Source organism: Novosphingobium resinovorum, from assembly GCF_036352595.1.
Classification (GTDB): domain Bacteria; phylum Pseudomonadota; class Alphaproteobacteria; order Sphingomonadales; family Sphingomonadaceae; genus Novosphingobium; species Novosphingobium resinovorum_B.
In genome coordinates this window covers 170,394-224,013 of record NZ_JAZFAX010000005.1, presented here as the reverse complement: position 1 = coordinate 224,013, position 53,620 = coordinate 170,394, and the positions used below count along the sequence as shown (strand labels likewise).

The 53,620-nt window shown below is 64.8% G+C and carries 64 protein-coding genes and 1 tRNA gene (2 of these 65 only partly in view); 12 read left to right on the top strand and 53 right to left on the bottom strand.

The window, feature by feature from the left end:
* Window positions 1-141, bottom strand: the beginning of a protein-coding gene (rutB, locus tag V2S85_RS07605; RefSeq protein WP_330702255.1) for a pyrimidine utilization protein B. Its footprint begins 588 nt before the window's first position; the window shows 141 of its 729 coding nt (coding positions 1-141); its start codon is at window positions 139-141; the stop codon falls past the left edge of the window.
* 59 nt (window positions 142-200) lie between these two features.
* Window positions 201-671 carry a PilZ domain-containing protein gene (locus tag V2S85_RS07600; RefSeq protein WP_330702254.1) on the bottom strand — a complete coding sequence of 157 codons (471 nt, stop codon included), beginning with the start codon at window positions 669-671 and terminating at the stop codon, window positions 201-203.
* Window positions 672-990: 319 nt separating this feature from the next.
* Here V2S85_RS07600 and V2S85_RS07595 point away from each other — a divergent pair, with 319 nt between their 5' ends.
* Window positions 991-3,084, top strand: a complete 2,094-nt coding sequence (locus tag V2S85_RS07595; protein ID WP_330702253.1) for a bifunctional (p)ppGpp synthetase/guanosine-3',5'-bis(diphosphate) 3'-pyrophosphohydrolase — start codon at window positions 991-993, stop codon at window positions 3,082-3,084.
* A gap of 106 nt (window positions 3,085-3,190) precedes the next feature.
* On the opposite strand, the gene V2S85_RS07590 is transcribed toward V2S85_RS07595, so the two are convergent.
* Together V2S85_RS07590 and V2S85_RS07585 are read right to left on the bottom strand one after the other, a co-directional pair.
* The gene (locus tag V2S85_RS07590; protein ID WP_330702252.1) at window positions 3,191-3,517 is read right to left on the bottom strand and encodes a DUF1905 domain-containing protein; all 327 of its coding nucleotides are present in this window, start codon (window positions 3,515-3,517) and stop codon (window positions 3,191-3,193) included.
* On the bottom strand, window positions 3,514-4,422 hold the full coding sequence (locus V2S85_RS07585) for a peptidylprolyl isomerase (RefSeq protein WP_330702251.1): 909 nt from the start codon (window positions 4,420-4,422) through the stop codon (window positions 3,514-3,516). The genes V2S85_RS07590 and V2S85_RS07585 overlap by 4 nt, the downstream gene beginning before the upstream one ends.
* A 78-nt stretch (window positions 4,423-4,500) precedes the next feature.
* Between V2S85_RS07585 and V2S85_RS07580 the strand changes: the two genes are divergently transcribed.
* A tRNA-Ser gene (locus V2S85_RS07580) sits at window positions 4,501-4,591 on the top strand.
* Window positions 4,592-4,743: 152 nt separating this feature from the next.
* A complete protein-coding gene (locus V2S85_RS07575) occupies window positions 4,744-6,084 on the top strand; it encodes a tyrosine-type recombinase/integrase (RefSeq protein WP_330702250.1) in 1,341 nt (446 codons plus the stop codon).
* 3 nt (window positions 6,085-6,087) lie between these two features.
* Here V2S85_RS07575 and V2S85_RS27255 read toward each other — a convergent pair whose 3' ends face one another.
* The 14 genes from V2S85_RS27255 to V2S85_RS07515 all read right to left on the bottom strand — a co-directional run bounded on the left by V2S85_RS27255 (window position 6,088) and on the right by V2S85_RS07515 (window position 14,202).
* On the bottom strand, window positions 6,088-6,276 hold the full coding sequence (locus V2S85_RS27255; protein WP_419198170.1) for a helix-turn-helix transcriptional regulator: 189 nt from the start codon (window positions 6,274-6,276) through the stop codon (window positions 6,088-6,090).
* Window positions 6,273-6,971: a class I SAM-dependent methyltransferase gene (locus V2S85_RS07570; RefSeq protein ID WP_330702249.1), complete on the bottom strand. Its 699-nt coding sequence runs from the start codon at window positions 6,969-6,971 to the stop codon at window positions 6,273-6,275. The genes V2S85_RS27255 and V2S85_RS07570 overlap by 4 nt, the downstream gene beginning before the upstream one ends.
* Window positions 6,968-7,327 carry an Lrp/AsnC family transcriptional regulator gene (locus V2S85_RS07565; RefSeq protein WP_330702248.1) on the bottom strand — a complete coding sequence of 120 codons (360 nt, stop codon included), beginning with the start codon at window positions 7,325-7,327 and terminating at the stop codon, window positions 6,968-6,970. Before V2S85_RS07565 ends, V2S85_RS07570 begins: the two co-directional genes overlap by 4 nt.
* The gene (locus tag V2S85_RS07560) at window positions 7,324-8,025 is read right to left on the bottom strand and encodes a hypothetical protein (protein WP_330702247.1); all 702 of its coding nucleotides are present in this window, start codon (window positions 8,023-8,025) and stop codon (window positions 7,324-7,326) included. The genes V2S85_RS07565 and V2S85_RS07560 overlap by 4 nt, the downstream gene beginning before the upstream one ends.
* A complete protein-coding gene (locus V2S85_RS07555) occupies window positions 8,025-8,501 on the bottom strand; it encodes a hypothetical protein (RefSeq protein ID WP_330702246.1) in 477 nt (158 codons plus the stop codon). The genes V2S85_RS07560 and V2S85_RS07555 overlap by 1 nt, the downstream gene beginning before the upstream one ends.
* Before the next feature lie 175 nt (window positions 8,502-8,676).
* Complete coding sequence (locus V2S85_RS07550) at window positions 8,677-8,895, bottom strand: hypothetical protein (protein WP_330702245.1); 219 nt, start codon at window positions 8,893-8,895, stop codon at window positions 8,677-8,679.
* Complete coding sequence (locus V2S85_RS07545; protein WP_330702244.1) at window positions 8,892-9,089, bottom strand: hypothetical protein; 198 nt, start codon at window positions 9,087-9,089, stop codon at window positions 8,892-8,894. The genes V2S85_RS07550 and V2S85_RS07545 overlap by 4 nt, the downstream gene beginning before the upstream one ends.
* A gap of 2 nt (window positions 9,090-9,091) precedes the next feature.
* Window positions 9,092-9,334 carry a DUF2312 domain-containing protein gene (locus tag V2S85_RS07540; RefSeq protein WP_330702243.1) on the bottom strand — a complete coding sequence of 81 codons (243 nt, stop codon included), beginning with the start codon at window positions 9,332-9,334 and terminating at the stop codon, window positions 9,092-9,094.
* A 14-nt stretch (window positions 9,335-9,348) separates the two neighbouring features.
* Entirely contained in the window at window positions 9,349-9,789 is a 441-nt protein-coding gene (locus tag V2S85_RS07535; RefSeq protein WP_330702242.1) for a hypothetical protein, read from the bottom strand.
* 76 nt (window positions 9,790-9,865) lie between these two features.
* Window positions 9,866-12,409: a toprim domain-containing protein gene (locus tag V2S85_RS07530; RefSeq protein ID WP_330702241.1), complete on the bottom strand. Its 2,544-nt coding sequence runs from the start codon at window positions 12,407-12,409 to the stop codon at window positions 9,866-9,868.
* 189 nt (window positions 12,410-12,598) lie between these two features.
* Complete coding sequence (locus V2S85_RS07525; protein WP_330702240.1) at window positions 12,599-12,778, bottom strand: hypothetical protein; 180 nt, start codon at window positions 12,776-12,778, stop codon at window positions 12,599-12,601.
* A gap of 301 nt (window positions 12,779-13,079) precedes the next feature.
* Window positions 13,080-13,385 (bottom strand): ogr/Delta-like zinc finger family protein, encoded by a 306-nt coding sequence (locus V2S85_RS27250; RefSeq protein WP_419198169.1) that lies wholly within the window; start codon window positions 13,383-13,385, stop codon window positions 13,080-13,082.
* Entirely contained in the window at window positions 13,385-13,876 is a 492-nt protein-coding gene (locus V2S85_RS07520; RefSeq protein ID WP_330702239.1) for a hypothetical protein, read from the bottom strand. Before V2S85_RS07520 ends, V2S85_RS27250 begins: the two co-directional genes overlap by 1 nt.
* Complete coding sequence (locus V2S85_RS07515; protein WP_330702238.1) at window positions 13,873-14,202, bottom strand: transcriptional regulator; 330 nt, start codon at window positions 14,200-14,202, stop codon at window positions 13,873-13,875. Before V2S85_RS07515 ends, V2S85_RS07520 begins: the two co-directional genes overlap by 4 nt.
* Window positions 14,203-14,316: 114 nt before the next feature.
* Between V2S85_RS07515 and V2S85_RS07510 the strand changes: the two genes are divergently transcribed.
* From V2S85_RS07510 to V2S85_RS07500, 3 genes are all read left to right on the top strand, one after another.
* The gene (locus V2S85_RS07510) at window positions 14,317-14,949 is read left to right on the top strand and encodes an XRE family transcriptional regulator (protein WP_330702237.1); all 633 of its coding nucleotides are present in this window, start codon (window positions 14,317-14,319) and stop codon (window positions 14,947-14,949) included.
* A 29-nt stretch (window positions 14,950-14,978) separates the two neighbouring features.
* The gene (locus V2S85_RS07505) at window positions 14,979-15,377 is read left to right on the top strand and encodes an HIRAN domain-containing protein (protein ID WP_330702236.1); all 399 of its coding nucleotides are present in this window, start codon (window positions 14,979-14,981) and stop codon (window positions 15,375-15,377) included.
* A 215-nt stretch (window positions 15,378-15,592) separates the two neighbouring features.
* The gene (locus tag V2S85_RS07500) at window positions 15,593-16,198 is read left to right on the top strand and encodes a hypothetical protein (RefSeq protein WP_330702235.1); all 606 of its coding nucleotides are present in this window, start codon (window positions 15,593-15,595) and stop codon (window positions 16,196-16,198) included.
* Here the strand turns inward: V2S85_RS07500 and V2S85_RS07495 are convergent.
* From V2S85_RS07495 to V2S85_RS07355, 29 genes are all read right to left on the bottom strand, one after another.
* A complete protein-coding gene (locus V2S85_RS07495) occupies window positions 16,176-17,186 on the bottom strand; it encodes a contractile injection system protein, VgrG/Pvc8 family (RefSeq protein ID WP_330702234.1) in 1,011 nt (336 codons plus the stop codon). The genes V2S85_RS07500 and V2S85_RS07495 overlap by 23 nt on opposite strands.
* Window positions 17,183-17,596: a phage tail protein gene (locus tag V2S85_RS07490; RefSeq protein WP_330702233.1), complete on the bottom strand. Its 414-nt coding sequence runs from the start codon at window positions 17,594-17,596 to the stop codon at window positions 17,183-17,185. The genes V2S85_RS07495 and V2S85_RS07490 overlap by 4 nt, the downstream gene beginning before the upstream one ends.
* A gap of 11 nt (window positions 17,597-17,607) precedes the next feature.
* Window positions 17,608-20,067 carry a phage tail tape measure protein gene (locus tag V2S85_RS07485; protein ID WP_330702232.1) on the bottom strand — a complete coding sequence of 820 codons (2,460 nt, stop codon included), beginning with the start codon at window positions 20,065-20,067 and terminating at the stop codon, window positions 17,608-17,610.
* Window positions 20,067-20,198, bottom strand: coding sequence for a GpE family phage tail protein (locus V2S85_RS07480; RefSeq protein WP_330702231.1), 132 nt, complete (start codon window positions 20,196-20,198; stop codon window positions 20,067-20,069). The genes V2S85_RS07485 and V2S85_RS07480 overlap by 1 nt, the downstream gene beginning before the upstream one ends.
* Before the next feature lie 11 nt (window positions 20,199-20,209).
* Window positions 20,210-20,542 carry a phage tail assembly protein gene (locus tag V2S85_RS07475; protein WP_330702230.1) on the bottom strand — a complete coding sequence of 111 codons (333 nt, stop codon included), beginning with the start codon at window positions 20,540-20,542 and terminating at the stop codon, window positions 20,210-20,212.
* Between the two features lie 59 nt (window positions 20,543-20,601).
* Window positions 20,602-21,114, bottom strand: a complete 513-nt coding sequence (locus tag V2S85_RS07470) for a phage major tail tube protein (RefSeq protein ID WP_330702229.1) — start codon at window positions 21,112-21,114, stop codon at window positions 20,602-20,604.
* Between the two features lie 53 nt (window positions 21,115-21,167).
* A complete protein-coding gene (locus V2S85_RS07465) occupies window positions 21,168-22,343 on the bottom strand; it encodes a phage tail sheath subtilisin-like domain-containing protein (protein WP_330702228.1) in 1,176 nt (391 codons plus the stop codon).
* Between the two features lie 13 nt (window positions 22,344-22,356).
* The gene (locus V2S85_RS07460) at window positions 22,357-22,701 is read right to left on the bottom strand and encodes a GPW/gp25 family protein (protein ID WP_330702227.1); all 345 of its coding nucleotides are present in this window, start codon (window positions 22,699-22,701) and stop codon (window positions 22,357-22,359) included.
* A complete protein-coding gene (locus V2S85_RS07455) occupies window positions 22,701-23,255 on the bottom strand; it encodes a phage baseplate assembly protein V (protein WP_330702226.1) in 555 nt (184 codons plus the stop codon). The genes V2S85_RS07460 and V2S85_RS07455 overlap by 1 nt, the downstream gene beginning before the upstream one ends.
* 82 nt (window positions 23,256-23,337) lie before the next feature.
* Window positions 23,338-24,156, bottom strand: coding sequence for a DNA adenine methylase (locus V2S85_RS07450; protein WP_330702225.1), 819 nt, complete (start codon window positions 24,154-24,156; stop codon window positions 23,338-23,340).
* A 186-nt stretch (window positions 24,157-24,342) separates the two neighbouring features.
* Window positions 24,343-25,278: a hypothetical protein gene (locus V2S85_RS07445; protein WP_330702224.1), complete on the bottom strand. Its 936-nt coding sequence runs from the start codon at window positions 25,276-25,278 to the stop codon at window positions 24,343-24,345.
* A gap of 5 nt (window positions 25,279-25,283) precedes the next feature.
* Window positions 25,284-25,532 (bottom strand): hypothetical protein, encoded by a 249-nt coding sequence (locus V2S85_RS07440; RefSeq protein WP_330702223.1) that lies wholly within the window; start codon window positions 25,530-25,532, stop codon window positions 25,284-25,286.
* The gene (locus tag V2S85_RS07435; protein ID WP_330702222.1) at window positions 25,529-27,289 is read right to left on the bottom strand and encodes a hypothetical protein; all 1,761 of its coding nucleotides are present in this window, start codon (window positions 27,287-27,289) and stop codon (window positions 25,529-25,531) included. Before V2S85_RS07435 ends, V2S85_RS07440 begins: the two co-directional genes overlap by 4 nt.
* A complete protein-coding gene (locus V2S85_RS07430; RefSeq protein ID WP_330702221.1) occupies window positions 27,289-27,954 on the bottom strand; it encodes a hypothetical protein in 666 nt (221 codons plus the stop codon). Before V2S85_RS07430 ends, V2S85_RS07435 begins: the two co-directional genes overlap by 1 nt.
* Before the next feature lie 11 nt (window positions 27,955-27,965).
* Complete coding sequence (locus V2S85_RS07425; RefSeq protein WP_330702220.1) at window positions 27,966-29,372, bottom strand: hypothetical protein; 1,407 nt, start codon at window positions 29,370-29,372, stop codon at window positions 27,966-27,968.
* A complete protein-coding gene (locus tag V2S85_RS07420; protein ID WP_330702219.1) occupies window positions 29,372-30,010 on the bottom strand; it encodes a phage tail protein I in 639 nt (212 codons plus the stop codon). Before V2S85_RS07420 ends, V2S85_RS07425 begins: the two co-directional genes overlap by 1 nt.
* Window positions 30,007-30,912 carry a baseplate assembly protein gene (locus V2S85_RS07415; RefSeq protein WP_330702218.1) on the bottom strand — a complete coding sequence of 302 codons (906 nt, stop codon included), beginning with the start codon at window positions 30,910-30,912 and terminating at the stop codon, window positions 30,007-30,009. Before V2S85_RS07415 ends, V2S85_RS07420 begins: the two co-directional genes overlap by 4 nt.
* A 79-nt stretch (window positions 30,913-30,991) precedes the next feature.
* Window positions 30,992-31,663 carry a phage virion morphogenesis protein gene (locus V2S85_RS07410; protein ID WP_330702217.1) on the bottom strand — a complete coding sequence of 224 codons (672 nt, stop codon included), beginning with the start codon at window positions 31,661-31,663 and terminating at the stop codon, window positions 30,992-30,994.
* The gene (locus V2S85_RS07405; RefSeq protein WP_330702216.1) at window positions 31,660-32,151 is read right to left on the bottom strand and encodes a phage tail protein; all 492 of its coding nucleotides are present in this window, start codon (window positions 32,149-32,151) and stop codon (window positions 31,660-31,662) included. The genes V2S85_RS07410 and V2S85_RS07405 overlap by 4 nt, the downstream gene beginning before the upstream one ends.
* A complete protein-coding gene (locus V2S85_RS07400) occupies window positions 32,135-32,266 on the bottom strand; it encodes a hypothetical protein (RefSeq protein WP_330702215.1) in 132 nt (43 codons plus the stop codon). Before V2S85_RS07400 ends, V2S85_RS07405 begins: the two co-directional genes overlap by 17 nt.
* A gap of 10 nt (window positions 32,267-32,276) precedes the next feature.
* Complete coding sequence (locus V2S85_RS07395) at window positions 32,277-32,672, bottom strand: hypothetical protein (RefSeq protein WP_330702214.1); 396 nt, start codon at window positions 32,670-32,672, stop codon at window positions 32,277-32,279.
* Window positions 32,669-33,277, bottom strand: a complete 609-nt coding sequence (locus tag V2S85_RS07390; protein WP_330702213.1) for a glycoside hydrolase family 108 protein — start codon at window positions 33,275-33,277, stop codon at window positions 32,669-32,671. Before V2S85_RS07390 ends, V2S85_RS07395 begins: the two co-directional genes overlap by 4 nt.
* Window positions 33,278-33,280: 3 nt before the next feature.
* Window positions 33,281-33,625 (bottom strand): hypothetical protein, encoded by a 345-nt coding sequence (locus V2S85_RS07385; RefSeq protein ID WP_330702212.1) that lies wholly within the window; start codon window positions 33,623-33,625, stop codon window positions 33,281-33,283.
* Window positions 33,626-33,629: 4 nt separating this feature from the next.
* The gene (locus V2S85_RS07380; RefSeq protein WP_330702211.1) at window positions 33,630-33,860 is read right to left on the bottom strand and encodes a tail protein X; all 231 of its coding nucleotides are present in this window, start codon (window positions 33,858-33,860) and stop codon (window positions 33,630-33,632) included.
* Complete coding sequence (locus V2S85_RS07375; RefSeq protein WP_330702210.1) at window positions 33,860-34,345, bottom strand: head completion/stabilization protein; 486 nt, start codon at window positions 34,343-34,345, stop codon at window positions 33,860-33,862. Before V2S85_RS07375 ends, V2S85_RS07380 begins: the two co-directional genes overlap by 1 nt.
* Entirely contained in the window at window positions 34,342-34,629 is a 288-nt protein-coding gene (locus tag V2S85_RS07370; RefSeq protein WP_330702209.1) for a hypothetical protein, read from the bottom strand. The genes V2S85_RS07375 and V2S85_RS07370 overlap by 4 nt, the downstream gene beginning before the upstream one ends.
* A 117-nt stretch (window positions 34,630-34,746) precedes the next feature.
* Window positions 34,747-35,562, bottom strand: a complete 816-nt coding sequence (gene gpM / locus V2S85_RS07365) for a phage terminase small subunit (RefSeq protein WP_330702208.1) — start codon at window positions 35,560-35,562, stop codon at window positions 34,747-34,749.
* Window positions 35,563-35,609: 47 nt separating this feature from the next.
* On the bottom strand, window positions 35,610-36,692 hold the full coding sequence (locus V2S85_RS07360) for a phage major capsid protein, P2 family (protein WP_330702207.1): 1,083 nt from the start codon (window positions 36,690-36,692) through the stop codon (window positions 35,610-35,612).
* Window positions 36,693-36,751: 59 nt separating this feature from the next.
* Window positions 36,752-37,567 (bottom strand): GPO family capsid scaffolding protein, encoded by an 816-nt coding sequence (locus tag V2S85_RS07355; RefSeq protein WP_330702206.1) that lies wholly within the window; start codon window positions 37,565-37,567, stop codon window positions 36,752-36,754.
* Window positions 37,568-37,715: 148 nt separating this feature from the next.
* Here V2S85_RS07355 and V2S85_RS07350 point away from each other — a divergent pair, with 148 nt between their 5' ends.
* The 3 genes from V2S85_RS07350 (at window position 37,716) to gvpU (ending at window position 41,876) form a co-directional block, all read left to right on the top strand.
* On the top strand, window positions 37,716-39,578 hold the full coding sequence (locus V2S85_RS07350; RefSeq protein WP_330702205.1) for a terminase large subunit domain-containing protein: 1,863 nt from the start codon (window positions 37,716-37,718) through the stop codon (window positions 39,576-39,578).
* Window positions 39,575-40,633, top strand: coding sequence for a phage portal protein (locus tag V2S85_RS07345; RefSeq protein WP_330702204.1), 1,059 nt, complete (start codon window positions 39,575-39,577; stop codon window positions 40,631-40,633). The genes V2S85_RS07350 and V2S85_RS07345 overlap by 4 nt, the downstream gene beginning before the upstream one ends.
* Window positions 40,634-41,435: 802 nt before the next feature.
* Window positions 41,436-41,876 carry a gas vesicle accessory protein GvpU gene (gvpU, locus tag V2S85_RS07340; protein WP_330702203.1) on the top strand — a complete coding sequence of 147 codons (441 nt, stop codon included), beginning with the start codon at window positions 41,436-41,438 and terminating at the stop codon, window positions 41,874-41,876.
* A gap of 284 nt (window positions 41,877-42,160) precedes the next feature.
* Here gvpU and V2S85_RS07335 read toward each other — a convergent pair whose 3' ends face one another.
* Window positions 42,161-42,565: a helix-turn-helix domain-containing protein gene (locus tag V2S85_RS07335; protein ID WP_330702202.1), complete on the bottom strand. Its 405-nt coding sequence runs from the start codon at window positions 42,563-42,565 to the stop codon at window positions 42,161-42,163.
* A gap of 64 nt (window positions 42,566-42,629) precedes the next feature.
* On the opposite strand from V2S85_RS07335, the gene V2S85_RS07330 reads away from it, so the two are divergent.
* A complete protein-coding gene (locus V2S85_RS07330) occupies window positions 42,630-43,286 on the top strand; it encodes a cation transporter (protein WP_330702201.1) in 657 nt (218 codons plus the stop codon).
* Between the two features lie 937 nt (window positions 43,287-44,223).
* Here V2S85_RS07330 and V2S85_RS07325 read toward each other — a convergent pair.
* Window positions 44,224-44,460, bottom strand: a complete 237-nt coding sequence (locus V2S85_RS07325; protein WP_330702200.1) for a hypothetical protein — start codon at window positions 44,458-44,460, stop codon at window positions 44,224-44,226.
* Window positions 44,461-44,637: 177 nt separating this feature from the next.
* Between V2S85_RS07325 and V2S85_RS07320 the strand changes: the two genes are divergently transcribed.
* Entirely contained in the window at window positions 44,638-44,886 is a 249-nt protein-coding gene (locus V2S85_RS07320; protein ID WP_330702199.1) for a hypothetical protein, read from the top strand.
* Window positions 44,887-44,923: 37 nt separating this feature from the next.
* On the opposite strand, the gene V2S85_RS07315 is transcribed toward V2S85_RS07320, so the two are convergent.
* The gene (locus V2S85_RS07315; RefSeq protein WP_330702198.1) at window positions 44,924-45,610 is read right to left on the bottom strand and encodes a Fe2+-dependent dioxygenase; all 687 of its coding nucleotides are present in this window, start codon (window positions 45,608-45,610) and stop codon (window positions 44,924-44,926) included.
* Window positions 45,611-45,686: 76 nt separating this feature from the next.
* Window positions 45,687-47,903: a catecholate siderophore receptor Fiu gene (locus tag V2S85_RS07310; RefSeq protein ID WP_330702197.1), complete on the bottom strand. Its 2,217-nt coding sequence runs from the start codon at window positions 47,901-47,903 to the stop codon at window positions 45,687-45,689.
* 530 nt (window positions 47,904-48,433) lie between these two features.
* Here V2S85_RS07310 and V2S85_RS07305 point away from each other — a divergent pair.
* Window positions 48,434-50,521: a TonB-dependent receptor domain-containing protein gene (locus V2S85_RS07305; RefSeq protein WP_330702196.1), complete on the top strand. Its 2,088-nt coding sequence runs from the start codon at window positions 48,434-48,436 to the stop codon at window positions 50,519-50,521.
* Between the two features lie 70 nt (window positions 50,522-50,591).
* Here the strand turns inward: V2S85_RS07305 and V2S85_RS07300 are convergent, their stop codons facing one another.
* Together V2S85_RS07300 and V2S85_RS07295 are read right to left on the bottom strand one after the other, a co-directional pair.
* Window positions 50,592-51,893 (bottom strand): class I SAM-dependent methyltransferase, encoded by a 1,302-nt coding sequence (locus tag V2S85_RS07300; protein ID WP_330702195.1) that lies wholly within the window; start codon window positions 51,891-51,893, stop codon window positions 50,592-50,594.
* 82 nt (window positions 51,894-51,975) lie between these two features.
* A protein-coding gene (locus V2S85_RS07295; RefSeq protein WP_330702194.1) for a M16 family metallopeptidase crosses the window boundary here: on the bottom strand, window positions 51,976-53,620 show its 3' portion. It continues 1,196 nt past the right edge of the window; the window shows 1,645 of its 2,841 coding nt (coding positions 1,197-2,841); its start codon lies off the right edge, out of view; it ends in the stop codon at window positions 51,976-51,978.

Genomic DNA, 53,620 nt, shown 5'->3' with positions numbered 1-53,620 from the left:
GCCCCGGGAGGCATAGGCGTTCTGCATGTCGACCACGATCACCGCCGTGGTCGCAGGATCGAGGCGGATGGCCTCGGGCCGCGCAGGCAGCACTGCGGAGGAATGGGAACCGGGGGACGGATCGACGATGGGCTCGCTCACCCCCGTACTATTGTGCAGGTGCTAAGGGTGGTCAAGGGCGGTTGGCGGAACCGTTATCTTCAGCAGGCGCGCGTTCCGGCCGAGCCGCGCGTTTCCTGCGGACGCACGCCCAGCAGCCGTTCGAGCGCCGCGCCGAAGCCGGCGTTGCGCTGCCGGTTGGTCGCCTGGATGCGGTTGACGTCGAGCCCGCCGGTCAGCAGCACGCCGAACTCGCCCTTGCCGACCCAGCGCACTTGCGCCTGCAGGTCCGCCTGGCCGGGCAGCGAGACGCGCAGCATCTCGCCCATGCTGGGCAGCAGCGTGCGCGAGGCGATGCACATGCCGCCGGGCGAGACGTTGCGCACGATCACGTCCTCTCCGGTGCGGCCCTCGCCGCCGATCACCGCGCGGATCAGGGTGCGCACGCGCGGGGCACGGTGCGGGCGCTCAGGGGTTGCGGCGGTCTCGTCCGAGGAAGGGGCGGCCCGGCGCGCCAGCGCCCTGAGCCATTCCGGTCGCTCACTGCTCGCGAAGTCGTCGATGTCCGTCATGCGGTCGGCTACCTCTTTGTCCCCCGTCGGTGGGTAACGGCGCGCGCGAGCGGCTCGGGCGCGTTGAACCGGAGGCGCGGCGATGGGGGGTACAGGCGGTACGCCATCCGGTTCGCCGCCCATTTTGCAGCCGCGCGGTTCCCGGATGGTTAACAAATCCCTTACGTAACATGCCTTGTGAAAACGATTGAATTTGCCTTTTGCGCGCGACCGGCCATGCGCAAGGGGCGCATAAGGTGCCAATACCCGGTTGCTAAATCTGCAATTTGGTCTCGGCCCTCTTGTCGCGATGCAATAAAACCTGACATGACAAGGCAGCATGCTCCGCCAGTACGAACTCGTCGAACGCGTCAAGGAATACGCGCCGGAGGCCGATGAGGCCCTCCTCAACCGTGCCTACGTCTATACCGTGCAGAAGCACGGCACCCAGAAGCGCGCCAGTGGCGACCCCTATTTCAGCCACCCGGTCGAAGTCGCCGGCCTGATGACCGAGCTGAAGCTCGACCAGCAGACGATCATCACCGCGCTGCTCCACGACACGGTGGAGGATACCCTCGCCACCATCGAGGAGATCGACAAGCTGTTCGGCCCCGACGTGGCGCGGCTGGTGGACGGCGTCACCAAGCTCTCCAAGATCGAGGTGATGACCGAGAGCGAGCGCGCGGCCGAAAACCTGCGCAAGTTCCTGCTGGCGATGAGCGAGGACTTGCGCGTCCTCCTCGTCAAGCTCGCCGACCGGCTGCACAACATGCGCACGCTCCACTTCATCAAGAAGGAGGACAAGCGCCGCCGCATCGCCCGCGAGACCATGGACATCTACGCCCCGCTGGCGGAGCGCGTGGGCATGTACGAGTACATGCGCGAGATGCAACTGCTCGCCTTCGAGCAGCTCGAGCCCGAGGCCTATGCCACGATCACCGGCCGCCTCGCGCAGATCCGCAGCGAGGAGGGCGGCCAGGTCGATGCCATCGCGCTGTCGATCAAGCAGGTGCTGGCCGAGGCGGGCCTCAACGTCGAGGTTTCGGGCCGCGAGAAGCACCCCTACTCGATCTGGCGCAAGATGGCCGAGCGCCACGTCAACTTCGAGCAGATCACCGACATCATGGCCTTCCGCGTCCTGACCGACAGCGTGGACGACTGCTATCGCGCGCTCGGCGTGCTGCATCAGGCCTGGCAGATGATCCCGGGGCGCTTCAAGGACTACATCTCGACGCCCAAGTCGAACGGCTACCAGTCGCTGCACACCGCGCTGATCTTCGAGCGCTCGATGCGCATGGAAGTGCAGATCCGCACGCAGGATATGCACCGGCTCAACGAGTTCGGCCTTGCCGCGCACTGGGCCTACAAGCAGGGCGGCGTCCGGCCCGACGGGCAGGTCGGCTGGCTGCGCGACCTGATCGAGATCGTCGATGCCAGCCACGATGCCGAGGAACTGCTCGAGAACACCAAGATGGCGATCTACCAGGATCGCATCTTCGCCTTCACCCCCAAGGGCGCGCTGTTCCAGCTGCCCCGGGGCTCGACGGCGGTGGACTTCGCCTATGCCGTCCACACCAACCTCGGCAATGCCACCGTCGGGGTGAAGATCAACGGGCGCCATGTGCCCCTGCGCACGCAGCTGTCCAACGGCGACGTGGTGGAGATCATCAAGAGCACCACTTCCGAACCGCAGCTCCCCTGGCTCGGCTTCGTCGTCTCGGGCAAGGCGCGCGCCGCGATCCGCCGCGCGGTCCGGGCCAAGGAGCGCGCCGAAGTGGCCGAGATCGGCGGCAAGCTCTATGACGAGATCGCCGGCCGCCTGCCGCAGCGCGTCGGCAAGAAGGCGCTGGTCCACGCGGTCGAGCGGCTGGACCTGCGCGACGAGGAAGACCTGATGTTCGCGATCGGCTCGGGCCGCGTGTCCGACCGGCAGCTGATGGAGGCGCTGGTTCCGGGCAGCACTTCGGAACTGCCCGAAGAGCCCGAATGGACCCGCGGCGAACGGGCGATCTCGATCCGCGGCCTGACGCCGGGCGTCGGCTTCGAACTCGCCGAATGCTGCCACCCGGTCCCCGGCGATCGCATCGTCGGCCTGCGCCGCCCCGACCACAAGGTCGAGGTCCATTCGATCGACTGCATGACGCTGGCCAGCGGCATCGATGCCGACTGGCTGGACCTTTCGTGGGGCGAGCGCACCACCGGCGCGGTCGGCCGCCTGCGGCTGGTGCTCTACAACCGCCCCGGCACGCTGGCCGAAGTCACGCAGATCCTTGCCAGCAACCGCGCCAACGTCACCAACCTGCAGATGACCCAGCGCGACGAGCCTTTCGGCACGTACGAGGTGGACCTCGAGGTTTCCGACCTCGCCCACCTCACCCGCATCGCCGGGGCCCTGCGCGCCAGCGAGGCCGTGGCCGACGCCGAACGCATCTGATCCCCCACCCGGCCGCCCATCGGCAGTATCCTGTGGTGGGCAGGGGTGGGGGAGCGGGTCAGTGCCGCTTCAAAAATGCCCGCCTGGGCATTTTTCAAACAGTCTCTCAGAAGTTCAGCGTGACTTCGACCTCGTCCCCTTCGCCGATCGCCTCGGCCTTGCGCACCGAAGCTTTGACCGGCAGCAGCCAGCCGCCGTCAGACTTGCTCGGGAACACCGAGGTCGCGAATGCGGTGTCGCCGATCCGCGCCTTGACCTTGAGCGAGCCGAACCCGCGCGCGGTTCCTTCCAGCCTGCGCATGACGGCGGTGCCCGACAGCGCTTCTCCCGCCGCGCCGTCGATGGTCAGGAAATGCCAGCTGCCGCCGTTCGCGCCGCCCGTCCAGCGCCACAGCCGGCCGCTGTGGCTGAGGTGCTCCTCGTAGAGGCTCACGGCCGGGCCGCCCGGATCGGCACCGGGACGTTGCAGATGTCCACGCCGCCGGCGGGCTGGATGTAGAAGTCGTCCTTCCGGTTGGCGCGCTTGTCGGCATAGGCGGCGAAGCTGGCGCTGTCGGTGGAGAGGTATTCGTAGGCGGGCAGCCCCGGCACGTCGCTGCCCATGCGCACCGAGACGATCGGCGTGCGCTCCTGCGGCGTCTCGTAGAAGCCCAGCGGCCCGGTCCCGCGCGGCAGCGAGGAGAGGTGCTCCATCCCGGCGATGATCCGCCCGACGAGCGCGATGTTGCGGTCCAGCTGGCGCGGTGCCTGCCCGATGACGGTGTAGAGTTCCGCTCCGGTCCCGGTATCGGGCGAGAGATTGCGCCCGACGCCGACCATGCCGTAGCAGTGGACGGGCCACGCCGCCTTCTTGTCTGCCGCCACGGGCCAGCCGGTCTCGAACCCGGTCCGAAGGGCATAGGCATCCCCGCCGCCACTGGCTTTCAGTGCCGACCTCGCGGCGACGTATGCGCTTTCCGGCACCTTGGCCAAGCCTGCCGGCAGCGGCTTGGCCTTGTCCGGCGTCTCGCCATCCGGGTCGCCCCACTGCACGACATAGTTGTCCTGCACCCGCACCACCGCGGTCCCGTCGAACCAGCGTGCGGCGACGAGCTTGCGGATGTTGCTAGTCCAACCTTGCGAGAACGGGGCGGGGATGAGCTGGATCACCACCCGGCGCGCGCGGCCTTGCGTACCGGGCGTCAGATCCATGACCACGAGGTCTTCGGGCGCGATCCGCTTCCAGTCGGAAGCCGGGGCGGCATCGACGACGTCACCGGGCGTCAGCGGCTTGTCCGAGGCGGCCAGCGAAGGCGCGGCGAGGGCGGCAAGCGACAGGGCGGAAAAGAAAGTGCGCATGAAGGCTTCATGCCATCACCACACCGCTTGCGAAACCCCGCGCGCCGCGCTAGGGGCCAGCGCCTTACCAGTGCATGCGGAGCGGTGGCCGAGTGGTCGAAGGCGCTCGCCTGGAAAGTGAGTATACGCCAAAAGCGTATCGAGGGTTCGAATCCCTCCCGCTCCGCCAGCAGGTAGTCTGCTAACCTCCATAAACGTCTGATTTCAGCCATTTTTGGGCGCCTCGGCGCGCGTGTTGTGTCTGCCATTGTCCCTATTTGTTCTCATGCAGCGGCTCTGCCATATGGCATGATCTATGGTACGCGATTCGGGGAATATGGTATGGGCGCGCTGAGCGACGCGAAGGTTCGCAACGCTAAGGGCACCGGCGAGGCATACAAGCTTTCGGACGGTGAGCAGCTATATCTGCACGTCTCGGCCGTGGGCGGCCGGGCTTGGCGGATGAACTACCAATTCGGCCGCAATCCGAAGGGGAAGCCCATCCAAAAGACGCTGACGATCGGCCGCTATCCGGCGATCTCGCTGAAGGATGCTCGCGAAGCGCGGGACCGGGCCAAGGAATTGCTGGCAAAGGGCATCGAGCCTCGACCCATAGATTTGTTCGATCGCGCTCCGGCCGAGGCAGACACAAGGCCGACGTTCAAGGAAGTGGGCGAGGCGTGGCACAAGCTGCAGAAGGGCCGGTGGTCGAAGGTCCACGCCGAAGACGTATCCGACTGCCTCGAAAAATCGGTGTATCCATTGATCGGGCAGAAGGCGATCGAGGACATTGAGGCTCCGGAGGTCCTGGGGCTTTTGCAGCGTATCGTCGACACCGGCGCAATCGAGACGGCGCATCGGACGCGGCAGCGGATCAGCGCCATCTTCGTCTATGGCATCGCCAAGGGGCAGGTCTCGCGGGACCCTGCCGCCAGCCTCGCCATCGCCCTTCCGAGGAAACCGAAGGCCAAGCCTCAACCGGCGATCACAGATCTAGAGGCCCTTCGGCAGATGCTGGTCTGCGCGGAAGCCGAACGGTGCCGGGCACAGACCAAGCTTGCGCTGCGGTTGCTCGCTCTGACAGCAGTGCGTCCGAACGAACTGCATGCCGCTCGATGGGATGAATTCGAGGATCTCGATGGGGAGGCGCCGCTATGGCGAATTCCGGCTCATCGCATGAAGGGGGACGCCGACAGGAAAGGCGACGAGGCCGGGGACCACCTTGTGCCGCTGGCGGCGCCGGCGGTGTCCGTGCTGAAGGCGATGACGCCGCTGACCGGAGATATCGAACTCGTCTTCCCGTCCGATCGGCATGCCCACCGGCCAATGAGCGAGAATACTCTGCGCGCGCTTTTGATCCGGGCGGGGTATTACCAGCGCCACGTTCCCCACGGTTTCCGATCGGCCTTCTCGACGATCATGAACGAGAGGGTGGAACGGGCGTGGAAGGCGGCGGGACACACCGGAGCTTCGCCCGATCGCGCGATCATCGACTTGATGCTAGCGCACGTGCCTGCGAACAAGGTGGAGGGAGCCTACAACCGCGCGGCCTACCTGCCGCGCCGGCGCGAGATCGCGGAGGAATGGGCCAATCTGCTGTTGGCCGACATGTGGCCAGCGGCGATGCACATGGGCCAGCCCATGCGGTTTGCGGCGACCGGGCCGGGTAAGCCCGGTCGCTGACAGCTACGCGGCTACGCCCCGCGTCCAGGCATCCACTTCGCTCTCGACCCAACGGGCGCAGCGGTGGCCTAGCTTACGCTGCGGCGGGAAGTCACCGCGCTTCATGAGAGTGTAGATGTGGGCGCGCGACAGGGATGTACGCTCCATGACATCGCCGATTTTCAGTAGCCTCTCCGGCGGTTGTCCAGTCATGCCGCCATTTTCCTTTCTGCCTTGGTCGCGATCTTCTCGCGAGGTGGTATCCAGTAGGTAGGCGCGAATGGCGTCCCTCGGGAATCACGGGCGGGCGTGCAGTTCTTGTCCCACACCACCCACATGTAGTCGATCTTGCCATGATCGTAGGCGTTGTCGCCCAGCTGCTCGATCATGTCGCCGGGCGGCATCGACGGCCGCTCGCACAGGATCCACACGCCGATCGGCGTCTCGTCCATGAAAAGCCGATAGCGTCCTTCGCTGGCGAGCCACTTTAGCGGCAGCAGCGCGCAGACCTTGTGCGTCGCGATAGAGAGCGCCTGCCGGATGCATTTCTCCGCTAGGCCGCGCTTAAGCCGTCCGTCCTGAAACGAGAACGGCGGGTTCATGATGATCGACAGGCGGCCCGATGCTTCCAGCAGATGGCGTTGATCTCCGAAGAAATCATGCTGCCCCAGGAACAGGCGGTGGCCGGGATCCCGAGCGAAAAGGTCCGTCCCGTAGACGTGCGTAAAGCCGCGCTCCGACAGTGCCTGGGGGATGTGAAGCCTTCCGCAGAATGGATCCAGATATGTGACGTCCGGCTCCAGTTCGATGACGTCGGCCAGGCGGTGTGTGACCCACTTCTCTTCCACGTACCAATCCCAAGGATGGCGCTTGCTGCCCTTTGGGCGGGCGGTGAGTTCGCCGCTCATGCGCAGACCCTCCAGCAAAGCTGGGCGGCGTAGGAAGAAGAGACGCGTTCGACGATGCCGGCGCGCTCCATGCGCTTGAGGCGGGACAGGACGGCCGATGTCTTTAATCCACGGTATCCGTGTTCGAGCGCAAGGATGCTGCAGATCACGTATGTCATCGCGCCTGAGGGCCTGCACTTCATGGCTGTAAGTATCTTGTCGTCGGGAAGATTAAGCCTTCCGATCATGGTAGGTGCGCCTCCTGCGCAGTGTGCAAGTTGAAGATCGGGAGCGCCGTGGGCGCAGAGATCCTGCGCAAACCCGGCATAGTCAGAGTAGCCGGTGCCCATGCACCGCTGGCAGGAGGCCGCGTTCATGCCGCCTCCTGCATCGAAAAGAGCTCGATCTGTTCGGGCTCGACGTGGTCCGCCAGGAGCGCACCCCATTGAGAGGCCATGGCGAGCGCTGGCCCGGGGAAGGTCTGACTTCGGGCGCGGGCGCGATCGGCCGCGTGCTTGCCCCATCCCGAGGCTCGGTGGACCGCGCTCCATGCCTTGTGCTCGACCGTGCCGGGCTTAGGCGGCGTCAGACGATTCGTAGCGCGAAGCGGAGGCAGGTTGATCAGTTCGAGGCCGGTCGCCTTGAAGAACGGGTCGCCGAACCACCACGGCTGCACGAACTGCACCTTCCCGCGCTTGGTAAGGCGGATGGCGTGGCGATGCATGATGGGGTTTTCTACCGCCCGGCGAGGGATCTGTTTGGCATCGCGCAGGCTGCGGTAGAAAGCGGCAGCTTCCTCCATCTCGGACCAGCGCTGGGGATCAGGTCCATTTTCCTCCCGGCCATCAAGATACAGCCATCTCGCGCCCGAGTTGCACAGTACCGTGCACGGCGGATGCATGACAGCGAGCAGGTCCCAGCCATCGTCCAAGTGGTCGCGGACATCGCCACGGATATGCCGGTTGCTGCCGTCATCCGCCGGCTCGATGTCGCATGACCAAGCATCATGTCCGGCAGCGAGAAACGCGCGACGCACTACGCCGGAACGTTCGCAAGCGATCAGAACGCGGCCCATTATGCTGACGCCTCGTGGGTCCAGCGCCAGAAGCCTTGAGCGCCGGCAGCGGGAATAGGCAGGGGCCAGCGTTCGATACCGCCGATCGGCCACGCCCAGAGATGCTGCTCATCGTCCGCAAGGGGGTGGCCCGGATCCCGAGCGATCTCGGCTGCACGGACAGGCTCACCGATGATTACGGTGCCGAGCCCGGCAGACGTCGGCAGCGGTTCGCCGCCCGGCTCCCACGCGCGGCCGAGGATGGGCAGCGCCTTCTCGGCATGCAGGGTCGCGGTGATGATCGAGGCAAGCGCTTGGTCGCGCACAGATACGAACAATTCGGCCGCAAGCCGCTGGCGCAGAGGGCTGGCGCTGGCGTGGATGACAATTGGCTCGCCGATCAGCGCTGCCGGCGGGCGGCGATTCCGGAACTCGTAGGGCTTCGCGCCCGCCATTATAAGCGAGGCGAAGGGCTGGTGGACAGTAAGTGCTCTCATTTCGTGCCCCTGTCCTGGCGGCTTTTAGACGGGTCTTCCTCGCTCCACGTCTGGCCGAGAAACGATACCTCCAATGAGGCAATCATTTGCGCCGTAAGGTGGCAGCCGGTGCCGCGCTTGGCCGCTCGGGCCATTCGATCTAGAGCCGCTTGGGCAGGTCCGAAAACGTCTTTCGTCATGCCACGCCGCCTTCGCGCACTGCGGCGCTGATGCGGTTGCGGGTCCGCAGGTCGCGCTGGCGATCGGCGCGCAGGCTGATACCTGACGTAATCTGGTTGAAGTGGCGCGGGTTGATCAGCTGGTGAGCGTAGAGCGCTTCCGCGCACAGGCGCATGCGCTCTTCCACCGTCTGGTCCGTCCAGTCCTTGGCGGGTTCGAGGTAGAGGAACCTCATCGATTGTCTCCTTTGGCGCTGGCGAGCGCGTGGGCGATGATGAAAGGGATCATGAGCAGCCCAGCGATCAGGAACAGGGCGCGGGTGGCGCCCTTGATGGCGAGTTCGATGCGGCGATCGCGGCAGGGCCGGGGCGCGCAAGAGCGGCAGGCGCAGCCGATCGGGTGGACCTTCTGGGATTTGCGGCGGCCCATGATCAGTCGAGCCCAAGCGCGTTCTTGTAGGTGTCCACGATCATGTCCATTTCGCGGCGATCGTCGGGCCGCATGCGGCGCAGCTTGACGATCACCTTCATGACCTTGACGTCGTAGCCGACGGCTTTGGCCTCGGCGTAGACATCGCTGATGTCCTCACTGATGCCCTTCTTCTCCTCTTCCAGGCGCTCGACGCGTTCGATCAGCAGGCGCAGGCGGTCTTCGGTGGAATTCGTGTCAGACATGGGATTTCCTTGGGTCAGGCGGCGCGCTGGCTGGCGCGGCGGTTGTCGGAATGAAGCTGGGTGCTGGCCTGCTGCGGCTTGAACTTCTTGCGCTTGGCCTGCTCGCAGAGCGTGCAGATCTCAGGGTCGGAGGCCGACCACGTGCAATCGAAGCCCTCGGTATCAAGTTGGCTGGACCATTCGTCCCATCCGCAGGAGAGGCAGAGGCGCGGGTGCGTCTCGGACGGGGTGTCGCAAAGCTGGCGGTAGACCGTCAGATTGAGGCGGAAGGCCCGCGACATGTCCCACAGGCGCTTCACGCGGAAGCCAACAGCCTCAATCTGCGCCATGTTGCGCTCGACGTCGGGACGGTGCTCCGGGCGGTGCCAGAAGGGGCGGGATGCCTGCTCGATCGTCAGCCCGGCGGCGAGGCGGCGCATCTGGATGTAGTCCCAGGGCATTACCACGGGCCTCATCGGCTCCGGTGCAGCGGCAGGATCATCCAGCATGGACAACAGGGAGGGAACGCTACGCATGTTCGTCCTTTCGATTTCAGGATTTGCGCTCGCCGGCGGCGCGGTTGCTGTCCTTGAAGATCCAGCAGCGCACGGCGCCGACGTTGTCGTTTCGGGAGTTGACCGGGCAGACCTCGATGAAGCGGCGGTTCTTCGAGGTTTTCAGTGCCCGGATGAGTTCGGCATGGGTGGGCAGGGCCAAGCGCTTGTCGGCGCACCGGGCCTCCATCTCGTTCAGACGGACGGCGATCAGGCCCTCGTCGTGGCGGCGATGGTGATTGATGTGGCCCGAGAGCGCGGCAGCATCCTCGTTCTCCTCAAGGTAGTCGAAGCGCTCCCAGAAGAGGCTGACAACGGGATCCTCGCTGTTCACGGCGGTCTGGCGGGTCGTGGCCATCTCGACGATGAAGCGGGCGGTTGCGGCCTGCTGATCGTCGCTCAGCGGAACGATGGTGCGGATTGCATCGAGGAAGGCGAGCAGCTGGCCGTGCGTCTTGGCGAGGCGGTTGGTGCGGATCGCCGGCAGCGCCAGCAACTCGGCTTCGTACTGCGCGAAGGCCTGACGGAACCGGGCCATGATCTCGCCCTCCCGCTTCGCGGCATGGACGATGAAGCCTGACACCTTCTCAATCGGCCATTGCTCGAGGCGCTCTGCAGAGACCTTTGTGTCGGCCGACCATCCCGCCATGTCGAAGCCCAGCGACATGATGCGCTCGAGCACCGCGCGCGACGCGTTCACCGGCTCGTTCTGCTCGATGATGATGGCACCGCGGAAAGGCGGCTCGAACGTCTCCATCCCGCTATTCTTGACGCCGCGCGAGCGAACCGACCGGCCATTGTAGGCGGTCTTCAGTTCCTCCCACTCGAACCGCTTGGCGTGGCTGGCTTCCTCGCGTCGGTCGCCTTCGATCAGGACGACGGGCAGATTGCCGACCTTGCCGAGGTTGCGCGCCATCGCGGCAGGGGTGGCCTTGGCCGGGTCGAAGCCCTCGTAGTTTTCCCGGCCAAGCAGCTTCCACAGGAACTCGACCAGCGTGGTTTTGCCGGTGCCCGGCAGACCGTGCATTTCGAGGAAGGGGAAACTCTTCATCTCCGCGCGGACCTGTTCGGCGAACAGGGATGCGAAATAGAAGGTCAGGCAGACGATGCCCTTGGGGCCGTAGGCGGTCCAGAGATCCTTAAGCCAGCTGACGTCCAGATGGTCAGCGTCATAGTCGATATCGAGCAGTTTCTCCGACGTGCCCAGCTTCAGGGCCTTCTTGCCGATCTGGAAGAACTCGTTGTCGTTCGGCTTATAGACCCGGCCCCCTGACACGGCGATGGGTCCGAATATGTAAGCCTGCGAATCGCGGCAGTAGCCGGTGAAGCCGAGCGGGCGGACGTCGGGCAGGTCAGGCGTCTGCTGTTGCAGGATGCGCGTGAGTTGATTGGAGTTACCGGTCCAGACGCCGTTATAGTCCATCAACTGATCTTCGAAGTTGCTGGACTTGCGCAACTGCGCCGACGTGAACTCGCCCTTCACGGCGGATTTCTTGCCGCTGGGATAGGTGATGTTGACGAAGAACCGGGTTTCCTTGGTGGCCTCGTCCCGCTGGCGGTAGAGGATACGGAAGGCGCAGTTGGCGATCTCCTCGACCGACAGAGCCTCGCGCGAGGCCTCCTCGCGGATCTTGGCCTCCTCATCCTTGTCGATCTCACCCAGGACGCGTGTGACGCCCTTGCGGTATTCGTCGATCTTCTCCTGCACGATCGAGATGTCGATCGAGCACCAGTACGTGCGGTTGCCGAAGGTGAAGTGAAAGCTGGTCCAGCGGTGCTTATCCCAGATCAGGAAGGCCTTCTCCTGCGCCGACGCGGCGAGGAGCACCTTGCCGTGCCACAGGTATTCGGCCCGATCCTTCTCGCCCAGGCGCTCGAAGACGAGGAGGTCGTTCCAGTCGAGTTCCTTGCCGGTCTCGTCCTCGCCCATGGGCTGCGCGGCGCTAGCTTCCCAGCCTTCCTTGCGCGCCTTCTCGACGAACTCGCGCGAGGCCTTGGTGCCGGCGGCGCCGACGTCGAACGCGAAGACGATCTTCGGCTTGCGGAACGGCGTATCCGAAGCGGCGATATGGGTGCGCAGCTGCCGCAGGAACTCGCCGGGGTAATTGTTGCTCGACATCGCGGACACCGCCCGCTGCCCGGCCTGCTCCAGCGCCCACGCGTTGAAGATGCCCTCGGCAATCCAGATGCTGTCCGCCTTCGCCATGTCGTCAATCGACACGTCGGGGCGCTGCCATGCCTGCCCCTTGTAGGACTTGCCGTAAGCAAATCGCGCCTTGCGATCGAACCGGCCGGGCTGGTCGATCAGCCGTTCCCACCAGCTGCCGCCGGGCAGCGGGAAGCGCACGGTGGCCGAGCCGATCTTGCGGACGTCGTCGCGGAAATACTCCTGGGAATACGCATCGCGCATGCCGAGCAGGTTCAGGCGCCGGGCGTCGCTCAGGTATGCGTCGGCGGCGGCGTTCGGGTTTTCGGGCGTCTTCTTGAAGCGGTTCGACCACGTATCGAAGATCTCGGGATAGAGATCGCGTACGGATCCCATCCACCCGCACTTGTTGGCGCGCTCGCACTTAAGAACCCACGGGTTCGTGCCATGAGCGAATACGGAATGTTCGCTACAATCGGGGCACTTACCCCGTTGGAGGTATTCGCCTCCCTCCTTCTTCCATTTGAAATCGGCCTTGAGCAGCGGCATCAAAGCCCGGCGGATGTCTTCCCGCATGTCCATCGGTCAGGCTCCGATCTGCAAGAGGCGGTCAGCGGCATTGCGCGCCTGTTCGGCGCCGTGCTGCCAGAAGACGTGGCGCTTCGACGTAGGGCGGTAAGGATTGGTGGCGGGGCGCCCGTCCCGGAACTTCTCGGCGACCACGGCGTCCCGTCCCTCGCGGACGATTTCACTGGAGCGGATCATGCCGGCGTCCACCACCAGAGCAGCACGAACACGTTCAGCATCGCAGGCGTCATCAAGGCGAGGCGCAGGAGATCGCGCCGCGCTTCATACGGGGCTTCGCGCCAGACAGCGCGCCATGCGGCAAAGAGAGACGGTGTTGAGGCCGGCTGTGGGCGGGGCTGATGGAGCCCTGCGCTGAACTGGCTATGGTCGGGGAGGTGCATTGAAGGCTCCGGTGAGTAGGCAAAGCTGGGGCGTTCCCGGAAGCGAGCCGGGTTCGAAGGCATCAGGATCAGAAGGTCAGTTCGGCGCGACCGTCAGTTCAGGTGACGGTCGCGCTTGATTCCGGTTCGCGCGGGGGACCGTCATCGTTAGCGGCGCGGTCGTTTGCGGCCTCTCGCCATTTCGTCATCGGCAGCTTGTGCAGCGGCGTAGGGAAACGGCTTGGCCGCGTGGTGCGTGTCGCCATCATCTCCACGACGAAGACGTGACCGCACGCATCCGGATTGCGGCATGCGTAGTAGAGCTCGCGGAAGAGCAGGCTTTTTTTGCCCACCGTCTGTGCGAAAGCTCGGCCCCCGCAGGCCGGGCAGTCGACGTGTGGGAGTTGGACCCGTTGACCGGACATTACTTCATCACCCCAGTTACTTCGCGACCGACCCCATTGCCGGGCAGAAGTGCTTTGAGCCGACCGAGGAGGCGCGGAAAAAGCGCGTCTACTTCCTCGGTCTCGGCAATGGCGCGATAGATTGTGGTGGGCGAGGCACCCGGCTGTAGCGCCGCGATACAGTGTCCGAGAGCGTCGCCGGTCTCCCGCGATGCCAGGGCGATCTCTTCCGCCAGCGCAGCGCGGCAAGCGACCGGATCGACCATCGCAACGTCCAGCTGCAGCGCGTAGCATTCAAGGATAGGACCGTAGCCGCCGCCCGCCTCGACGAAGGCGCGATCGAGCGCGATCGCCTGATCTAGCGTCGGGGTGCCGCGCTGGTCGCTTTCGCTCCAGTGGCGAACAGTGCGGACGGAACGTCCGGTGATCTTTGCGGCGGCTTTCCAGCCAATCCGCCCGCAGACGGTCGTGATCGCAAGGGAGAATGAGAGGGGAGCGCGGACTTTCGTCATGCCACATCCTTCCGTTGCGCTTTAGCCGGATGATCGCAAACGACAGGATCTACACGGCGATCTAAACGCTGGGCCTGGCTGAGGTTGTAGACCTCATCGGTAACTTCCAGCGAGGCGGGATAAATGTCGGGACGCAAGAAATGCCGGGAAACACCCGTGGCATCTTCGATGCGCAGGACGCAGGTGTGAGAAACCCGCTTAGAAGTCTGGATCCACTTCCATACCGCCGTTTGCGACACACCCGCGATCCGCGCCAACTCCGATTGAGAGCCCGCGATTTCAAGCGCTTCACATAAAGCTTCGTACGGGGTCGGGGGCGTTTCCATACAACCCGACTACAACCTCGGTAATAGGTCGTCAACCGGAAAACGTTTAGAGCGTTATAACAACGAAGGTTGTAGAGCCCGGCCATGGTAAGAGGCGATAGGCTCGCGGATCGAATGAAGGCGTTGAGCCTTTCGCAGAGCGAACTTGCGCGCCGGGTAGGCGTGTCACAGGCCTCAATCTGGAAACTCATCCATGAGCCTGCGCAAGGCTCTAAGTTTCTCCATAAAATTGCTGCTGCCGTGGAAACCAATGCAGCGTACCTTATGGGCGAAACGGATGACCCTGAGCCTAGCGCAGTAATGAATTCGGAGTACAGCCGAAATGAGCCGGACGATGATCTGGTTGAAATCGACAGTATTGATTTAGCTTATGGTATGGGCGGAACCTTTCTCGACACAGACTATATCTCTGTGGAAAAGGTGAAGATGTCACACAAATGGTTGCGGCAGTTCACAAACTCGCCGCCGAGTATGTTGTGCAGCACTCGTGGCATGGGTGATTCCATGATGCCTACAATCCACGATCAGGACGTGGTGATAATCGATCGATCTCAGACTGTTCCTGAAATGGGCGATAAGATCTGGGCCATCGTTTATTCTGGCTGGGGCATGATCAAGCGTTTGCGCGCGCAGCCCGATGGCACGATCCGGATCAGTTCTGATAACCAATTAGTGCGCGATGACTTTGCCGTGCAGGCAGACTTGTACATCGTAGGTCGTGTTATCGCAGTGGTAAAAAGCGTCTGATGGGAATTGCGTCGAGTGGGCCGCCGGCAATGTCGCTTGCGGTTGTGGGTGTCGCATTCCCGAACGCAGACGGTTCGAACCGGCAGTTCGAGATCATGCTGTGCCATGCGGGCGAGATGGTTAGGTTAGTACCTGAGCCGACGAACAAAAAAGACCGTCACGCCATCGCGGTGTTCTCTACTCGCGGCGTGCAGATCGGGTATGTCAATGCAGAGCGAGCGCCCCGCGTGGGCGCTCTCCTGGCCAGCTATGACGCGCAGGCAGTGTTCCAACGAGTTGCCGACTTTGGGGCTTGGATACGAGTTTCGTTCGACGGGCAAGCGCCCGCTCTGACCGATGCCATGCTGGTCGAGCCGGAAGAACCAGACATTGCGCCGCCTGATCCTGAACCGGATTTCTATCCAGATGAGATCTGGCCGGACGATTGACTGAGATGCCCGCGTCGCGGGCGCAAAGCGGGGGGTAAATTGTGGCGAAAACGCCGAAGCTTGGGCAGCGGCTCTGTCCTAAATGTAAAGAAATCATCCAAGTGGATGCCTCTATCTGTAAGCATTGTGGAACGGAGTTCACTTCAGAAGAGGTGCAAGTTGCAAAGGCCGCCAACGGGAAGAGCACGCGAAACGCTGCTATAGGATGCCTTGGGTTGGTCTTCGCTCTTGGTTGCTGCACGTACCTGATCGGAAAGGATGGATCGGACAGTACGGACCCAGAAACGTCGGCCCCAACTGCGGAGGCTGAAGCGAGCGCCACTCCGGCCGTCGAGTTGACCAAATTGCAGACCAGCGTCGTCTCCACGATGCGTCTTGCAATCATGCGAACAATGGACTGCCAGTGGTCGGCGAAGCTGGCGCAAAGCGAAATCGACAAGGCGGCTGCCGGTCGATCGCGGGGGATCGACGCATACGAAGAGGCGAAGCGAGGATTGAAAGCCTGCTCGGACGCAATGGATGAGTTGGGCCGCACCGATCTACTGGACGAACTGCCCCTTAAAGATCGTCAGCTGGAGAAGGAGGCATTGGCCTCGTGCCGCAAGGCTGCCGCCGGCCGACACGATGCAATGAGGTTGGCTATGCAGATCATCGATGGCGACGACAGTATGGCGAACGCATCGGATTACCGTGAGAAACTTGCGAAGGCTTCAAATGACGAAGCGTTTTGCCGAATGAATTTTCTTGGTGTCGCCGAGAACGCTAAAATCCCGGATAGCGAGGTAGAGTTCGCTCAGATCAAGGCGCAAGCTCCATCTTGAGGTCGGTGCGGAACCCACCGCTTTTGTCCAGGCGGTGGGTTACTTCCGAGACCAGCCACGTTGTGCCATCGATTCCGGGCTTAAAGCCGGCCACCTCAGCGCGCGCTTCGGGATAGGCATCGGCGCGACCGAGCGCGAGCGTCATATCGAATGTCGCCGGCGCGCGCTTCAAACGGGCGGTCTCCGCTGCAGCCGCGCGTTTTGCCGACGCCTCGTCCGGATAGACCTTGCGCAGCTTCTTTGCACCTTCTGCCTTGCCGATCGTCACCGGCTTGTGCTTCGCCGCCTTCTTGTCGCGCCAGACGGCAGTCACGCCTTCCTGCCCATCGCGCTTCTGGCGCTGCCAGTTGTGGCGATCACCGTCGCGCCGGCGGATGGTCAGGGCTGGTAGCGCCTGTCCCTTGCTGGTCTGGCCGGCGCCCTTCGGCGCGAAGATCAGGTGCTTGTCCTTGATGGTGGCTACCGCATCGTTTTCCCGCCCCAGACGGCGCAGGAACGCGATGTCGCTTTCCCGGCTCTGCGACACCGTGGTGAGCGCAATCGACGCCATGGCGGGCGATATCCGGGCCGTAAGGCCATTGCGCCCCGCGACCTCTGTCAGCACTGCGCCCAAGGTGGTGTTTTGCCAGCTGTGCGCCCGGCGGTTGCGGATCTCGCTGGTGAAGTCGGCCGCGCGGGCGCGGATGGTGATCTGGTCAGGCGGGCCGCTGTGAGTGACATCATCCACCTTGAAGCTGCCCTTGTCGATCAGGCCCGGCGTCACGTCACGTCCCTGCAGCCAGCCCAGCTGCAGCTGCAGCACCGCGCCTTCAGGCGGGATGGCCAGCATGCCGTCATGATCGCTCAGGACAATGTCCAGCTGATCGGCTTCATCGCCGCGCTTCTCGGACAGGGTGAGTGAGACAAGCCGGGGGCGGATGCGATCGGACAGATCCACACCATCCATCGTGACGCGCCAGTCGGCGATGTTGTTGACAGCGTAGGTCATGCGCCGGCCGGCGCGCTGGTTACGGCAGCGGGATCATCAACGCCGAGCAGGTCGATGCCGAAGTCGATCCGGCGCGGGGTGCCGTCCGCCATGAGGTAGACCTGCCGTTCGTCGATCGCGGTGATGACGAAGTTGCCGTAGACCCGGCCGCTGCCCGTCACGAGCGGCCAAGCTTCCCCCTGATTGGCCATTGCCCGCAGGTCTTCCAGCGACACGATGCCGTCAGATAGTTCGGTGTAGACAGCGCCCGACAGGGTGACCGTCTCATCGCCCGGTCCTACGTACTGGTTGGCGTCGCGCGCGCCGATGCGCGGGGCGCGGGCGTGGCGCCAGTCCATCTTGTGCTGCAGTTCCTCGAACGGGAGAGTGCCGAGTTCGAAGAGGAACATACCAAGGGCCATCAGGTGCATGGGTATCGTCCTCAGTTATCGCCGTCGGCCATGGCGCGGCCTCGGCGCTCACGCTCGATCGCCTCCATCGCCCGACGCACCGCGTCTTCGATGTCCTGTGGATCGCTGCTAATGCCGTGAAAGTGCAGGTTGTAGGTTGCCGCGCCAGCGCTGGCGGCTGATGCAGGAGCGGCGCCGGCGACGGCCGAAGCGGCGGCCGGGGTCACTGCCGCCATCGCAACGCCGCCGGCACCGACTGCGAGCGCGCGGGTCATCTGCCCGGATAGGTCCGTGATGCGCGAGAGCGGGCCTGAGGTGTTCGCCGCAAGGCCCTGATCGAGCCCGGCCATGACGAAGCCGCCGAGGCCGGCGAAGACGCGCGAGGGCGAGTGGATGCCCAGCTTCTCCTTGAACCAGTTCGCGACCGAACTCGCCGCATTGACGATCGTCGACTTGAGCGCGCCGAGCATGCCTACCACGCCGTTGATCAGCCCCTGTATGAGGTTGCGGCCGATCTCGGTGAAGTTGAGGCCGCGCAGATAGGCGAGCGCTGGCGTGAATGCCTGGACGAGCAGCCCAAGCGGGGTGAAGTTCAGGAAGGCCTGCACGATGAAGTCCAGGGCGCCGGAGAACATCGCCTTGATGCCTGCCCAAAGGTTGGCGAACCATGCGGTGATCGCGCCCCAATTGGCGTAGATCAGGTAGGCAGCCGCCGCGACGGCGGCGATGGCCGCGACGATCAGCAGCAGCGGCCCCAGCGCAATGCCCAGCGGCGCGGCGGCTGCGGTGAGAGCGGCGAAGGCCAGCGCCATGCCACCGAGCAGGACGAGAAGCCCGGCGCCGACGCCTAGGAAGATCATCAGGCCCTTGGCGAGCACCGGGTTCTCCTGCGCCCATCCGCGCATGGCGCTGGCGGCGGTCTTCACGTAGCCGGCGACCTTGACCACCGTTGGCAGCAGCGCCTTGCCCATAGTGATGTTGAGGCCGGACAGGGCGTTTGTGGCGAGGCCGGTGGCTCCTTCGGTGGTGGCAATCCGATTGAGGAACTCGCCATGCATCGATCCCGCCGTCTTGCTGGTGTTGCCCACCAATTCGAGACGCTGCTTCAGGCCGTCGAGGTTGGTAAGCATCGGGGCGATGGCGGCGACGCTTTCCGAGCCGAACAACTGGGTCAGGATCCCGGACTGCTTGTCTGCATCCAGCTTGCCGATCCGCTCCATCACATCGATGATCGCGCCCGACGCATCCTTCTGCATGCGCTTGCCGACGTCCGTCGCTTCCAGTCCCAGCGACTTGAAGGCCGCCTGCTGGCCCTTGGTGGCGGCCTCGCCCTTGGTCAGAGCCAGCATCGTGTTCTTGATGCCGGTGGCGGCGACTTCGCTGGGAATGCCGATGGAATCGAGGGTTGAGCCAAGCGCGGCGATCTCGGGCGCGGCGAGACCAGCGACCTTACCGAGTGGGCCGATGCGCGTGATGATATCCGTGACGTTGGCTGCCTTGCCCCCGAAGCGGTTGGTCAGGGCGTTCACGCCGTCGCCCAGCGACCGAACGCCTGCCTGCGGCAATTCGAACGCGGTGCGCCACTTCGCCATCGTCTCTCCGGCCTGATCGGCGGTCATATCAAAGGCGACCCCCATCTCCGCCGCGTCATTTGTGAATGCGAGCAGCTGCTGCCGCTGATCGGGCAGCGGTTTGCCGAACTTGTCCATGCCCACGCCGGCGGCACCCGCAGCGGCGGCGATGGTAGCGAGTTCATTCGCCGCCATCGGGATCTTCTCGCTCATGTCGATGAAGTCGGTCGACATCCGTTCAACCTGCGGCCGGGTCATGTTGGTGACCTTGGAGACATCGGCCATGGCGCTCTCCAGCGTCATCGCCTGCTTCACGGCGCCCACGACAGGAGCAGCGGTGGCCGCCCCGGCTGCGATCATACCAAGCCCCATGCCGGTGGCCTTGCTGCTCATGTCGTTGAGCTTTTCCGAATTGCGCTTGGCCTTGTTGACCCGCTCCAGCTGGGCCGTCTGCTGGCGCAGGGCTCTGTTCGCCTGCTCGGTGCGTTCGGACAGGCGGTCTTCGTGCCGGGCGAGGTCGCCGACGTCGATGCCGGCGGCGGACAGGCGCGCGGACAGCTGCTGCAGTTCGGCGCCGCCGGCATCGAGGCGCGCGGTGAGCGCAGCGGCCTGCCGTTCCGCCTGCTGGAATTCCTTCGACAGCCTCTTCGTCGGGTTGTCGGTCGCGTCGATCTGCGCTCGCAATTCCGCCATGCGCGCGGTCGTTTCCTGCAACTTGCGGGTGTCGGCGCCAAAAGCCGATTCCTTGGCTTTGTAGCTGCCAACTTGTTTCTGCAGTTTGTCGAGGTGCTGCAGTTCGTCAGCGGTCTTTGCCAGATCCCGGCGCGCGGCGGACGACGCGCCGGTGATCGACTTGAGGGGCGCGGTAAGCTTGTCGAGCCCCTGCAGGATGACCTGAAGCCGAAGATTCCTGTCCGCCATTACTTCTTTCCGGTTTTAGGAGGGGGCTGCGAGCGGCGCGCAGCCTGCGCGCGCCAGGACATGAGTTCGGACAGATCCATCCCGTCCATGACGTCTGGCGACCAGTGGAAGACGATCGCCAGATCCGCCATCGCGTCGTCTACTAGTCGAGGGCATCCATGCGCTGCGACTTCTGCAGCAAAAAACCCCCGATCTCCGCGCCGCAGGCGAGCAGGTCCGCGGTCTCCATGTTGCCTACCTCCACCTCGGTGACGGTAGGCATGGAGATACGCGGCAGGATCTTGATCAGGGCATCAACCTTCAGTTGGCCAAGATCGACAAGCGAGAGGCCGCGCAGTTCGCCCGAGCGCGGCTTGCGCAGCTGCAGCGTGGCGATGGTCTGCTCGCCGCGCACGATCGGCGTGTCGAGGGCTACGGTGCGCAGGACAGGGCCGGTGCTGGCAGCGGCGATGGCAATGGTGGAAGCGTCGGTCATAGTGCTCTCCGAAGTTCAGGAATCAGATGGGCGGCCCGGCGCGGGGCCGGGCCGAGAGGTCAGAAGATGCCGAGGAGGCCGCGTCGTTCGGCCAGGCGATCGATGCCGTCCACGAACTCGATCATGTTCAGCGGATCGATCTCAAGTTCGGTGCGGCCGTTCCAAACCAGCTTGTAGTAAGCGACCGCCATGGTGACGTTGAATTCGCTGGCTTCGCCGGTTTCCTGATCGCCCATCTCGATCTCCGAGAACCGGCCGCGCACGATGACTTCGACGTGGTTGACGTCGGCGGTATCGTCCGCCTGATAGTTGCCGGCGAAGCGGATGTAGACGCCGTCAACGGTGGGCGTACCCCACTGCCGCAGCACCTGCCGCATGGGGCCGCCGCAGGTAAACGACATCTCCATCGCCTCCTGCCCCATGTCCATCTGCACTTCGCCGCTCATGCCGGCGCCGCGATAGCCCTCCATCTTGCGGGTGAGCGTGGGCAGCGTGACGGTCTTGGCATCGCCCATGTAGGCGAGGCCTTCGTTGAACAGCATCTGGTCCTTGAGGGTGCTGGGCATTCCCATGGCGGGCTCCTATGATCGAATAAAAGGGGAAAGGCGGGATGCTGGCCGGCCGCTCAGACGTCCTGCGACAGCTGCGCGGAGAAGTCGGCGAAGTAGCTGTCGGTAATGCGCTGGTTGAAACCGAGGTCTTCGAGCGGCGGGGGGACGCTGTAGTCATACTCGATGCGCAGCTTGCCGGCCTTGAGTGCGGAAACATCGTTCTGCGCCTCGTCGTACCACGCCCTTGCGCCGAGGATCACGCCGCCGGCCTTCAGCTGGCGGAAGAGGCCGTTGATGGTCTCGATGATGTCCTTGGTGAGGCTGGGGGTCAGCGGCTTGTCGATCGCCCACATCATGCCGGCGACGATCGTGTCGGCAAGCAGCTGCGCGACGCGCGTAGTGCTTTCGAACACGAAGGCGCTCTCGGCTTCGGCCGTGGTGCGGTTACCCCAGAAGCGAAGGCCGCTATCGGTGCGGACCAGCGCCGTCACTTCCGAGGCGTTGAGCACGCCGGCTTCGCTCGACGCGTCCTCGATGTCCCAATGGATGTCCTTGGTGAGACCGACAACACCGCTGACCGCCACATTGGACAGCGTCTTGTGCGGGCCGCTCTGGGTGTCGATCAGGGCGCGAAGGCCCATGGCGCGGGCGGCGGCGTAGCTAGTGATCGCAGCGCTGGTAGCAGTGTCCCAGGCGAGGAAGTCGGGCATCAGCAGCATCAGTTCGCGAGCACTGAAATTGGCCCGGTATAGGGTGGCAGCCGCCACCGTCTCGCCGATCGCGCGGGCATAGGCGAAGGCGCGCAGCTTCTGCGCCACCACGGCCAGCGCGGCGGTGACGGCCTGCGTTTCCAGACCGGGCGTGCCGAGGATTTTCGGCTTCACGCCCAGCTGCGCCTGCGCAGCCAGCAGCGCCTGCATGCCCGTCTTGAGCCCTTCGGCCGTCGTGGTGCCGATGACGTTCGTGGCGGTCTCGTCCGCGTTGGCGCCGACATCGACGCGCACGACGACAAGGATCGGCCGGGTCTGGTCGGCGATGGCGCGCAGGGCCTTCGCCAGCGTGCCGCCAACGCCGGCGCTGCCGATCGCGGTCTCGATATCGGTGATGAGCACCGGCCGGTTGAGAGGGAAGACGCCGGCGACGGCGTCGGGCGCGGTCGCGACAAGACCGATGATGGCGGTGGACACCGCCGTCAGCGTGCGGGCGCCTTCGACGATCTCGGTAACGGTGATTCCGTGCTTGAAGGGCATGAGCGTTCCTTGGCTAGAGAGACAGAGCGAAGCGGGTGCGAGCCGTCGCGGGCGCGGTGTCCGTGCGATCGGCTTCGATGTTCAGGATGGCGGCGCCCGGGCTTGTGCCGGCCGCGAGAGTGATGCGTCGCAGGCGCAGGCGATCCTCCCATCGCGTGATTGCGAGCGCAGAGGCGGCGTAGACCCGCAGGATGTTTGGTCCCGTCATGGGCTGGTCGATCAGCTCAGGCAGCAGCGATCCGTAATCGCGCCGGCCGACGCGCGTGCCGATCGGCGTGCCGAGGATGTCGGCCACCGATTCCTTAATGCTGTCGAGCCCATCGATCACGGTGCCTGCGGTGCGGGACATGCCGGCCATCAGACGGGCGCCCCGCTCTGGGCGCCGCCGGCGGCAACGCCAGTGTGCTTGTGGCTCTTCAGGCTGATGCCGCCGCCGATCACATCTTCGGAAGCCGTCACCGAAGCATTCACCGTGACATCATCGTTGAAGGTGACCGGGCCGTTCCACGTCGTCCCGCCGGGCGCATCGACAGTCGCGGTACCACCACTGGGGAGGGTCACGGCCAAAGCGTGGCTGGCGTGGTTGTAGGCGATGACGGCGCCGTCAGGAAATTCAACGTGAACGACGTCGGGATCGCTGGACGGGGCGGGGTTGGCGTCGGACCAGATACCCAGCAGGACGATGCCGCCCGCAAGGTCACCCTCGGGGCAGAAGACGACGCACTGTTCACCGACCGAAGGCGGAGACCAGACCTTCACCTTGCCCGCGCGCTGAGCCAGCCAAGGCAGGTTGCCGGTGGTAAGATCTCCGATTTCGACGGTGCAGGTTGCCGCGTCGTGATCGACGGACGCAATGGTGCCCATCTGGATCAGTTCGCCGGTCAGCTGTTCAGGGTCTGCAGTTCGCGCCATGGTGAGACCTTGGCGCGGGCCGCAGCGACTTTCGCGCCCCTGCATTTCGCTGAACGATTAGCGAAATGCAGGGGCTATGCGATCAGTTGTCGTTTGCCCGGAGCGCGTAGTTGCTGATCAGCACTTCGCGGGCGGGCCGGGACTCCGCGCCGACCGTGTAGGTGGTGTCGATCGCGTCGATGACGAAGCGTCCGAACGTCTCGCGCACGCCAGCGTTGTCGTTCAGCGACATCAGGAACTTGCCCTTGATCCCCGCCAGCTGGTCAGCGAGCGCCGCGAAGTCCGCGCGGGTGAACACGTCGGCGCCGTAGTCCGTTTCGCAGGCCCAATAGGGCGGATCGAGATAGAACAGGGCGCCGTCGCGGTCATACCGGCGGATGAAGTCCGCGTAAGGCAGGCGCTCGATGACGACGGACTGCAGGCGGTCATGGAGATCCGCAAGCATTGGCTCCAGCTTGCCGACGTCGAACCGCGCCGGCGACGACGCATCGACGCCGAAGGTGCGGCCGGACACCTTGCCGCCGAATGCCAGGCGCTGGACATAGAGGAACCGCACAGCGCGCTGGAGATCCGTGAGACGGTCGGGATCCTGCCCGAGCAGCCGCTGGAATTCGGCGCGGCTCGCGACGCGGAAGCGCAGCATGTCGACGAGGTAGGGATAGTGCTCGGCTAGGCAGCGGAACAAGGTGACGACATCGCCGGAGATATCGTTGATCGCCTCGGCTCGCGGACGGGTCTTACGGCGCAGAAAGATGCCGCCCATGCCCACGAAAGGCTCCGCATAGCTGGTGTGCGGCGTGCGCTCGATGATGGCGCAGACGCGCTTGGAAAGGTTGCGTTTTCCGCCGATGTAACCGGCGACGGGAGAGGTTGGGGAAACGAGAACAAAAGGGGTAGACATGTTGGATTTCCTGCACGATGTCCCTCCCGCGCCTGAGCGCGGAAGGGTACTCGATGGGACAGGCGTGACGCCCGTCAGAGTGCGAGTGCAGGCTCGCTGGTTTCGGGATGTGGGGACATCCGGAGCCCCCTTCCGTAAAGGGGGAATGCAGCGCCGTGAAGGCGCTTAGTCAGTGAGGTGCGAGCCTCACGAAAACGCCGCGCGCGCTTGGGCGCGTGCGAAGTCCGCGTCCAGCACCGCAACCGGATCGCGGCCCGACCGCGCGAGATTCTCGACCATGGCGCGGTAGATGCGAAAGCCGTTCATCAGGTTTCCGCCATTGGCCGCGAACGCTGCAGTCCTTCCGAATGCGAAAGTGTCGGCCGAAAAATCGAGCGCATTGTCAGCCCCCGCTGCTTGAGTTGCGATCTTCGCAGCGAGCCCGCTGGTCAGGCTTCGCAGACGCAGACCTTGGCCCGCAGCATTGCGCCAGATACCCAGCTGGCAGACGGTGCCGAAGTCGCCGGCTTCTGCGCGGACGGCACTCTGGTTCTGGGCGTTGAGCGCGGTCTGCCGCCGCGACTGGATCTGCCCTTCGGATCCGCCGCCGAGACCAAAGCCGATATTGAGCAGCGACGGATCGGTCGAATAGGGCTTGTCGGATGCGAACGTCAGAAGGCCCGCCGACGTCACCTGCCAGTCTGCCACAACCGGCAGCTTCAGATACATCATGAACAGGTAGCGCTGCGATGCACCGCCGAAGGGCGTGAATATGTCCGCGAGCACCGAAGCGGGCGCGATGATGCCGCGATCGAGGCCGCCACTCGCCAGAGCCGATGCGCTGAAGTCGAACCCGCCGCCCGCGTAATTGATAACCGCGCCGCCGCCCGACGTGCCAAGCGATACACTGCCATTGGCATGCTCGCTCATGTCCTGAACGACAGCCCCTCCGCCGGGGGCTGCGGCCGCCGGACGCCCAGCCATCGGCCCGCCGGGATAGCTCCACGGGAAGGCCAGATCGAACAGGAAGCGCACGCCTTCATTCGGCACGCCTTTCAGCACAGCGTCGCGCCAGCGCTTGGGGCGGGTGACATCCTCGGCAACGCCCGTCGCTCGAAGGTTGGGAACACCAATAGCGGCCATTTTTCTTACTCCGTGTCTTCGAGGGGTTCCCAGACGCTGAACGTCTGGCTGTCAGGGTCGCGGGCACCGCGGAAAGGCACGTCGGCGATCTGGAAGGGGTCCACGCCTTCGGTCTTCGGAAAGACCACAAGGTCGACGAGGCCGCTTGCCTTCACGCCAAGCACTATGGCCAGCGCGGTGTAATCCTTGTTGGGGGCGGTTACCGGGTTGCGCAGAACCCGGTAGCGCACGCTGTCATTCTCGGCGGGAATCATGCTGCCTTCCTCATGGGCGGGTAGAAGCTCTCGATGCGTCGCTGCGCCATCGCCCATCCGCCGAGGCCAGTGACCGGGTGGATCTTGTCGCTGTGATAGAACCTGAGGTTCGGGTTAGCGTTGGCGTCGCCGTACTCGGTCGGGTTGGCGCCATCGCCGAAGCTGTCCTGATCGCTGTCAACTGCGATCCGGAGCGTCAGGGCGCGCTTGCGCAATTCACGCTCATAGTCTGCGATCGCGATGACGTTGGTGTCGCGCTGGTTCTCGGCCGGAGTGTCGCAGGCGATATCCACGCCGGGGAGTGCGGCGCGGATGCCGCCCACCAGCGTGGTGATCTGGTCACCCCACGTGGTGACCGGAATGTTGGCGCCCTGCGAGTTGGTGCCGTCCATGTAGAGGACGCCGGTGATGTCGCACATTTGCAGCGACAAGCGGAAATTGGCGGTGTTGGCGACGGCTGCGTACTGGCCCACGCGCGAGCCGGTGGCGGCCAGCTTGTTGAAGACATAGCCAAAGGCCGCGCGGCAGAACGTCCCCCAGATCGCGCAGGATCCCGAAACCCATTCGATGCGGATAGTGCCTGCGCTCGCAGGCAGCAGGGCAGCGATGTCGATGTACTGGAACACGCCGGGATTGGCCGACAGGTCGAGGGCGGTCCAGGTCGCGCCGCCGTCGCGCGTGATCCGCGCCGCCGCGCCGGCCGCAGCGATGTAGCCGAGGCGGGCGACGGTGTTGGGATGATTGGCAGGGAAGTCCTGCTCTATCGCATCGCCTGCCTGGGTAAGCGTGGCCATCGACAGGTCGGCGGTCTGGGCGCTGTAGTACGTGCCGATGACGTTGCCGTAGTGGCGCACCGCGTAAGCCGAGCGCACATTGCCCTGCTTGAAGTTTGGCTGATTGCCTGCCGTCCAGGGCGCCGTATTGCTCGAAGTGAGGAAGCCGAAACCGGTAAAGCCCGCCCCGCCGTCGCCGAAGCGCGCAAAGCCCTCATTAGCGAACTTGCCACACCAGCGATCAGCGTTGTGCGTATAGCTGTCACCCATGCCCGCGAGGCTGACGAGCGGAAGCAGCCCGGTGGAATTTAGCGCCGTGCCGGCCTGCAGCATGGCCAGCATTGCCTTGGTTTGGCGCATCAGGCGCGGGCGGTAGGCGCCGATCGCGGGCGCGCCGTCTGGCGTCGTAATCGACGATACGCGCCCGGTGAGCGTGGCAACCGCCGACGTGTTGGTGGCGACTGCGAGAGCAAGGGCGGGATCGGTGGTGTAGAGCGCCTGGATAATGCGGTCACCCGCGTCCGTCACGATCAGGCCCATCGCGGTATCAAGGGTCTCGAACACGCCAAGCCCGGCGCTCGATGCCTGCAAGTCGGCGATCGCCGCCGAGTGTCCCTGCACGGTGGTGTGGTCGGCGACCTGACCGACGACGCGCTGCCCGGCGTCGAGCATCCAGACGGCAGCACCCGCGTCCAAGGTCTCGAAGATATCGGACGTGGTAGCGGTCGCCTGCAGGACAGCGATCGCGCCGTTGTTGGCGGTGACGGTAGGATCGGGCAAGGTGAACATTACCCGGCCGCCTTCGTCGGTGACGTACATCACCGTCGAGGTGTCGAGGGTCTCGAACGTCGAAACCTCGATGCCGGCGAGGCGCGCCCGCTCGTCGGCGGTAAAGACCTTGGCGTCGGCGGTCTCTTCGATGTCGCTGGCATCGACGACCTTGAAGGCGCCGCCCGCCTTCACCTTGGATGCAACGCTGGGCATCAGGAAATCTCCACCGGGATGGTGCCGGTCAGCTTGTTGGGGGAGCGAAGCACGATGTAGTTGAGCGTGGCGCCGGCGGCGGTGGTCACGCTGACGGTGGTTTTCACCGGCGCCTCGTCGAAGCCGTAAATCTTGTAGCTGGCGGGATCGCCCAGCGAGGCCGGATAGGCGTAGTACGCGTACTTGCCGGGCGCGGCGCTGCCCTCGACGGTCAGGCTTTTCGCCCGCGCGTTGCTCAATTCGCTGCCAGCGAGCGCGACCACGCCGGCGCTGTCGAGCGCGGCGGCATCGGCGACACCCCAGAAGCGGCGTGGCAGGACCGTGACCGATGCCGAGCGGTTCGCCGAGACGGCGCCGCCCGGTGCGGCGGCGTCGGTGACCGTCAGGTCAAAGGCGTTGCTTGCCGAGACGCCGGGGAACACCTTGGAGCGGTCGGCCGGCGCCACGGCGACGCCTTCAAGCGTCTGGCCGGTGATAGTGCCGGAGATAGTCCATGCCACGGTCACCGCGACAGACGCGCCCTGCTCGATTTGGCTGGGCGTGACGGTCAAGGCCGTGATCGACAGGCCGGGATAGAGCAGCTTGTCGAGCGCGGCGGCGACGCTGACACCGGGCTTGTAGTTAAGGAGGCCGGCGATCCCCGGCGCTTCGCTGAATTTGGCCATGGCGGTTCCCCTCAGACGCCGAGCGTTCGGATCCACACCGTCACGGTGCGATCGTCTGCGTTCCAGATGCGGATGCCGGTCGGCGCGCCGTTGGCATCGACGTTGATGCCGGCGATGCCGGTGTTGTCCTGAATGTCCGTGTTGCCGGCGACGCTGCTCACGCCGAGCACGGGGTTCACCCACGAGGTGTGGCCAACGGGCAGGACGAAGGTGACGGTGGAGTTCTCCAGCATCGAGAACGTGCCCCACGTCACCTTCTTGCCGGAGGCAAAGACCTCGTAGCCGCCGTTGGCCACGAAGTTGCGCTGGATCACGCGGTCATAGTCCGCGCCCTGATAGCCATCGAGCAGGTCGGCATCGATCCCGGAGTCGGCGCCGTCGACGGTGCGCAGCTTGTCGCGCACGTCGTCCGCCGTGTACGCACTGGCGACGAGGCGAGCGTTGATCTGCTCTTGAAGGCCGTTATCGGCGTTGCTCCGGGCTGCCGCTTCGCCATCGATCCTGCCGCCAAGCGCGGCATCTGCATTGCTTCGTGACTGAGCCTCGGCATCGATCCTGCCGCCGAGCGCATTGTCGGCGTTGGTTCGTGACTGAGCCTCGCTGTCGATTCGACCGCCTAGCGCGTTGTCCGCATCTACCCGCGCGGTCGCCTCGGCGCCGATCGCGCCGCTGAGTGCATTGTCGGCGTCGGCTCGGGCGGCAACTTCGCCATCGATCCGACCGCCGAGCGCACCGTCCGCATTGCCCCGCGCCGTGGCCTCGTTGTTGATGGCTGTCCCGAGGTTCGTGTCAGCCGCTTCCCGCGAGCCGGTCTCGTTTCCCAGCGCCGTCCACAGGTCGGCAACGTTACTGGCCCGGGTCTGCACCTCCGTGGCGATGGCCTGCAGGATTGACGCAAGCCGATCCCGCAGCTTGCGGGGCGTGACGAAGCGGCGATCGTCGTCGCCGGCGTCGACTTCGCCTTGCGTGGCGATCTCAGCGACACCGGAAATGTCCTCAGTTGCGAGTGGGTAGGCGAAGACAGCGTTGCCGTAGGCGATGTTGGACGCGAAGTCGGCTTCGAAGGCGATGTCGAATGCCAGCAGCGCGAAGGCGAGGCTTACCTTCGACATGACCGGCTCGGCACCGGTGTGGACAGCGAACAGGGTGCCGTCGTCGAGGAACAGGCCAAACCCGGTCGCGGTCCAGACGTCGGCGCTGGTGTCGTAGGCGGTGAGGTGCGTGACGTTGGCGGCCGAGGCGATGCCCGACGCCACTTCCACGCGCTTGAACTCGCCCGGCAGCGCGGTGAGCGTCGGCGCATAGTCGAATGGCGTGGCAGTCAGCCCGAGGCCGTCGATGACAGTGGGATCGGAGCCGGATGCGGCCTGGACAGCCGCGAGCCCCGCGTCGGTCAGCTTGAGGACCAGCGTGGCCATTATTCTACCTCCCAATATTCGGAGCCGTCTTCGGTCCTGAAGGGCTCGCCGATCTCCGACTGCCAGACACGGCCCCAGTCGCGGCTGTGGTCGATCGTGGTGGTGCAGTCGGCGCGGAACATGGCGCCTGCCATGCCGCCGGCGGCCATGTAGAGCCCGGCCTGTGCCTCCAGCACCTGCACGAAGTCGAAGTGCGAGCGGGCGGGCTTGGCGATGGCGACGTCGGCGATGATCGCGTTGGCCGTCTCGGGCGTGAGGAAGGCGGCGCCGATGTCGGCCGGGGCGCGCACCTCAAACGTGTGCGGCGCACGCCTCGGGTTGGCTTCGTGCCATTCGGTCAGCGTCAGCGCCGGGTGGTAGCGTTCCAGTACTTCCTCGACGGCGCGGCGCGTGCCCTTGCGCCGGTGATACGGGATCGCATCGGCAATCGCCGCGCGCTTGTATTCAACCGTCCAGTTCGTCTTCCAGTGGCTGATCGCGAGGCCCCACGCGAGCCATGGCAGGTGGCCGACCGGGCACCGCACAGGCGACCAGACGTCGCGGATGGGCGCGGTGAAGTCGAGGACGCTGGCAGCGGTCTGCTCCAGCGCCTTTTCCAGCTTCGTCGATGCCGGGGGCAGGATCGAGGGGTAGATCACTCGTTAGTCCCCGCGAGCCTGCCAGCAACGCCGGTGCAGAAAGGTGCCTGCGTGCGGGTGACCAGCACATCTGCAGCTGGCGAATTGAGGACGACGTTCTGTGCACCTTCGACGTGGGCGGCACGGAATAGCGCGGAGCGGGTGATGTCCCGCCCGACGCGGTGGCTTTCCGCGACGTAGGCTTCCACGCTGGCGAGCGAGTTGGCGAGGACGAGGGAGCCATCAGGGCCATTGAACGTGGTCAGATCGTAATCGACAAGGAACGGGATGATCTCTGCAGGCTGAACGATAACGAGATCGGTTAGGGGCCGACGCGTGTCCGCCGAGACGTATGCCTGGACGGCGTCGACCAAACGCTGCGAGGCCGAGCCGTTGCCGAGGCGGGACAGCAGCGAGACGACAACCACGCCGGGCGAAGGGCTGGTGGCCGTAGCGTCGAGCACTTCCGCATCTGCGGACAGGGCGTGGAAGAGGTAGGCGCCCTCAGGCCCGGCAACTGAATAGCCCTCCGGCGCGAGCACCATGCGGCGGCGAAACTCGGTGTCGCTCTCCATCACGGCCGGGATGCCGTTGGCCTCATCCGCAGGCGTGATGACCTTGCGCATGATGCCGTACAGGGCGGCGATGTTGTCGAGATCGGCGCCAACCGCATAGGCAGGCATGACGGCGCGTGCGGCATCATTCACGCGCTGGCGCAGCAGCTGGGCGAGGTAGGAGAACGTCTGCAGAAGCTTGGTGGCGGGATCGCTCTCGCGCCCTTCGAAGGTGACGCCGACAGCCGCCATCTCAGCCTTGAAGTGCGCGACTGCGCCAGCAAGGATCGTCTCGTAGTCCAGCGCCTCGATCAGGTCGGGAGACGGCAGGCGGGAGAGATCGACAGCGGTGAAGGTGGGATCGGCCATGGCCGCCATGTCGGGCGCACCGGTATGCCCGCGCTATCCCCCGGCATTTAGCTGGACGTTCAGCAAAATGAGGGGTGGCTCAGCCGCCGGCGAGGTGCTCGTACAGCACATCGAGCAGCCGCTCCCGATCACGCGGGGTTGCCCCCAGCAGTTCGCGCTTGGGATAGGGTACGGCCTTTGCCCGAAGGGACGGCTTGTCCCGCAGGCCGTGCTGGTGGACGTCGGCGATCTGCGAAACCTTGCCAGTGAAGCCGACCCAGAAGCTTTGATCGTCCGTGCCGGTTTTCAGGAATCGGGAGGACGCAAGGCGGCGGAACATCGCTCGCCGGCGCAGGCCGCCACGGCGGCGCAAGCGCCCGCCGCCGGCGTTGCGATGTTCCTCGGGCACCGGAAGCCATTTCACGATCTTGCCGAACTCGAACGAGCGGATGCCGCCTGCCTCGATGTCGAAGCCGGTCAGCATGTGGCCGGTTCCCCACGTGAAGCTTTTCATGATGACGCGGCGCGGTTCGCCGCCGCCGCCGGACGGGTAGAGGAAGCAGGCCGCGCCGCGTCCGGAGACAGGCGGCGCCTTGTCCCTGCGCTTCTCGAAGGCGCTGCCGTCAGGCTGGCGCTGGGCGGTGATACGCTCGCGCTGGCTGATCGCCAGTTCACGCGCCATGCGGCGCATCAGAGCCCGGCGTGGGCCTGAGGAGAGGCTACGCAGGATCGTGCCAGCCAGCTGCTCGATCTCGGCAAGTTCGTCCGTCATGGCGCGGGCGCATCGCTTTCGAGCAGCAGTTCCGCGTTGCCGAAGCCCTGACGGAATGTGGCGCCGACGCCGGCGAAGCTGTCAGTGAAGTCCGGCTCGGGTGGGTGCTCGACGTCGTAGCCGCTGCCATCGGTGCGCGGCGTCACGATGACATTCTCGGTCAGGTCAATCGAGATCTCGATATCGGAGGTATCCAAGTCGAGCAGTTCCGCTTCGAAGGAAAAGGGCTGGCTATCCTGTTTGCGCAACAGCTGCGGCTGTTCCTTCGTGATCCACGCAAGAACGGGCACCATCAGGCGGTCAGCGTCCCCCGAGAAATCCGTCACCAGCGCCTTGAGGGTGTACTGATAGACGAACGACAGGGTGTGGGACTGGCGCGCGGCGATCTGGCCGCCCTCGATGTAGATCTGCAGGCGGTCGGGATGATCCTTGAAGTCGAGAGGCAGGCAGGCGGTGAGCCAGCGCCGCAGGCTATCGGCCTTGCGCATCATCGCCTCCCAATGCCAGGCGCACTTCGGCCTGCAGTTCCATGAAGGCCGCGCGGATCTGCCCGGCGACGTCGTAGAGCGCGGTCAGGCTGGGCAGCGCCTCGGCGCCGGTCATCTCGCCCGCGCTATTGCGCTGGACCGGCGGCAGCGCCGGCGGCGTCGCCAGCAGCCCCGGCGAGACCTTCGCCGTTCGCGGTGGCAACTGCACGGTCGAGCAGGCCGACGCCGTCAGCATCAACGCACACATTGCGATAGACCGGGCGCTCGATGACCTTCTGCGATTCATGATAGATTTCCCTGACGTTGGCCTGCCGCTCATATTCGGCGGATTGGTGGGCTTGCGCGCCGGCATCGATCTGGCTCTGCCGCTTCGCGCGTTCGGCCTCGGCCGCGTCGTCGGCGCGCTTCTGCGCCGCCTGTTCCTGCGCCGCGCCGACGCGCGTTCCGTATGCGAAGCCGCTGATGCCGGCGACGCATGCCGCCAGCGCGCCGGCGAGAGCGAGGTGCGAAAGTCCGATCATGCCGCCGGGCGACCGCATTTACCGCGATCGACGTTGCCGATCCGGTGAGCAATCCAGCCTTTGTGGAACGCCTTCAGGCTGGGGTTCACGCGGACGAGACGGTCATACTCGGCGCGCTGTTTCGTATCGAGGCGATCGAGCATCCGCCCGCACAGCTTCGCGGCGCCCGCTTCCTTCTGGCACGCGGAATAGGCGGCGATCGTCCGGGCGCCGATCTGTCCGTCTACCGCAAGGCGCGTGCCGCACAGGGCGTTGATGCCATCCTGAAACCAGCGCGACGGGCGGGGCGGACCCATGTTGACCGTCGTGTCGAACAGTTCCTCGGTAACCGCGGCATCGATCGAGATCAGCGGGGCGAGGCCGGGGGCGACGAGATAGCGATCGTAGTAGATGCTTTCCGCGACTTCGCGCGGCAGCGTGCGCATCGGGCCGGTGTAGCCATTCTCGCGCGCGACCTGCACGGTGATGCCCATGTTGGTTTCGCCGCCCGGATCGGCCTTGTGGTTCACGTAGCCGCCTTCAAGTGCGATCGCGGCGCCGATGATGGTCAGGGCGGCGGCGCCGATCTGGCGGGACTTGGTCTTGACGGTAGCCAGTACGGACATGGGTCAGCCTTTCTTCGGCAGGAAGCGGTCGGCGATGCGGCCTGGGATGGTGACGAGGGTGTCGATCGCGGCCTTGACGACGCGCGGGGTGGCATCGAAGGCGAGGAGCGCGATGCCGAAGGCGATCGACTGCGCGACGAAGCCGTTCCAGTCCGTGACGGCGACGATCGCGAGGGTGGCGTAATAGCTGACCGTGGAGCCAACGACCCACTGGAGCATCCGATCGCGCCAAGACATCGCCGGCTTCCATGCCTGGGCGACGGCCGAGCCGATCAGCGATGGCGTGAGCGAGCCGACCACTTCCGCGCAGTGTTCGAAGGCCATGTGAAAGATCGTTCGCAGGTCCATGGGATCAGCTCCAAAGTTGGATGAGAGGCAGGACGCGATTTGCGTTGCCCTCCTGAGTGGCAGTCGCCGGGACAATGACGACGGTGCCGAGGGGAAGGATGGTGCCGAGATCCGCGAGGCCGGGGTTGGCATCGAGGACGCGCGTGATTTCACCCGGGCCGAGACCGGCCTCGCGCCAGAGCAGCTGATCCAGCTTGTCGCCCTGCTTCGCGGTCAGGCGCTGTTCGGCGGCCATCAGATCAGGTCGATCGTGGTGCGGGGCTTGCCGAGGATGTCGCGCACCGCGTGGAGCGCATCGCGGCGAAGTTCGCCAATGGTGGGCGTGAGTTCCTGGGCGTCGTTCCCGCCGGCCGACGTCGTGTCGAAGTCGCGGTGGCGCTCGATCAGTTCAGCTTTAGCGTAGAGGGCAACGGCGCGGTTGTAGCGGATCAGCTGGACGCTCTGGCCGTCCAGCTGCGGGGCGGGAATCGCCGCAAGAGTAGCGTGGCCGTCAGCGGTGGACCGGGCGGCGAAGGCGGCCAGATCATAGGCCACCGTCATGATCGCGCCGAGGATCGCGGCACGAAGGCGGGCAGGCGTTATGCTGGTGGGGATCCTCGCGGCCTCGCGCACAGCGCTGGGCTGGATGTCTGGGAAGAAACCGTCGTTGACGATCGGCGCTTCCGGGACTGCGTCGGGCGAAGCGGTAAAGTCTGCGCTGGGGAGCGGGATGTAAGTCACGCCGCTACCATGACGTGCCACGTCAGCGGGACGAGGATGATGAGGAGTTTCGCGAAGCACCAAGCGGAGTAGAAACAAAGCCCTGCTGCCAACAGGCGGCAGATCAGAGCGATGCCGAGCGGCATGTCACCGAGCTTGGAAAAGCAGTTGAAGCCGGGCAGGCGCAGTACGCGCACCAAGTACCAAGAGATAAGCGCGTCGCCGAGCGCCTGCTTTGCAAAGATATAGAAGGCAAAACCGCTGAACAGCAGTGCCGCGACGATGATCTGGTGGACGATGTTCATGCGGTCTCCGATCGGCCCGCCGGCTAACAGGGGTGGGGATCGGGTCAGCTGGCGGCCCTACGGCCCGAAAGCCTCCCTCAGCGCGCGATCCGCCCCTGAGCGCCGGGGGCGAGCTTGTCAGGCGGCGGTGCCGCTCTGTTCGGTGTTCGTGTCGACCGGAGGCGGCGTGACGGCGGCCAGCAGCTTCTCGGCGCGCTTGATGCGATCCTTCACGCCGACGCGGTCGTTGAGGCGCTGGGCTTCGCGAAGGTGAACGAGCGTGCTCTCCAGAACGATGCGGCTGTTTTCCGCCGGCATGTCCTCGGCTTTGCGCAGCTGCTCGATGCCAATGGCCTTCAGCAGCTTGGCACGCACTTCATCGTGAATGTCGAACCCCGCCGTCAGGTTGTCGGCAGTGTCGAGTACGGCCGGATCGAACGACTGGCCTGCGTTCTGGGTCTTGGCGGCAGCGTCCGCGATCAATTCGACGACGATGGTCGGAACGTCGCGCGCGTAGCGCTTGGGCATCTCGACGCGGTGGCGCAGCAGGAACTCAGCGACGTCGAGCGCTGGCATGTAGCCGCCGGTGTCGAGCAGCCAGACCATGTACGTGGGCACCACATCGGCGGCGAGGCCAGTGCCGACGCCGGCGTCGGCGCCCATGATGCCGTCCACCCACGCCTTGTACTCGGGAAGCATCTCGCACTTGGCCGCGATTTTCTTATCGATCGAGCGGATTTCCTTAAGCCGGCGCAGATCATGCGTCAGCCGAAGGGTAATCTGGGATGCGGCGCGGTCGGCAGGCGAAGAGTTCGCCCCCGCTGCCGGGGAGAGGGCGGCAGCGGGGGCGAGGGCCGCCCCACGCACAATGGCAACGCTTGCGTGGATCGTCTGCGCTGCGATGATGGTCTGGGCAGCGAGAATGCGATCGCGTTTACGACGAGCAAGGCTCATGGCGTTGTCCTGTGGGTGGAGCGGTTTCGGGAAGGCGAGAGCCGGGATCAGGCCGGCTTCTTGCCCATGACGACGTTCTCGATGAGGGCGCAGCGACCGTAGTCCTCGACCACGTAATCCTCGTTCACGGATTCGTAGTTCTCGATCTGGTCGAGCGCGGGCTCGTCCTTGACCTGACGGCGGCGGGTTTCCTCCTGCCAGTAGATCGAGAGGTTATCGAGGCTGGTCACCAGCAGCGCGTCTTCCGGGAAGAACGGGACGATGACGGCGCGCTTGCCGGCCAGCTGCTTGGGCAGGGTCAGGATGCGGTGAGCAGCCTCGCGCTCGGTCGCGGTGTCGCCGGCGCCCTGCAGCAGGTTCAGGTACTTGTCCTTGACCAGCGACCAGCCCACGATGACGACGAGATCGGTATCGCTGCGGTGCCAGGGATCGAGCAGGTCGAGCGCATCGAATGCCAGCGCATCGAGGTTGGCGTAATCGGCCTCGGCCGTGTCGACGTTGGTGGCATCACCATCGACCACTTCGACGCCGGCGGCTACGTAGATCGCCTTGGTCGCGCCCGCCGTCAGTTCGCCGTCGTCGAGAACGCGATCGGCGGCATGGGTGCGGATCTTGTGGAGCCAGCCCTCATTGACGTCCTGCAGCAGCGGATTGGCGGCGCGATCGGTCTGAGGGGCGATGGAGGTGCCGTTAAAGCCGATCATGATGCGGTCGCGGCCCTGCTGTTTCAGGATCACGTCACGCAGCAGCGTCTGGAACTCGGGCTTGTGGCGCCAGGCATCGAGCTTCGCGTACTTGATCGCGTGGTCGAAGTTGGTCTGGCGGCAGTGGTAGCCGCCGTCGTCCGTGGTGTCAGTCGGATCGCCGGGCGTGCGGCGGTTTCCGGCGCCGGTGTTGGTGCGGCTAGCAAGCGGGCGGGTGACGGTAACGCCGACCTTCTCGCCCTGCTGGGCGGGAACGCCGACGACATTGATCTGACCGAGGAAGTCGCTCGACTCCTGGATCTTCTCTTCCAGCTTCTGCTCGACGGCGGGGGCAACGCTGAACTTGACGGTGGCGCTGTCCACGCCGTTGAGCAGCGCGATCTGGCTGACGTAGGCATTGAACAGCAGGCGGGTTTCGTTGCGCATTGGCGAAGGCTCCTAGGGGGACGCGGTGGGCGTGGGGCAGGTCTGGGTTACGGGCCGGATCAGCAGTCGGTGACGACGGAGCCGTTGCCGCCGGCGGCCGGGGCGCGCTTGAAGGTCTGAGGCTTCTCCTCGGTCGAGAGCTTCGCCTCCAACGCATCGAAGCGGGTAGTGAGCGCGGCGACGGCGTCGTTGGACGGCTTCACGGCGGCGGCGACCTGCTCACCCAGCACGGCGCCGAAGCGCTCGACGTCGAAAACGTTATCGTTGGCGGGCGCGGGCGGCGCCGGCGGCGTGACCGCTTCCTTCGGCTTCTCGGCCTTGAAGAGCGAGGTGAAGGCGGCGATCATGCCGGACTTGGTGGCCTCGGCGATCGTCGCGCCATCGAGCACGGGCTCGATCTCCAGCGACGTCTCGTAGGCCGACGAAAAGACGTTGGGGCGGGACTGGACCGCGAACTTGAGCGGCTCGGTGCCGAGCGATGCCGGGGAATCGGTGATTGCGAGGCCGACCAGATAGGCCTTGCCTTCGCCGGCGAAGTTCGGATGGATTTCGCAGCTGGTGAACAGCTTCTGCCCGGCCTTGTTGAGCGCGATCAGCTGATCGTTGGCGTCGATCTCGGCGACGAGGCTGAGCAGCTTCTTGGTCACCCCGTTCACGACGAGGTCGACTTCCTCGGTTTTGAGCGAGAGCACGGTGCCGTAAGCGTTGAAGGGCTTGTCGGGGCTGTAGCCGGCGATGTGCTCGCAGTTGATGCGGGCGGCGTAAGTCGCGGGCGCATAGCTGGCGGCGCTCTGTACCAGCAATTCGCGTTCGATGACGCGCCCATCGATAGTGGGGCCTTCGACGGCGACGCGGAAAAACTTGCTCTTGGCCATGATCGGTCCGGTTCCCTTGAGGTTCGGCAGCGGTGTGGGGCCAGAAAGGGACGCTCGGACACGATCTCTCAAGGGCATGCATTTCGCTTAGCGTTCAGCGAAATGGACAGCGGTGATCGGGGCGAAAAGCGCGCGCCATGGTCGCGCCATGACCGGCCCATTCCTTCCCCAGCCCGGCGCACCCGCGACCGCATGGCAATTCGATCCGCGCCGCCACGCGCGCAGCCTGTACTGGCGCGGGTGGGGCATCCAGCAGATCGCCGACGAATTCGCGCTGCACCGCGTCAAGGGCGACACCGGCGGGCCGATTCCTCGCGCGACGATCGCGGCATGGAAGCAGCGCGACAAATGGGACGAGGCACCCTCGATCCAAAAGATCGAAGACGGGCTAGAGATCCGGCTGCTGACCCTGATCGCGAAGGAGAAGAAGACCAGCGGCGATCTGGTCGAGATGGAGGCGCTGTCCCGGCAGATCGAAAGTCTCGCGCGCGTCCGCCGCTACCAGGAGCCGGGCGGCCATTCCGGTGACCTCAACAAAAAGGTCGGCAACCGCAATGCCGGGCCGCGCAAGGCACCGAAGAAGAACCACTTCACCGCCGAGCAGGCGGCCGAACTCAAGCGAATATTCCTTGAGGGCTGCTACGACTACCAGCTGACGTGGTGGAACGCGCTGAGCCAGCGGACCCGCATGATCCTGAAGTCGCGCCAGATCGGCGCGACTTACTATTTCGCGTTCGAAGCGCTGATCGACGCGATCGAGACCGGCCGCAACCAGATCTTCCTGTCAGCCTCGAAGGCGCAGGCCCACCAGTTCCGCTCCTACATCGTCAGCTTTGCCAAGCTGGTCGGCGTCGCGCTGACCGGCGATCCGATGCTGATCACCTCCGATCTGCGGCCGGAGGAGGACGCAGCGGCCGAGATGCACTTCCTCGGCACGAACTTTCGCACGGCGCAGGGCCGGCACGGCAATTTCTATTTCGACGAGTTCTTTTGGGTCCATTCATTCGAGGAGCTCAACAAGGTCGCCTCGGGCATGGCGACGCACAAGAAGTGGCGCAAAACTTACTTCTCCACGCCGTCCACCGTGGCACACCCGGCCTATCCCTACTGGACCGGCGAGCGCCGGAACCGCCGGCGCAAGAAGGAAGACCGCGTCGAGATCGACGTCAGCCATGCGGCGCTGGCGAAGGAGGGCAGCGTCGGCCCGGATCGCGTCTGGCGCCATATCGTCAACATCGAGGACGCCGAGCGCGGCGGCTGCGACCTGTTCGACATCGAGGAACTGCGCGACGAGTACGCGCCCGACGAATTCGCCAACCTGTTCATGTGCGACTTCGTCGACGACACCCTGTCGGCGTTCAAGTTCAACGACATGATCGCCTGCGGCTGCGACAGCCTCGTCGATTGGACTGATTTCAACATCGAGGCGGCGCGGCCCTACGGCAACTTGGCGGTTTGGGCGGGATATGACCCGCAGTCGAGCGAAACGGGCGACAACGCAGCACTGGTGATCGCCGCGCCACCATTGGTCGAAGGCGGCCAATTCCGGATCCTCGAACGCCACCCGCTGCGGGGTCTCGATTTCCAGCAGCAGGCCGATTTCATAAAGGCCATGCTGAGCCGCTACAACTGCACGTACCTCGGGATCGATGCCACGGGCGTGGGTGCCGGCGTCTACCAGTTGCTGGCAAAAGTCGGGGCAATGCCGGCCAGCTGCATGGTCGCCAAGATCGAATACTCGCTGGAGGTGAAGGCGGGAATGATCATGAAGGCTCAGAACGTCATTCGCCGGGGCCGCCTCGCGTTCGATAGCAGCTATCTCGACATCGTCTCGGCCTTCGTTTCGATCAAGCGGACCCTGACCACCAGCGGTCGCAACGTTACCTTCAAGGCTGGACGCGGCGGCGAAGACGGCCACGCCGACATCGCCTGGGCGACCATGCACATCCTCATGAACGAGCCGCTCGACGGCAAGGAAAAGCCCAAGGGCACGATGGAGATTATCGAATGAGCAAGCGTAGCCGTGCCCGCAGGATGAGCCGTCAGGAGACCGCCGAAGCATCGGGCGGCGCGATTGTCGCCGCCAACGACAATCGCGGCAAGTCGATCGAGGCTTTCAGCTTCGGGGATCCCGAGCCGGTGAACAGCCGGGCCACGATGCTCGACATGCTGGAGTGCTGGCACAACCAGCGCTGGTATGAGCCGCCGATCTCGCTGGACGGCCTCTCCCGGTCTTTCCGCGCGTCGCCGCATCATTCGAGCGCGATCATCCTGAAGCGCAACATGCTGGCCGCCAGCCTCGACCCGGCATCGCTGATCAGCCGGAGCGACTTCGCCGCCATGGTGCAGGACTACCTTGTTCTCGGTAACGCCTATGTGCAGGAGGTGCGCAACCGCCTGGGCGGCCTGTTGCGGCTCGATCATGTTCTCGCCAAGTATACCCGGCGTGGCCTCGCGCCGGGCAGTTTCTGGTGGGTGCCCAGTCACCAGAACGAAATGGAGTTCGATGCCGGCACCGTCCACCAGATCATGGCGCCTGACATCAATCAGGAGATCTATGGTCTGCCGGAATACCTGTCGGCGCTGCAGGCCGCGCTGCTAAACGAGAACGCCACGCTGTTCCGCCGCCGGTATTACGAGAACGGAAACCACGCTGGCTACATCCTCTATGCCACCGGGCAGTTTGCCGATGGCGACGTGGACAAGATGCGCGACGCGCTCAAGCGGTCGAAGGGGCCGGGCAACTTCCGCAATCTGTTCGTGCATGCGGCCGACGGGAAGGAGAACGGCATCAAGATCCTGCCCATCGCGTCGGTAGGGGCCAACGACGAGTTTCTCGGCATCAAGAACACGACGCGCGACGACGTCCTGGCAGCGCACCGCGTACCGCCCCAGCTGCTGGGCATCATCCCCGCGAACGCTGGCGGCTTCGGAGATCCGGCGAAGGCACTCGACAGCTTCTTCGAACTGGAGATTGAGCCGCTGCAGTCCGTGTTCCTCGAACTGAACGACACGCTCGGCCGCGAAGCGGTGCGGTTCCGGGAGCGGACGAAGGCGGCGGCCTGACGCTACACACCTAGTCCCACGAAGGGCGGCTCGATTGGGCCGCCCTTTTCGTATGTGCTGACCGCGCACGATTATTGCGTCCCCCGGTAGGCGCCTCGCACCCGGTCTAGAGAGGCGCGGCATGCCCGAAGCCGCGGACCTGCGCGGGTCGGCCGCCCTCGGCAGGCCGGTCGGGGCGGCACCCCCTCGCAACGCGCTTATCCCCCCGCCTCGCCCGCGCACTTTATGTGTCCCATTTGATGCACCACGAGGACTTCCGGTCCCCCGGCCTAGGTCCTAGGCTGGGCGCGCACCTCAGGGACCCTCGCCGCGTTGCAATTTGATGCAGCTAGACGGGTCTTACGGAACGAAGCGCATCCTCTGAAAAATACGGATTAAGGCCCCTCGCTGCGGTGGGTGGTACCGGAGAAGCGTAACATGCGTAACCTCCCGCCGCGACACCACCTCAAGTCTCTGAATTTAGATGATTTTCTGTGTTACGTTCGGAAGGTAATCTAGCGCAACCTTGCAGGCCGAAAAAGGTAACCCCCGCAGAAATCCTATGGTTTTTCAGTTCAAAAAGTTACCTTTTAAAAAGGTAATCTCGTCACTCAGAGGTTACGCTTTAGGTTACGCCAAAAACCGCAGAAATCCGCCACTTGTTACGTTTGTTACGTTTTTTCCGGTACCCCCCACGCTGTCTGAAACCCCTCGGACGATTTGTCCCATTATGGGGCTGGTGCTCTGGGTCAGGCGGTTGGCACTTGGTTACGCTGCACGTGCCACCACATGATGCTCATCGGCAAACAGGGAGCGATTGAAAATGGAAGACGACAATAAAGCTGAACCGGTAATCCAGATTCCAGACAATCAAGATTGGGTGCTGGCTACGATCGTTTCCGACGCCCAGACGCTTGGATTCGAACAAGCCATGACCCTTCAAGTTAATGGCCTTATTGTATCTGGCGTAATGATCGGCGGCGCAAAGTATTTCGAGTTGCAGACGGCTTTGGTCGAGCCATTCGCCACCGATGAAATGAAGGTCGCGTACTATATGAAGGAGGTGTTTGCGACCGCAGCTGACTTGTACAAGCCGGAGGAGGAAGATGAAGCCCCCTCGATGCCGACTTACATCCACCTGCGGAACGCACAGTTCTTCTCACCGGGTCAGCGCCCGCTCCCCGGAGAAGGGGTGCTCTGGCGCGGTAGGCTTTCGTCGGTCGACGGGTTCAGTTTTGGCTCGCTAAGTGTGGCAGACGACTGAACCTAGAGCCTTAGCCGCGTTTCTTGGCTATGGTATCTTTCATGGTATGGGATGGGTAGCGGGCTATAACTTCTCATGAAATTATAGATAGATATGCCCTGTAGTTGGCGGCCTCCCGCTCCGCCAACGGTTTAGAAAAATACTGACTCCATGAGTATTTTTCGAGGCGGCTTGGCCCGCCCAACATTCCAGCCAACTTTATGATTCGTCGTGTTGCCGCCGTCACTCGCAGGCGGGAGACGAATCGAAAGGAGCGCGGCGGCTTTGAGCCGGGGAAAGCGCACTCAGGATGACAACGCAGGCCCAAGCGCTTCGATGATGCGGCAATCGGCAACCGTGCCGCCATCACAGGAATCGATCACCGCCTTGAGTTCCTTGCGAAGCGCCGCAAGGTCCGCCAGCTTGCGGTCCACTTCCAGAAGATGCTCCCTGGCGATCCGGTCGATGCCCTCGCAATCACAGCTGCGATCACCCGAGATGCTCAGCAGCGTACGTACCTGATAGAGCGAAAATCCAAGGTCGCGGGCACGACGGATGAAAGACAGCCGGCCAAGTTCCGCCTGCCCATAGTCCCGGTAGTTGCTCGTCGTCCGCGCCGGCTTGGGCAGCAGGCCGATCTTCTCGTAATAGCGGATCGTCTCGATCTTCGTGGCCGTCGCCTTGCCCATGTCGCCGATCGTGAATGCCATGCCCTTGACCCTGTAGTTGCTACAGGCCCTATATAGCCTGTCATCACCGAAACAGGAGATGCATATGGCCGGCGGATGCTGCGGCGGATCACGGGATAACGCGGAACAATTGAACGACGCGGCCTGGCGGCGCGTGTTGTGGATCGCGCTTGCCATCAACGCCGTCATGTTCGGCGTGGAGATCGTCGCTGGGGCCACCGCCGGGTCCGCCTCGCTCAAGGCCGATGCGCTCGACTTCCTGGGCGATGCCGCCAATTATGCGATCAGCCTCGGCGTCGCGGGCATGGCGCTGGCGTGGCGGGCGCGGGCCGCGCTGGGCAAGGGCGTGTCGATCCTGCTGTTTGGGCTCTGGGTGCTGGGCAACACCGTCTGGACGGCTGCGCAGGGCGTTGTCCCTGCCGCCGAGACCATGGGCATCGTGGGCGTGATCGCGCTCGTCGCCAACCTTGCCTGCGCCGCGATGCTGTGGCGCCACCGCGAGGGTGACGCCAACCGGCGCTCGGTCTGGATCTGCTCGCGCAACGATGCGATCGGCAATATCGCCGTGGTCGCTGCCGCCCTCGGCGTGTTCGGCACCGGCACGGGCTGGCCGGACATCGCGGTCGCGGCGATCATGGCCACGCTGGCGCTGTCAGGCGGATGGCAGATCATCCGCCAGGCTCGGGGCGAACTGAGGCGCGCGCCTATTCGCCGCCGAAGCGAATCCGCACCCCTCCGTTAAGGACGAACCCATCGGTCGGTGCCCAGGCATCGACCGTCCACGCACCCGTCGCCGCCCGGCGTGGCAGGAGCAGCGGGTCGTATTTCGTCTGCCGCCCGGTATAGTAGGCCTCGATCCCGAAGCGGCCGCGCCCTTCCTTCTCCCACATGCCGACGAGCCTGCGCTGTCTCGCGGCGTCAGCGTCACGATACGGCGACCGGGCCATCGGGATCCGGCTCGCTTGCGGCGACATGGACGTAGCTGCCGGTCCGTGACAAAGCCCGCCAGCGATAGCGCAGCAGCCCAGATCGTAGCGTTGGCTACGCAGTGCCTGCACGAAAGGCGATCCGTCCGGCGCCTTTGCGCCAGGCATTGTCCCGCCGTCGCGCTGCCCGGCCGACAGGGCACATCATGGCCATAACGGTCCCAGCGCTCGCTGGGATAACGATGGTGTTTGAACGACGACTTCGGGTGGGAAACTGCCGTTGCGCAGTGCCCACCGCGTCCGGCTAGGCAGCCCTTCGACAAGCTCAGGACTGCCTAGCCTACCGGCCCTCCCGCAAGCGGGAGGGCGAAGGCGGCTTTCCCCGCCCGCTTGCGGGAGGGGCAGCGAGACTTACTGAGCCGAAGGCGAAGTTAGTCGCAGCGGGGTGGGCCAAGCGCAACGCCCGCCACGGGGCGCTTACGGACAGGCTGCTTTCCTACAACGCGGCCGCTGCGATACTTTCGGCATCATGCCCCGCGCCGCCTCGCTTCATCGCCCCGAATACTTCGCTCTCCCGCGTCGCAAGGTGACACCCGGCGCCCGCAAGGTGACACATCCGCCGCACAAGGTGACACATCCTGCGCCAAAAGTGTCACCTTACCCCTGCAAGGTGACACATTCCGGCTCCAAGGTGACACCTTTTCCCCCTGGACCGTGTAAACAGTGTAAACCCTGTCACCTTGCGACCGGGCCTCAGAGCGCCGGCAGGTTCTCGCGGAAGGTCTTGCCTTCGTACCCGGTGCGCATCGCGCCGCGCTTCTGCAGGGCCGGGACGATGGCGTCGAAGCAGGCATCCTCCAGGGCACGGCCGAGATCCTGCCAGCAGCGGGGCTTGCGCCACTCGGTTTCGGTGCGCCCGGACCACGGCACGTTCCAGCCGTTGGCGGTGTCGCTGGTGAAGAACACCATGTGGAACATATTGCCGGCCACCCTTTTTCCGCTCCTGTCGGCCCTGGAAGAGTTCGCGTCGGGTCAACCTCTGCAATCGGGGGAGGGGGCATCTGCCGTGCCGGCGCGGGCTATCCGACTGCCGGGTTGGTCGTCGGGGAGGGCTGCGACGGGGGCGGCTGGCGGTCCACGGCGGAGGCCCCTTCAGGAGACGATCGCGTGGGACTGGGCAGCCTGCATCCCATCGGCATCGTCGAGCCCGAACTCGGCGCCGCGCTGCGCGGGCACATTGCCCCGGCGGGAGGGCAGGTGCTCCTTCAGCCCCGGATCGCGCTGGCGCAGGCCGGGATGCGCTTCGCCACGCCGATCGTCACCGGCATTCTCGGCCACCCCATCTTCTTTGCCGAAGCCGCCGTCGCGGGTGGAATCCTGGCCGAGGCGATCGAACTGCCGGAAGCCGCGGGGTAGACGCCGCGATCACGTCATCCGGCGGCGAGCCCGGAAATCAGGGCTCGCTCCACATGCGCAGCAGGTTGTGGTACTGGCTGGCGAGCGAGACGGTTTCCGCGCTCTCGCCCAGGCGCTGGCGAAGACTGTCGATCGCCTGGTCCAGTTCGAACAGGATCGTCCGCTGGGCGTCGTCGCGGATCAGGCTCTGGGTCCAGAAGAACGAGCAGACCCGCTCGCCGCGCGTCACCGGCTCGACGCGGTGCAGGCTGGTGGCGGGGTAGAGGATCATGTCGCCGGCCGGAAGCTTGACGCGGTGTTCGCCGTAGGTATCGACGACGACCAGTTCGCCGCCGTCGTACGCATCGGGTTCGGACAGGAACAGCGTGCTCGAAATATCGGTGCGCAGCCATTTTGGCGAGCCGGGGACGCCTCGCAGCGACCCATCGACGTGGAGGCCGTAACTCTCCTCGTTGGCCTTAGCGTAGCGATTGAACAGCGGCGGCATGTAGGCGGCCGGCAGGGCCGCGCGGAAGAACGTGGCGTTCGCCCGCAACGCCCGCAGCACGATGTCGCCCTGGGCCGTGGCTACCGGCGAGTCCTCCGGGAGCTGGCGATTGCGTTTCACCAGGGCGCCCTGGGTGCCCACGGTCGCCCTGCCGTCGATCCAGTCGGCTGCGTCGATCTCCGCGCGCATGGTGGCGACTTCCTCTCGGGAAAGGACGCCGGGAATGTGCAACATCATACTGTCTTGACCTTGGGGATGGCAGGCCGCCCCGGCACTGATGGGCGCCGGGGCAACCTTTCAGGCGGCAATGCCCTCAGAGATGGACGTTCAGGGTCACCCGGACCGAACGTTCGAGACCGGGCGTATAGCGGTAGCCCAGGTAGTTCAGCGAGGTCATGTACTTCTTGTTGAACAGGTTGAAGGCGTTCAACTGCACGTCGGCGGTGTCGTTGATCTTGTAGCTCGCCACCGCGTCGAACACCCAGTACGAAGGGATTTCGTAAGGTGTCACCGCCAGCTTGGACTGGCGCTTGACGGTGCCGGTATAGCGCGCGCCGCCGCCGATCGTCAGGCCTATCCGGGTGCGGTAGGTCGACCACAGCGAGAACGCGTCCTTCGGCGCGTAGGGCAGGCTGGAGGAGCCGTCCTGCGCCGTCGCCGCCCCGGTCGTGATCTCGGTCTTCTGATGCGTGTAGGAGCCGATCACGTTCCAGTCCGACGTGATCTGGCCGGTGGCCGAAAGTTCGACCCCGGTGACCCGCTTCTCGCCGATCTGCGAGTACGTGCCGTCGTCCTCGGCATAGACCTCGTTTTCGACCCAGGTGCGGAACACCGCCCCGGTCAGTAGCAGATTGTCACCGAAAAGCTGCCACTTGGTGCCGGCTTCCAGCGTCTTGGACTTTTGCGGATCGAGATCCGGGTTGCTGGCGCTGCTCTCTGAGGACGACAGCGAATAGGCACCGAAGCTGCCCGTGGCACCCGGCGGCTGTTGGGACAGCGCGTAGTTCACGTAGACGTTGCCACTCTTGCCGAGCTTGTAGACGGCGCCGATCTTGTAGGTCAGCAGATCGCCGCTGCCTTCCAGCTCGGAGGAACTGGTGGTGTAGGTGGTCTTGTAGTGATCGTAGCGCAGCCCGAGGTCGAGCTTGAGCAGCTTGGTCAGGTCGATAGTGTCGAAGAGGTAGCCGGCAACGGTATCGGTCTTCCAGTAGCTATTGTCGCCGCTGCGCGTCACCGTCAGTCCGCTCGACACGAAAGCGGGATCGTAGAGGTTGAGCGCGGCCAGCGAACCGGTCTTGGTCAGGCCGTAGTTGGTCTGCTTCTCGCGGGTCAGTTCGACTCCCATGCTCAGGTTGTGGTGGATGCCGCCCGTGTCGAAACCGGCGGTGAGGTTGGTCTGGTTGGTCAGGATCGTGTTCTTCAGATCCTTGGCGGCACCCAGCCGGGTGATCGTCCAGTCGGCGGGGTCTGCGGCGGTGGCGGTGGGCACGCCGGCCGTAACCGCCAGATAGTTCTGGGTTGTCTGGCCCCAGCGGCTGGTATTGCGCAGGGTGACGGCACTGCCGAAGTCATGCTCCACCCGCAGCGTCGCCATGGTCGCCTCAGAATCGTCGTGCGAATCCGTGCTGCCGTAGTAGTTGCTGCCGCTGACCTTGTCGGCCGTGCCCAGCGCCTCGGCGGTTCCCGAGAAACCGCTCCAGCCCGTGGTCGACGAGCCGCTGTCCGGCCGGTTGTCCTGCTCGACGTAGAGCAGGTTGGCGAACACGCGGGTATCGGTTCCAAGGCCCAGGCCCACCGACGGCGCGATCCCCCAGCGGTTGTTCTGGACATGGTCGCGGCCGGCTACGCCCGCGTCCTGGCCCATGACGTTGATGCGAACGGCGGCGGTGTCGGACACCTGGCGGTTGATATCGACCGTGGCGCGCTTGTAGTCGCCGCTGCCCCATCCGCCGCTGACGTCCACGCTGTTCGACAGCTTGGGCTCCTTCGTCGACAGGTTGATCGAGCCACCCGCCGAACTGCGGCCGTAGTCCGAACCCGAAGCACCCTTGGTGATCTCGATCTGCTCGGTATTGAACACGTCACGGGAAATCGCGCCCAGATCGCGCACGCCATCGACGTAGATGCTGTTCGACATGTCGAAGCCGCGCATATAGAGCGCGTCGCCCGTGAGCGGGCCGCCATTGCCTTCACCGGCGTTGAACGTGCCGACACCCGCGACGTTGCGCATCGCTTCGGTCAGCGTGGTCGCGGCCTGGTCCTGCATGACGCGGCTGGTGATGACCTGGATCGTCTGCGGCGTTTCGGCCAGCGGCGCGGTGTACTTGGGCGAGGCTGCCTTGACGGGCTTGTAGCCCTGGTCATCGATCGCGGTTCCGGTGACGGTTGCGCTGCCCAGGCTGGGCGCGTCCGAGGCGGCTGCACTTCCGTCCTGTGCGAGCGCAGGAGCGGCGAAGAAACCGATGCAGCTCAAGGCAAGGCAGGCGGGTGCGGCGGTCGCTGCCGAATAGTGTGAGATGTAGCGAGACAAATGATTTCCCCTGGAACATGGTTGGCACCCGTGAGGTCGCTAATGCAAATCAATCGCAAAAAGGCAATCGATTTGTTGCTGAATCGTATGCAAATCGCGTCTGCATGGTTGTCCAAAGCGTAATCGCATAAATCGTCGGGCGGCTCTTGCCCGTCGATCAGGCTCTCTTCTCCGTGCTCGAACCCGGTGTGAACCAGGACACCTCGGGCTGCCCGCATCGAGCATCGAAGTCCGGACGCATCGCCGATGCTAGGCGGTCTGCGATAGCCGCCGCCACTGCCGCTCAAGCGAGCGTAACTCGCAGAATTGCTGCGGAAATCTTGTCAAAATGTGACATTTCATTGCGCCTTTTTGGTGTTATTGCAAATGCGAATAAGTGGCGATAAGCGACGCCGCAGCGCTTCATGATCATGTCACAGCTGACTGATCGCCATGTTCCGGACCTGGCTCGGTAACGATTTCCGAGGTGGGCCAAGGATGGCGGGCGAATTTCCGCGCGCGTGCTCACGCCGCTTCAATCGGGGGTAGAAATGGGTAATCTTCGGGGACGTCTCTTTGCGACCAGTTCACTCGCGCTCATGGCCATCGCGCCGCAGCAGCTCTTCGCCGCTGCCGCCGACGATGCCCAGGCGGGCAGTTCCTATTCGCGAGGCGAACCAATTCCGGACGACATCGTGGTGTCCGCGACCGGCTACGAGCTGAACGTCCAGGACGCGCCTGCCACGATCTCCGTGATCACCGCGGACGAGATCAAGCAGCGCTCCTATACCGACATCACCGACGTCCTCATGAACGTGCCCGGCATTCATATCCAGGGCGGCGGCGTCGAGCAGTCGGTGATGATGCGCGGCATGAGCGCGGACTACACGCTGTTCCTGATCGATGGAAAGCGCATGCAGGACAACCAGGCGTTCGGCCTGAACGGTGCGCAGGCCGGTACGCCGATCAACTTCCTGCCCCCGCTGGATTCCATCGAGCGGATCGAGGTCATCCGCGGCCCCGCTTCCTCGCTCTACGGTTCCGATGCGATCGGCGGTGTCATCAACATCATCACCAAGAAGGTGATGAACGACTTCGGCGGCAGCTTCACGACCGAGTACATCAAGGCCGGGCCGGGCAATGACGTGACCAACGACGGCGTCAATGCCAGCCTTGCGGTGAACGTGCCGATCATCAGGGACCGCCTGTCGCTGCAGGTCACCGGAGGCCTGCGCTACCAGGACGAGGCGGACTTCGTGGGCGGAAGCGACAGCGCGGCGGCCGATCCCGAATTCAAGCGCAAGAACATCGCCGGCAAGCTCAGCTTCCGGCTGGACGACGCCAATACCTTCACGGCCGGCGGCGGGCACACCGTCCAGGAGCGCACGGCGACCCCCGGCAAGAGCATAGCGGCCACGGCCGCCGCCACCTACAACAAGTCCCTGCGCGACAATTACTTCGTGACCCATGAAGGCGATTTCGGCAGCCTGGTGTGGAACAGCTACGTCACCTACGATACGTCTTCCAACCCCACGCGCGTCAATGCGACGACGGGCAACAGTATCGGCTTCGACACGCTGGTCGCCAACACACAGGCGGCCCTTGCGCTGTCGCGGCACAAGATCGTGGTCGGCGCGAACTACTTCCATGAAAAGCTGAAGGACGGCTCCACCAATGGCCTGAACCTTCCCGGCATCGTCGTTCCCACCGACGTCGTCACGATGGACCGCAAGCAATACGCGGGCTTCGTGGAGGACAACTGGGAAATCGTGGACGACCTGTCGATCCTGCTCAGTGGCCGCTACGACTACAGCGAGAGCTTCGGCGGCCGCTTCAGCCCCAAGGCCTACGCCGTGTTCAACGCGACGAAGACGCTGACCATCAAGGGCGGCGTCACCTCGGGCTACAAGGTGCCCAGCCTGCGCATGGCCGCCACCGACTTCGGCTCGACCTCGATGGGCGGCGTCATCATCGGCAACCCGGACCTGAAGCCCGAGAAGACGATCAACTACGAAGTCGGCGCCAGCTACGTCAATCGCCGGGCGGGAATCTCGACCAGCCTCACCGCGTACAAGAGCGACTTCAAGGACAAGCTGCTGCGCACGGGGCGCATCTGCGAGGCGAATGTCGTGTGCGAATATGGCGGGGTGACTTATCCGGCCCACCAGTTCGGCTACACGACTTACGTGAACGTCGATACCGCCGAGCTAAAGGGCGTGGAATGGACGTTCGACTGGAAGCTGCTCGATGGCCTGCGCTATCGCCACAGCTACACCTACTCGCAGACCGAGCAGACCTCCGGCACCAACAAGGGCAAGCCGCTCAACGATATCCCGGAGCACATGTTCAATGCCTCGGTCGATTGGGATGCCACCGAAGCCCTGAAGGTCTGGGGCCAGTTGAACTATCGCGGCAAGACTTCCGGGCGCACGACGAATTCGAGCGGATCGGCGACCAACGACTTCCGTTATCCGCCCTACACCTTCTACAATCTCGGCGTGGTGGTCGAGGCGAAGAAGGACGTGCGGATCAACCTGGGCGTCTACAACCTGACCAACAAGCAGGTCACGCCGGAGGATGGCTTTGCCTATGTCCTCGATGGCCGTCGCTTCAGCGCTTCGCTGAGCGTCGATTTCTAGGCCGATCCCGCCAGGCAGCGGCAGGCGAATGCGATGGGGGACGGATGACCGCGCCCCCCTCGCATGCGTCTCAGGCCCGGTGAACGGTCCTGCTCACGGCCGTCGCGCAGTCCGCGGCGATGTCGAGGGCGGTATCGTTGCGCCCGAACCAGTCCGACAGGCTCCTGCCGCGTTCGGCCGTGCCTTCCGCTTCCGGCCCCATGGGATGCGCAAGTTGCTGCATCATCAGCAGTTGCAGAGCCTGCAGCAGGGCACCGACGTCCCCGCGAAACACCGGTAGCTCCAGCAATTCGGCACCCGTCGCGGCCCCGCGCGACAATCTTTCCAGAAGCGGCGTGAAGATCGTCTCCGGCCCGGTCACCGATCCGATCGGGGTCGCGAACGTCACCGGTCCGCGCAGCGGCGCATCCGGCAACAGCCGGAAACGCGCTTCTCGCAAGGCGGCGATGAAGGCCGCTTCGCTCAGCGCTGCGGGATCCTTCTGGAACAGGTCCATCCGCTGGTGCGCGTCGCGAGCCAGATCCTTGAGCGTCTCCGCCAGCGCGGGAGCGGCCGTCCTGCCTATCAACTCCTGCATGTTTCCCGGAATGGACAGCGACGGGTCCAGGTTGTTGAACACGTCCGCACTGCCGAGGAAGGTCAACCCCGACCGGGCGGCCGCCTGATGCACCTCCACCGAATGCTCGGGCTGCCAGTGGTCGGTCAGGAACTCGTGGGCAAGGTCGGCGGGGGCCCGCCTGGCCATGTTGGCGAGGTGCCGGGCCATGGCGGGCTTGTCGGCGAACAGCCCGCTTGCGGCGATCTGCTGGAGCAGTTTCATGCCCGTCTGCACCTTGCGGGTGGAGGGGCCGGGCAAGTGGTGCGCGCACAAGTTCAGGACGTGCTGCAGCGGCAGCAACTCGGTCGATCCCGGATGGCACATGTAGTGCAGGTAGAGCAGCCCCCCGGGCTTGAGGCTGCGCGACGCGCATTCGAGCAGCACGGCCTTCAAGGGCGCCGCGATCCACGACCACACGCCGTGGCAGGTGATGAAATCGAACGACCGGTCGTTGCCGCGTGCGAACTGCGCGAAGTCCGAGTGGATGAATTCCACGTTTGCGATGCCGCACGCCTGCGCCGCCTCGCGTGCCAGGCGCAAGTGCTCCGCGTTGAAGTCCACGCCGACGAACTGGGCGTCCGGATGGCAGGCCGCCGCGACCAGCAGGTTGACGCCGGCGCCGCATCCCAGTTCGCACAGGGAAAACGCCTTGCCCGCATCCGGCGCGCCGGAGCCCAGGAAACCGGCGACGGTGGAAAGCCAGACCGGCTGCATCTCCTTGTAGAAGAACGCAGGGAAGCCGACATCGCTGATGTAGCCTTCGGTCCAAGTCATGCGCATGTCGTCCTGTAGAAGCGGTCGGGCCTCGACCTCTAGCGAGCGGATCTGACGTTCTCAATCCGGCAGCGCGCCGTCTTTACCCCTTGGTCGCCGGCGCCGGGACCACGAGGATCTCCATGCCGCCGTTCAGGTCGAGATAGCGGCGCGCGGTTTCCCGCAGATCGGCCGGGGTGATCGATCGCAGCAGATCGGCGGCGCCCTGGAAGCGTGCGATGCGATCGGGCTCGGACTGCGCGCGGGCGACCAGGCTCATCCATCCGCCGTTGCCCTTGAGCGCGTTCTGCAGCCGCTCCAGCATCGGCGCGCGGGCGCGCAGCAGGATGTCGTCGGTCACCGGCGCCGCGTGAAGTCCGGCGATGACCTTGCGGACGGTGTCGCGGGTCGCGGCGATTTCGGCGGGCTCGACCGAGGCGCTCACCTGGAAGTAGCCGTAGCCCTTCCAGGCATGCGACATCGAACTGCCGGAACTCGGCGAATAGGCCTTGCCCAGGGCCTCGCGCAGTTGCGCGATCAATTCGATGTCCATCACTTCGTGCAGCAGTTCGAGCCGCGCGACTTCCAGCGCGTCGCCATCGTCGCGGGTCGGCCAGATCATCCGTACGATGGCTTGGTCGGCTGGGCCTTCGTGGTGGATCACGTGGCGTGCAACCTGCCCCGGCTCACCCCTCGGGAACACGCGGGGCGGCTGCTGGTCCTGACCGTCGAACGCCGCATCGCGCTGGGGCAGGGCGGCCAGCGTCCTGGCTACGAGGGCGATCACGGTATCCTCGTCGAAGTCGCCGACCACGCCGATCTCGATCGCGCCGTGGGCAAGCCTTTCGCCGATGTCGGCCTTCAGCTTGCTGTACGACAGGGCGCGATAGTCCTCGGCGGTGCCCAGGCCGAAGCGCGGGTCGCCGCCGCTGGTCAACCCGCCGAACCGGGCCTGCAGCGCTGACTTCGGGGTGGCGTCCAGCCTGGCGAAATAGGCGTCGATCGCCTGGCGGTAGCGCACTTCGCCTTCGGGCCGGTAGCCCGGATCGGTGATCATCGCGGCGAGCAGTTCGAACTGGAGTTCGAGATCACGCGGGGTGGTTCCAGCGCCGGCATTGAAGCTGGTCGGCCCGCTGCCCAGCCCTGCACCGACGCTGCGGCCCGCAAGGATCGTCTGTAGTTCATCGAGGCCGTGCCGGCCTAGCCCGCCGTCGGCAAGATTGCCCACCAGCCGCGTCGCGTTGGGGTTGGCGAGCGTGTTGAGCCGGTCGCCGCCATCGATCGCGAGGCTGACGCGAATACGTTGCTTCTCCAGGTCGGTCGGGCGCAAGTTCAGCATGACGCCATTCTCGAAGCGCACCTGGCGGATGCCTAGCGGCCCCTTGGCGTCGCTTGTCACCCGCCCGGGCGTACCGAAGTTGGTATAGGCGAACGACGATGCCTTGGTCGGGGCGGCCTTGGCGACCTCGGCGCCCTGGACTTCGGCCCAGGCACCGCGAAGGGCCTGCTCTCCTCCTTCGGGGGCCTTGCGTCCCTCGAAGCGGATCAGCGGCCGCTCCAGCGGCACCGCCTCGCGCAGCATCGCGGCCATGACCGCCGCGGGGGTAATTTGCGGGGCGAAGGCCTCGAAGCGCTGCAGCGCCGACCGGGCCGTGGTGGGAACGACCCGGCTTTCGACCAGGGCAAGCGCCTGCTGCGCCAGCGCGCCATTGCTGCGGGTGTCCGCCGAGGCGGCCGCGTTCACCGCC

Coding starts and splice junctions, on each gene's coding strand:
- V2S85_RS07600 (WP_330702254.1), bottom strand. CDS start 671: ATGACGGACATCGACGACTTCGCGAGCAGTGAGCGACCGGAATGGCTC.
- V2S85_RS07595 (WP_330702253.1), top strand. CDS start 991: ATGCTCCGCCAGTACGAACTCGTCGAACGCGTCAAGGAATACGCGCCG.
- V2S85_RS07585 (WP_330702251.1), bottom strand. CDS start 4,422: ATGCGCACTTTCTTTTCCGCCCTGTCGCTTGCCGCCCTCGCCGCGCCT.
- V2S85_RS07575 (WP_330702250.1), top strand. CDS start 4,744: ATGGGCGCGCTGAGCGACGCGAAGGTTCGCAACGCTAAGGGCACCGGC.
- V2S85_RS27255 (WP_419198170.1), bottom strand. CDS start 6,276: ATGACTGGACAACCGCCGGAGAGGCTACTGAAAATCGGCGATGTCATG.
- V2S85_RS07570 (WP_330702249.1), bottom strand. CDS start 6,971: ATGAGCGGCGAACTCACCGCCCGCCCAAAGGGCAGCAAGCGCCATCCT.
- V2S85_RS07565 (WP_330702248.1), bottom strand. CDS start 7,327: ATGAACGCGGCCTCCTGCCAGCGGTGCATGGGCACCGGCTACTCTGAC.
- V2S85_RS07560 (WP_330702247.1), bottom strand. CDS start 8,025: ATGGGCCGCGTTCTGATCGCTTGCGAACGTTCCGGCGTAGTGCGTCGC.
- V2S85_RS07555 (WP_330702246.1), bottom strand. CDS start 8,501: ATGAGAGCACTTACTGTCCACCAGCCCTTCGCCTCGCTTATAATGGCG.
- V2S85_RS07550 (WP_330702245.1), bottom strand. CDS start 8,895: ATGAGGTTCCTCTACCTCGAACCCGCCAAGGACTGGACGGACCAGACG.
- V2S85_RS07545 (WP_330702244.1), bottom strand. CDS start 9,089: ATGGGCCGCCGCAAATCCCAGAAGGTCCACCCGATCGGCTGCGCCTGC.
- V2S85_RS07540 (WP_330702243.1), bottom strand. CDS start 9,334: ATGTCTGACACGAATTCCACCGAAGACCGCCTGCGCCTGCTGATCGAA.
- V2S85_RS07535 (WP_330702242.1), bottom strand. CDS start 9,789: ATGAGGCCCGTGGTAATGCCCTGGGACTACATCCAGATGCGCCGCCTC.
- V2S85_RS07530 (WP_330702241.1), bottom strand. CDS start 12,409: ATGGGATCCGTACGCGATCTCTATCCCGAGATCTTCGATACGTGGTCG.
- V2S85_RS07525 (WP_330702240.1), bottom strand. CDS start 12,778: ATGATCCGCTCCAGTGAAATCGTCCGCGAGGGACGGGACGCCGTGGTC.
- V2S85_RS27250 (WP_419198169.1), bottom strand. CDS start 13,385: ATGTCCGGTCAACGGGTCCAACTCCCACACGTCGACTGCCCGGCCTGC.
- V2S85_RS07520 (WP_330702239.1), bottom strand. CDS start 13,876: ATGACGAAAGTCCGCGCTCCCCTCTCATTCTCCCTTGCGATCACGACC.
- V2S85_RS07515 (WP_330702238.1), bottom strand. CDS start 14,202: ATGGAAACGCCCCCGACCCCGTACGAAGCTTTATGTGAAGCGCTTGAA.
- V2S85_RS07510 (WP_330702237.1), top strand. CDS start 14,317: ATGAAGGCGTTGAGCCTTTCGCAGAGCGAACTTGCGCGCCGGGTAGGC.
- V2S85_RS07505 (WP_330702236.1), top strand. CDS start 14,979: ATGTCGCTTGCGGTTGTGGGTGTCGCATTCCCGAACGCAGACGGTTCG.
- V2S85_RS07495 (WP_330702234.1), bottom strand. CDS start 17,186: ATGACCTACGCTGTCAACAACATCGCCGACTGGCGCGTCACGATGGAT.
- V2S85_RS07490 (WP_330702233.1), bottom strand. CDS start 17,596: ATGCACCTGATGGCCCTTGGTATGTTCCTCTTCGAACTCGGCACTCTC.
- V2S85_RS07485 (WP_330702232.1), bottom strand. CDS start 20,067: ATGGCGGACAGGAATCTTCGGCTTCAGGTCATCCTGCAGGGGCTCGAC.
- V2S85_RS07480 (WP_330702231.1), bottom strand. CDS start 20,198: ATGGCGGATCTGGCGATCGTCTTCCACTGGTCGCCAGACGTCATGGAC.
- V2S85_RS07475 (WP_330702230.1), bottom strand. CDS start 20,542: ATGACCGACGCTTCCACCATTGCCATCGCCGCTGCCAGCACCGGCCCT.
- V2S85_RS07470 (WP_330702229.1), bottom strand. CDS start 21,114: ATGGGAATGCCCAGCACCCTCAAGGACCAGATGCTGTTCAACGAAGGC.
- V2S85_RS07465 (WP_330702228.1), bottom strand. CDS start 22,343: ATGCCCTTCAAGCACGGAATCACCGTTACCGAGATCGTCGAAGGCGCC.
- V2S85_RS07460 (WP_330702227.1), bottom strand. CDS start 22,701: ATGGCCGGCATGTCCCGCACCGCAGGCACCGTGATCGATGGGCTCGAC.
- V2S85_RS07455 (WP_330702226.1), bottom strand. CDS start 23,255: ATGGCGCGAACTGCAGACCCTGAACAGCTGACCGGCGAACTGATCCAG.
- V2S85_RS07450 (WP_330702225.1), bottom strand. CDS start 24,156: ATGTCTACCCCTTTTGTTCTCGTTTCCCCAACCTCTCCCGTCGCCGGT.
- V2S85_RS07445 (WP_330702224.1), bottom strand. CDS start 25,278: ATGGCCGCTATTGGTGTTCCCAACCTTCGAGCGACGGGCGTTGCCGAG.
- V2S85_RS07440 (WP_330702223.1), bottom strand. CDS start 25,532: ATGATTCCCGCCGAGAATGACAGCGTGCGCTACCGGGTTCTGCGCAAC.
- V2S85_RS07435 (WP_330702222.1), bottom strand. CDS start 27,289: ATGCCCAGCGTTGCATCCAAGGTGAAGGCGGGCGGCGCCTTCAAGGTC.
- V2S85_RS07430 (WP_330702221.1), bottom strand. CDS start 27,954: ATGGCCAAATTCAGCGAAGCGCCGGGGATCGCCGGCCTCCTTAACTAC.
- V2S85_RS07425 (WP_330702220.1), bottom strand. CDS start 29,372: ATGGCCACGCTGGTCCTCAAGCTGACCGACGCGGGGCTCGCGGCTGTC.
- V2S85_RS07415 (WP_330702218.1), bottom strand. CDS start 30,912: ATGGCCGATCCCACCTTCACCGCTGTCGATCTCTCCCGCCTGCCGTCT.
- V2S85_RS07410 (WP_330702217.1), bottom strand. CDS start 31,663: ATGACGGACGAACTTGCCGAGATCGAGCAGCTGGCTGGCACGATCCTG.
- V2S85_RS07405 (WP_330702216.1), bottom strand. CDS start 32,151: ATGCGCAAGGCCGATAGCCTGCGGCGCTGGCTCACCGCCTGCCTGCCT.
- V2S85_RS07400 (WP_330702215.1), bottom strand. CDS start 32,266: ATGACCGGCGCCGAGGCGCTGCCCAGCCTGACCGCGCTCTACGACGTC.
- V2S85_RS07395 (WP_330702214.1), bottom strand. CDS start 32,672: ATGATCGGACTTTCGCACCTCGCTCTCGCCGGCGCGCTGGCGGCATGC.
- V2S85_RS07390 (WP_330702213.1), bottom strand. CDS start 33,277: ATGTCCGTACTGGCTACCGTCAAGACCAAGTCCCGCCAGATCGGCGCC.
- V2S85_RS07385 (WP_330702212.1), bottom strand. CDS start 33,625: ATGGACCTGCGAACGATCTTTCACATGGCCTTCGAACACTGCGCGGAA.
- V2S85_RS07380 (WP_330702211.1), bottom strand. CDS start 33,860: ATGGCCGCCGAACAGCGCCTGACCGCGAAGCAGGGCGACAAGCTGGAT.
- V2S85_RS07370 (WP_330702209.1), bottom strand. CDS start 34,629: ATGAACATCGTCCACCAGATCATCGTCGCGGCACTGCTGTTCAGCGGT.
- gpM (WP_330702208.1), bottom strand. CDS start 35,562: ATGAGCCTTGCTCGTCGTAAACGCGATCGCATTCTCGCTGCCCAGACC.
- V2S85_RS07360 (WP_330702207.1), bottom strand. CDS start 36,692: ATGCGCAACGAAACCCGCCTGCTGTTCAATGCCTACGTCAGCCAGATC.
- V2S85_RS07355 (WP_330702206.1), bottom strand. CDS start 37,567: ATGGCCAAGAGCAAGTTTTTCCGCGTCGCCGTCGAAGGCCCCACTATC.
- V2S85_RS07350 (WP_330702205.1), top strand. CDS start 37,716: ATGACCGGCCCATTCCTTCCCCAGCCCGGCGCACCCGCGACCGCATGG.
- V2S85_RS07345 (WP_330702204.1), top strand. CDS start 39,575: ATGAGCAAGCGTAGCCGTGCCCGCAGGATGAGCCGTCAGGAGACCGCC.
- gvpU (WP_330702203.1), top strand. CDS start 41,436: ATGGAAGACGACAATAAAGCTGAACCGGTAATCCAGATTCCAGACAAT.
- V2S85_RS07335 (WP_330702202.1), bottom strand. CDS start 42,565: ATGGCATTCACGATCGGCGACATGGGCAAGGCGACGGCCACGAAGATC.
- V2S85_RS07330 (WP_330702201.1), top strand. CDS start 42,630: ATGGCCGGCGGATGCTGCGGCGGATCACGGGATAACGCGGAACAATTG.
- V2S85_RS07315 (WP_330702198.1), bottom strand. CDS start 45,610: ATGATGTTGCACATTCCCGGCGTCCTTTCCCGAGAGGAAGTCGCCACC.
- V2S85_RS07305 (WP_330702196.1), top strand. CDS start 48,434: ATGGGTAATCTTCGGGGACGTCTCTTTGCGACCAGTTCACTCGCGCTC.
- V2S85_RS07300 (WP_330702195.1), bottom strand. CDS start 51,893: ATGACTTGGACCGAAGGCTACATCAGCGATGTCGGCTTCCCTGCGTTC.